The organism is Thioclava arctica (assembly GCF_040892615.1).
GTDB lineage: Bacteria > Pseudomonadota > Alphaproteobacteria > Rhodobacterales > Rhodobacteraceae > Thioclava > Thioclava arctica.
The window spans coordinates 1-57,671 of sequence record NZ_JBFRYC010000004.1 but is presented as its reverse complement, the minus strand read 5'-3'; the positions used below and the strand labels follow the sequence as shown (position 1 = coordinate 57,671).

The 57,671-nt window shown below is 60.4% G+C and carries 40 protein-coding genes and 10 pseudogenes (1 of these 50 running past the window's edge); 25 read left to right on the top strand and 25 right to left on the bottom strand.

Going from position 1 to position 57,671, the window contains the following annotated elements; translation table 11 throughout:
- The 3 genes and pseudogenes from AB4874_RS20055 to AB4874_RS08570 all read right to left on the bottom strand — a co-directional run.
- Nucleotides 1–158, bottom strand: a pseudogene (locus tag AB4874_RS20055) (IS5/IS1182 family transposase); its annotated part reaches 130 nt to the left of the window's first position; the annotation flags it as partial.
- Between the two features lie 468 nt (nucleotides 159–626).
- Entirely contained in the window at nucleotides 627–1,946 is a 1,320-nt protein-coding gene (locus AB4874_RS08575; protein ID WP_368391840.1) for a sensor histidine kinase, read from the bottom strand.
- 29 nt (nucleotides 1,947–1,975) lie between these two features.
- Nucleotides 1,976–2,671, bottom strand: coding sequence for a response regulator (locus AB4874_RS08570; RefSeq protein ID WP_295536595.1), 696 nt, complete (start codon nucleotides 2,669–2,671; stop codon nucleotides 1,976–1,978).
- Nucleotides 2,672–2,828: 157 nt separating this feature from the next.
- On the opposite strand from AB4874_RS08570, the gene dsbD reads away from it, so the two are divergent.
- Genes dsbD through AB4874_RS08555 form a run of 3 tightly spaced genes read left to right on the top strand, consistent with a single transcriptional unit; the run spans nucleotide 2,829 to nucleotide 5,982 of the window.
- Nucleotides 2,829–4,634, top strand: coding sequence for a protein-disulfide reductase DsbD (gene dsbD / locus AB4874_RS08565; protein WP_368391681.1), 1,806 nt, complete (start codon nucleotides 2,829–2,831; stop codon nucleotides 4,632–4,634).
- Nucleotides 4,631–5,386 carry a L,D-transpeptidase gene (locus tag AB4874_RS08560; protein ID WP_368391680.1) on the top strand — a complete coding sequence of 252 codons (756 nt, stop codon included), beginning with the start codon at nucleotides 4,631–4,633 and terminating at the stop codon, nucleotides 5,384–5,386. Before dsbD ends, AB4874_RS08560 begins: the two co-directional genes overlap by 4 nt.
- Nucleotides 5,383–5,982, top strand: a complete 600-nt coding sequence (locus tag AB4874_RS08555) for a DsbA family protein (protein ID WP_368391679.1) — start codon at nucleotides 5,383–5,385, stop codon at nucleotides 5,980–5,982. The genes AB4874_RS08560 and AB4874_RS08555 overlap by 4 nt, the downstream gene beginning before the upstream one ends.
- A 152-nt stretch (nucleotides 5,983–6,134) precedes the next feature.
- Here the strand turns inward: AB4874_RS08555 and AB4874_RS08550 are convergent, their stop codons facing one another.
- The 4 genes and pseudogenes from AB4874_RS08550 to AB4874_RS08535 form a co-directional block, all read right to left on the bottom strand.
- Nucleotides 6,135–6,734 carry a site-specific integrase gene (locus AB4874_RS08550; protein ID WP_368391678.1) on the bottom strand — a complete coding sequence of 200 codons (600 nt, stop codon included), beginning with the start codon at nucleotides 6,732–6,734 and terminating at the stop codon, nucleotides 6,135–6,137.
- A gap of 108 nt (nucleotides 6,735–6,842) precedes the next feature.
- A pseudogene (locus AB4874_RS08545) lies at nucleotides 6,843–6,968 on the bottom strand (IS5/IS1182 family transposase); the annotation flags it as partial.
- A gap of 90 nt (nucleotides 6,969–7,058) precedes the next feature.
- Complete coding sequence (locus AB4874_RS08540; RefSeq protein ID WP_368391677.1) at nucleotides 7,059–15,557, bottom strand: glycoside hydrolase family 94 protein; 8,499 nt, start codon at nucleotides 15,555–15,557, stop codon at nucleotides 7,059–7,061.
- Complete coding sequence (locus AB4874_RS08535) at nucleotides 15,554–16,585, bottom strand: universal stress protein (protein WP_368391676.1); 1,032 nt, start codon at nucleotides 16,583–16,585, stop codon at nucleotides 15,554–15,556. Before AB4874_RS08535 ends, AB4874_RS08540 begins: the two co-directional genes overlap by 4 nt.
- Nucleotides 16,586–16,986: 401 nt before the next feature.
- Here AB4874_RS08535 and AB4874_RS08530 point away from each other — a divergent pair, with 401 nt between their 5' ends.
- Complete coding sequence (locus tag AB4874_RS08530) at nucleotides 16,987–18,060, top strand: site-2 protease family protein (RefSeq protein WP_368391675.1); 1,074 nt, start codon at nucleotides 16,987–16,989, stop codon at nucleotides 18,058–18,060.
- Between the two features lie 114 nt (nucleotides 18,061–18,174).
- Here AB4874_RS08530 and AB4874_RS08525 read toward each other — a convergent pair.
- A pseudogene (locus AB4874_RS08525) lies at nucleotides 18,175–18,414 on the bottom strand (glutamate dehydrogenase); the annotation flags it as partial.
- A gap of 776 nt (nucleotides 18,415–19,190) precedes the next feature.
- Here AB4874_RS08525 and AB4874_RS08520 point away from each other — a divergent pair.
- The 13 genes and pseudogenes from AB4874_RS08520 to istA all read left to right on the top strand — a co-directional run bounded on the left by AB4874_RS08520 (nucleotide 19,191) and on the right by istA (nucleotide 32,449).
- Nucleotides 19,191–19,544: an NADH-quinone oxidoreductase subunit A gene (locus AB4874_RS08520; RefSeq protein ID WP_368391674.1), complete on the top strand. Its 354-nt coding sequence runs from the start codon at nucleotides 19,191–19,193 to the stop codon at nucleotides 19,542–19,544.
- A complete protein-coding gene (locus tag AB4874_RS08515; RefSeq protein ID WP_368391673.1) occupies nucleotides 19,541–20,563 on the top strand; it encodes a hypothetical protein in 1,023 nt (340 codons plus the stop codon). The genes AB4874_RS08520 and AB4874_RS08515 overlap by 4 nt, the downstream gene beginning before the upstream one ends.
- Nucleotides 20,560–21,474 carry an NADH-quinone oxidoreductase subunit H gene (locus AB4874_RS08510; protein ID WP_368391672.1) on the top strand — a complete coding sequence of 305 codons (915 nt, stop codon included), beginning with the start codon at nucleotides 20,560–20,562 and terminating at the stop codon, nucleotides 21,472–21,474. The genes AB4874_RS08515 and AB4874_RS08510 overlap by 4 nt, the downstream gene beginning before the upstream one ends.
- Nucleotides 21,471–22,076 carry an NADH-quinone oxidoreductase subunit J family protein gene (locus tag AB4874_RS08505; protein WP_368391671.1) on the top strand — a complete coding sequence of 202 codons (606 nt, stop codon included), beginning with the start codon at nucleotides 21,471–21,473 and terminating at the stop codon, nucleotides 22,074–22,076. The genes AB4874_RS08510 and AB4874_RS08505 overlap by 4 nt, the downstream gene beginning before the upstream one ends.
- A 1-nt stretch (nucleotide 22,077) precedes the next feature.
- Entirely contained in the window at nucleotides 22,078–22,383 is a 306-nt protein-coding gene (gene nuoK / locus AB4874_RS08500) for an NADH-quinone oxidoreductase subunit NuoK (protein ID WP_295536545.1), read from the top strand.
- Nucleotides 22,383–24,212, top strand: coding sequence for an NADH-quinone oxidoreductase subunit 5 family protein (locus AB4874_RS08495; protein ID WP_368391670.1), 1,830 nt, complete (start codon nucleotides 22,383–22,385; stop codon nucleotides 24,210–24,212). The genes nuoK and AB4874_RS08495 overlap by 1 nt, the downstream gene beginning before the upstream one ends.
- Nucleotide 24,213: 1 nt before the next feature.
- Nucleotides 24,214–25,701 (top strand): complex I subunit 4 family protein, encoded by a 1,488-nt coding sequence (locus tag AB4874_RS08490; RefSeq protein ID WP_368391669.1) that lies wholly within the window; start codon nucleotides 24,214–24,216, stop codon nucleotides 25,699–25,701.
- Between the two features lie 3 nt (nucleotides 25,702–25,704).
- A complete protein-coding gene (locus AB4874_RS08485; protein WP_368391668.1) occupies nucleotides 25,705–27,117 on the top strand; it encodes an NADH-quinone oxidoreductase subunit N in 1,413 nt (470 codons plus the stop codon).
- 196 nt (nucleotides 27,118–27,313) lie between these two features.
- Nucleotides 27,314–27,490: pseudogene (locus tag AB4874_RS08480) on the top strand (IS110 family transposase); the annotation flags it as partial.
- A 393-nt stretch (nucleotides 27,491–27,883) separates the two neighbouring features.
- The gene (locus AB4874_RS08475; RefSeq protein ID WP_368391667.1) at nucleotides 27,884–28,255 is read left to right on the top strand and encodes a hypothetical protein; all 372 of its coding nucleotides are present in this window, start codon (nucleotides 27,884–27,886) and stop codon (nucleotides 28,253–28,255) included.
- Entirely contained in the window at nucleotides 28,252–30,360 is a 2,109-nt protein-coding gene (locus AB4874_RS08470; protein WP_368391666.1) for a pyrroloquinoline quinone-dependent dehydrogenase, read from the top strand. The genes AB4874_RS08475 and AB4874_RS08470 overlap by 4 nt, the downstream gene beginning before the upstream one ends.
- A 220-nt stretch (nucleotides 30,361–30,580) precedes the next feature.
- Entirely contained in the window at nucleotides 30,581–30,730 is a 150-nt protein-coding gene (locus tag AB4874_RS08465; RefSeq protein WP_368391665.1) for a hypothetical protein, read from the top strand.
- A 106-nt stretch (nucleotides 30,731–30,836) separates the two neighbouring features.
- A pseudogene (gene istA / locus AB4874_RS08460) lies at nucleotides 30,837–32,449 on the top strand (IS21 family transposase).
- Here istA and AB4874_RS08455 read toward each other — a convergent pair.
- Complete coding sequence (locus AB4874_RS08455) at nucleotides 32,444–32,599, bottom strand: hypothetical protein (protein WP_368391664.1); 156 nt, start codon at nucleotides 32,597–32,599, stop codon at nucleotides 32,444–32,446. The pseudogene istA and the gene AB4874_RS08455 sit on opposite strands and share 6 nt — an antisense overlap.
- A 309-nt stretch (nucleotides 32,600–32,908) precedes the next feature.
- Between AB4874_RS08455 and AB4874_RS08450 the strand changes: the two genes are divergently transcribed.
- Nucleotides 32,909–33,631, top strand: a complete 723-nt coding sequence (locus AB4874_RS08450) for a DUF4386 domain-containing protein (protein ID WP_368391663.1) — start codon at nucleotides 32,909–32,911, stop codon at nucleotides 33,629–33,631.
- Nucleotides 33,632–33,775: 144 nt separating this feature from the next.
- Here AB4874_RS08450 and AB4874_RS08445 read toward each other — a convergent pair whose 3' ends face one another.
- The 6 genes from AB4874_RS08445 to AB4874_RS08420 form a co-directional block, all read right to left on the bottom strand.
- Nucleotides 33,776–34,594 carry a sugar phosphate isomerase/epimerase family protein gene (locus AB4874_RS08445; protein ID WP_368391662.1) on the bottom strand — a complete coding sequence of 273 codons (819 nt, stop codon included), beginning with the start codon at nucleotides 34,592–34,594 and terminating at the stop codon, nucleotides 33,776–33,778.
- A 13-nt stretch (nucleotides 34,595–34,607) separates the two neighbouring features.
- Nucleotides 34,608–35,417: a carbohydrate ABC transporter permease gene (locus tag AB4874_RS08440; RefSeq protein WP_368391661.1), complete on the bottom strand. Its 810-nt coding sequence runs from the start codon at nucleotides 35,415–35,417 to the stop codon at nucleotides 34,608–34,610.
- A complete protein-coding gene (locus tag AB4874_RS08435) occupies nucleotides 35,414–36,286 on the bottom strand; it encodes a carbohydrate ABC transporter permease (protein ID WP_295536566.1) in 873 nt (290 codons plus the stop codon). The genes AB4874_RS08440 and AB4874_RS08435 overlap by 4 nt, the downstream gene beginning before the upstream one ends.
- 74 nt (nucleotides 36,287–36,360) lie before the next feature.
- Entirely contained in the window at nucleotides 36,361–37,644 is a 1,284-nt protein-coding gene (locus AB4874_RS08430) for an ABC transporter substrate-binding protein (protein ID WP_368391660.1), read from the bottom strand.
- A 2-nt stretch (nucleotides 37,645–37,646) separates the two neighbouring features.
- The gene (locus tag AB4874_RS08425; RefSeq protein ID WP_295536570.1) at nucleotides 37,647–38,783 is read right to left on the bottom strand and encodes an ABC transporter ATP-binding protein; all 1,137 of its coding nucleotides are present in this window, start codon (nucleotides 38,781–38,783) and stop codon (nucleotides 37,647–37,649) included.
- A complete protein-coding gene (locus AB4874_RS08420) occupies nucleotides 38,780–39,550 on the bottom strand; it encodes a DeoR/GlpR family DNA-binding transcription regulator (protein WP_368391659.1) in 771 nt (256 codons plus the stop codon). Before AB4874_RS08420 ends, AB4874_RS08425 begins: the two co-directional genes overlap by 4 nt.
- Before the next feature lie 352 nt (nucleotides 39,551–39,902).
- On the opposite strand from AB4874_RS08420, the pseudogene AB4874_RS08415 reads away from it, so the two are divergent.
- Nucleotides 39,903–41,062: pseudogene (locus AB4874_RS08415) on the top strand (IS3 family transposase).
- 102 nt (nucleotides 41,063–41,164) lie between these two features.
- Here the strand turns inward: AB4874_RS08415 and AB4874_RS08410 are convergent.
- The 3 genes and pseudogenes from AB4874_RS08410 to AB4874_RS20050 all read right to left on the bottom strand — a co-directional run.
- Nucleotides 41,165–41,947 carry a universal stress protein gene (locus tag AB4874_RS08410; RefSeq protein ID WP_368391658.1) on the bottom strand — a complete coding sequence of 261 codons (783 nt, stop codon included), beginning with the start codon at nucleotides 41,945–41,947 and terminating at the stop codon, nucleotides 41,165–41,167.
- A gap of 329 nt (nucleotides 41,948–42,276) precedes the next feature.
- Nucleotides 42,277–44,949, bottom strand: coding sequence for a cation-translocating P-type ATPase (locus AB4874_RS08405; RefSeq protein ID WP_368391657.1), 2,673 nt, complete (start codon nucleotides 44,947–44,949; stop codon nucleotides 42,277–42,279).
- Nucleotides 44,950–45,124: 175 nt separating this feature from the next.
- Nucleotides 45,125–45,223: pseudogene (locus AB4874_RS20050) on the bottom strand (IS481 family transposase); the annotation flags it as partial.
- Nucleotides 45,224–45,351: 128 nt separating this feature from the next.
- Between AB4874_RS20050 and AB4874_RS08400 the strand changes: the two are divergent.
- A pseudogene (locus AB4874_RS08400) lies at nucleotides 45,352–45,510 on the top strand (helix-turn-helix domain-containing protein); the annotation flags it as partial.
- A 114-nt stretch (nucleotides 45,511–45,624) separates the two neighbouring features.
- Here the strand turns inward: AB4874_RS08400 and AB4874_RS08395 are convergent.
- A pseudogene (locus tag AB4874_RS08395) lies at nucleotides 45,625–45,747 on the bottom strand (IS5/IS1182 family transposase); the annotation flags it as partial.
- Nucleotides 45,748–46,274: 527 nt separating this feature from the next.
- On the opposite strand from AB4874_RS08395, the gene AB4874_RS08390 reads away from it, so the two are divergent.
- Nucleotides 46,275–47,378, top strand: coding sequence for a glycosyltransferase (locus AB4874_RS08390; RefSeq protein ID WP_368391656.1), 1,104 nt, complete (start codon nucleotides 46,275–46,277; stop codon nucleotides 47,376–47,378).
- 2 nt (nucleotides 47,379–47,380) lie between these two features.
- Nucleotides 47,381–48,850, top strand: coding sequence for an ArnT family glycosyltransferase (locus AB4874_RS08385; protein ID WP_368391655.1), 1,470 nt, complete (start codon nucleotides 47,381–47,383; stop codon nucleotides 48,848–48,850).
- A gap of 404 nt (nucleotides 48,851–49,254) precedes the next feature.
- Here AB4874_RS08385 and AB4874_RS08380 read toward each other — a convergent pair whose 3' ends face one another.
- Complete coding sequence (locus AB4874_RS08380; protein ID WP_368391654.1) at nucleotides 49,255–50,325, bottom strand: DUF6538 domain-containing protein; 1,071 nt, start codon at nucleotides 50,323–50,325, stop codon at nucleotides 49,255–49,257.
- Between the two features lie 417 nt (nucleotides 50,326–50,742).
- On the opposite strand from AB4874_RS08380, the gene AB4874_RS08375 reads away from it, so the two are divergent.
- Both AB4874_RS08375 and AB4874_RS08370 read left to right on the top strand, forming a co-directional pair.
- Nucleotides 50,743–50,994 carry a helix-turn-helix domain-containing protein gene (locus AB4874_RS08375; RefSeq protein ID WP_368391653.1) on the top strand — a complete coding sequence of 84 codons (252 nt, stop codon included), beginning with the start codon at nucleotides 50,743–50,745 and terminating at the stop codon, nucleotides 50,992–50,994.
- Nucleotides 50,994–52,316 (top strand): type II toxin-antitoxin system HipA family toxin, encoded by a 1,323-nt coding sequence (locus AB4874_RS08370; protein WP_368391652.1) that lies wholly within the window; start codon nucleotides 50,994–50,996, stop codon nucleotides 52,314–52,316. The genes AB4874_RS08375 and AB4874_RS08370 overlap by 1 nt, the downstream gene beginning before the upstream one ends.
- A gap of 82 nt (nucleotides 52,317–52,398) precedes the next feature.
- Here the strand turns inward: AB4874_RS08370 and AB4874_RS08365 are convergent.
- Nucleotides 52,399–53,372: pseudogene (locus tag AB4874_RS08365) on the bottom strand (IS5 family transposase).
- Nucleotides 53,373–53,603: 231 nt separating this feature from the next.
- Here AB4874_RS08365 and AB4874_RS08360 point away from each other — a divergent pair.
- Nucleotides 53,604–54,533, top strand: coding sequence for an aldo/keto reductase (locus AB4874_RS08360; protein ID WP_438273459.1), 930 nt, complete (start codon nucleotides 53,604–53,606; stop codon nucleotides 54,531–54,533).
- 81 nt (nucleotides 54,534–54,614) lie between these two features.
- Here AB4874_RS08360 and AB4874_RS08355 read toward each other — a convergent pair whose 3' ends face one another.
- Genes AB4874_RS08355 through AB4874_RS08340 form a run of 4 tightly spaced genes read right to left on the bottom strand, consistent with a single transcriptional unit; the run spans nucleotide 54,615 to nucleotide 57,588 of the window.
- Nucleotides 54,615–54,932 carry a putative quinol monooxygenase gene (locus tag AB4874_RS08355; RefSeq protein ID WP_368391651.1) on the bottom strand — a complete coding sequence of 106 codons (318 nt, stop codon included), beginning with the start codon at nucleotides 54,930–54,932 and terminating at the stop codon, nucleotides 54,615–54,617.
- Nucleotides 54,933–54,935: 3 nt separating this feature from the next.
- A complete protein-coding gene (otnC, locus tag AB4874_RS08350) occupies nucleotides 54,936–55,568 on the bottom strand; it encodes a 3-oxo-tetronate 4-phosphate decarboxylase (protein ID WP_368391650.1) in 633 nt (210 codons plus the stop codon).
- On the bottom strand, nucleotides 55,565–56,845 hold the full coding sequence (gene otnK / locus AB4874_RS08345; RefSeq protein WP_368391649.1) for a 3-oxo-tetronate kinase: 1,281 nt from the start codon (nucleotides 56,843–56,845) through the stop codon (nucleotides 55,565–55,567). Before otnK ends, otnC begins: the two co-directional genes overlap by 4 nt.
- Nucleotides 56,842–57,588 carry an isocitrate/isopropylmalate family dehydrogenase gene (locus AB4874_RS08340; protein ID WP_368391648.1) on the bottom strand — a complete coding sequence of 249 codons (747 nt, stop codon included), beginning with the start codon at nucleotides 57,586–57,588 and terminating at the stop codon, nucleotides 56,842–56,844. The genes otnK and AB4874_RS08340 overlap by 4 nt, the downstream gene beginning before the upstream one ends.
- Between the last annotated feature and the right edge of the window lie 83 nt (nucleotides 57,589–57,671).

Sequence of the window (57,671 nt, the reverse complement as noted above, 5' to 3'; positions counted from 1 at the left end):
TCGGTAAAATAGGCTGGCCCGCCTCTTGCCCCGGTCCACTGCGACGCCGGTTCGGAATGCGAGGCGAACTTCGGCTCGACCGGGCGGGCCGCGCCGAACGCCGCCTCATCGAGCGTGGCCCGGTGGAGCTGTAGAACGGGGCCAGATGCTGCCGGATTCCGGCCAGATCCACAAATCGGTCCGCCGCCCGGAGTATATGATCGGGCGGGGCATGTGCTTCGATTGAGATTTCATAGACCAGAGCACTCTGCGCTTGCTGTCAGGATCCCATCATCTCCGCCCACCTCCAGCTGCTACAGGGGAATTGAATCAGCGCTCAGGGGTTCGAGCAAACAGAGCTTTTCAACGAAATAAGCACATAGCTGCTGTTGGTGGCGGGCGCAGCGTCCAGCAGTATGGGCTCAAAGCAGACATGCAACGGCTCGGCGTAGCCTTCCCGGCACAATCGCGGTCACTATCGACGGTCCCACGTTTGGGCCGCTGTAGCGTGTAGTCGGGGGGCAAACTGGGCAGACCACCACGCTGAATGGCATTGCTGACGCAAAATCAGTGAACGACTTTGGCTGCATACGACAGGGGGCTTTATCGCTCTCGACTCGTTAATTCAGGCGCGAATTTTAGCAGGGTCAACCGTCTCGCGCGGCGTTCCGATCAACCGCATGACATCTGGTTCGGGACAACGCCACGATAGTGTGGTGGCCGTCGGCGCGCCTCTCAAAGCGAATATCGCCGCTCGCCGCCGTAATCGCGTCGGTGGCGATTGCCAGACCCAGACCGGAGCCGGACGGATCGACATTGTTACCCTTAACGAACTTCTCCTGCGCCTGCCCTGCGATGGCGGGCGGCAAGCCCGGGCCGCCATCGCGAATGTCGATGAGAACACGCGCCTCGGTATCGCTGACTTTCACGAGCACATCAGAGCCCGTCGGGCTGGCCTGAATGGCATTCTCGATCAGGTTGCGCAGGGCAATCGTGAGCAGAAATGGATCACTTGAAAGGGTCAGCGACCGCGTGGAGGGCTCCAGCGCGAGGCTGATGGTTCTACGATCTGCGACCTCGGTCAGATCGGCAAGCACCTGCTGTAGCAGGCCTTGCAGTTCGAGCGGTGCCGATCGAGTCTCGCGGCTTTCGACCTGCGCGAGATCCAACAGTTGATGCACCATGCGATCAGTGCGGTCCACCGATGTGGAAATCGCCTCGAGCGCGCGGGCGCGCGTCGCCTGATCGGGCGCCCGACGTGCAATATGGGCCTGCGTCTTGAGCCCGGCGAGCGGCGTTTTCATCTCATGGGCCGCATAGGCGATGAAGTCGCGCTCGCGTTCGCGCGCCCGTGCAAGCCGCGCGAGTAGATCGTCAAGCGCGCCCGCGAGTGGCCGGATTTCGCGCGGGCGCTGCTTTGACTCGGGCAGCGCACCGAGATCGTCCGTGCGCCGCGCCTCAAGATCGCGCGCGAAACGGGCCAGCGGAGCGAGCCCGGTGGTGATGGACAGCCAGATCAGCCCCCACATCACCGGCAAGATCACCACGGCGGGCCAGAGAAACCCTGCGATGACATCACGCACCAACCGATCGCGAATGGCCAGACTATCCCCCACCGTGACCTGCCCGCCAAGATCGGGGTCAACGATGGTATAGACACGCAGCGCCTTGCCGTCGCGCGTGATCGTGCGAAAGCCGGTGGCGTCTGCTGGCACCATCTGCTCGCGCGGCGCCCCGGTCGAGCGCCCAACGAGCCCGCTCGAGAAGGACCATATCTGGCAGAACTGCTGATGTTCATAATCCGCGCTTGCCGGCAATGAGATCTGAGCCGGGTCATCGCGATTGAGTGCAATCTGGTTCTTAGACACCAGTGAAGTGACCATCTGCGCGGCTTCCACCAGCCGCGCGTCGAGCACCCGCGTCAACTCGGCGCGGGTCGACTGTTCGATCCACAGAACCGCTGACAGCCAGACCGCCAGTGTAGCACCCGTAAGGATCAGGAAGAGGCGGAGACGGAGCGAGATGGCGTTTTCTCCTCTGGGCGCAGCCGGTAGCCGATGCCGCGCAGGGTTTCGATGAAGTCACGCCCAAGCTTGGCGCGCAGGTGGTGGATATGAACCTCGACGGCGTTGCTCTCGACCTCTTCGTCCCAGCCGTAAAGCCGATCCTCGAGATCGGATTTCGCAAGCACCCGTCCGGGCCGTTCGGCTAAGGCCTGCAAAACCGAGAATTCGCGGCGCGAAAGCTTCAGCGGGCGGCCATTGATCGCGGCCGTATGCGCGCCGGGATCCAGTTCGAGACCGTCATGGGTGATGTGTCCGCTAGCCCGCCCTTCTGCGCGTCGGGCCAGGGCGCGCAGCCGCGCTGCGAGTTCGTCGAAATCGAAAGGCTTGCCAAGATAGTCATCCGCCCCGGCATCAAGCCCAGCGACCCGGTCTTGCACCTGATCGCGCGCGGTCAGCAGCAGGACCGGCAGGCCCGCACGGCGTGAACGCAGCTCGCGCAACAACTCCAGCCCAGAGCCATCGGGAAGCATCAGATCAAGCACCAAGGCTGTGTAGTCGTTTCCAGCCAAAGCCGCGCGCGCATCTTCAAGGCATCCCACCACGTCCGCCGTGAACCCAGCCATGCCAAGCCCGACCCGAAGGCCATCGGCCAGAATGCTGTCATCTTCAACGACGAGTATGCGCATGTTTTCTCCTTCACCGCCCTTGGAGCGCGCCAACCTTAAGGCTGACTTAAGATTCGCCGGCAATTCGGCCAGCATGATTGCACGACCTTCACCCCTCCCGCCATGCCGTGCCCTCTGGGTACTCTTTCTGGCTTTCGCTCTGTTGCCCGGCCTCGCCGTGGCACAAGGGTTCGAATTGCTTAAACCCTCGGGCGCAGGCCCGTTACCGCCCGATGAGGCCTTTCAGGTCTCGACCGAGTGGCAAGACGACGGAACGCTCGCAGTTTCGATCGCAATCGCGAAGGGCTATTACCTCTATCGAGATCACCTGACTGTCAGCACCGATAGCGGGGCCAAGCCGCAGATCGATTCAGAACCGGGTGAGACAAAAAATGACCCAAATTTCGGCACGGTAGAGGTCTGGCACAGTCACACACAAGCCACCGTGAGCAAGATCACGGGGCCGTTCACGCTGCACTGGCAGGGCTGCGAGGAAAAAGGTCTTTGCTATCCGCCGCAAAGCCGTGAGATCAAGCCACCGGCACAGTTGGCCACTGCGGGGTCCGCATGGGGCACGACAAGCCAAGCTTTTGAGACGCCTGACTACGCCACGACAAACAAGGTCGCCGCAACAGCTTTGACCAAGACGGCTTCGTCTGCGGACACCCCGCTCAGAATATTTTCAGGGAACGGGCTGGTCGCGGGTATTGCGGCGCAGGGCGGCTGGCTGCTGGTGGTGGCAAGCTTTTTCGGCTTCGGCCTGTTATTGGCTTTCACCCCCTGCGTCCTGCCTATGGTGCCTATCGTGGCCGGGATGTTGGGGGCGCAGGGCAAGGGCCTGACACCGCTTCGCGGGCTGGCGCTGACGGGCACTTACGTCTTGGCGATGGCTCTGGCCTTCGGGTTGCTGGGGGTGGTTGCGGCTTGGTCGGGGCAGAACCTGCAATTTGTGATGCAGGCGCCTGCGACGGTCATTGCCTTGGCGGTGCTGTTTGGGCTGCTAGCGCTCTCCTCTTTCGGTCTGTTCGCGCTGCACCTGCCGCAGGGGCTGACCACGCGGATCAGCGCGTTGAAAGGATCGAGCGGCTCGCTTGTGGGGGCGGCCCTTCTGGGCTTTACCTCGACGCTGATCGTGGGGCCCTGTGTGACGGCGCCGCTCGCAGGAGCTTTTCTCTACATTGCCCAAACAGGCGATACCGGGTTGGGCGCCGCGGCACTGTTTGCGCTGGGATTGGGTCAGGGCGTGCCGCTCTTGGGCGTCGGAGTGTTCGGTGCGGCCATCCTGCCGCGCATGGGCGCGTGGATGACCGGGATCAACCGCGCCTTCGGGTTCATCTTTCTGGGCGTAGCTGTCTGGCTGCTTGATCGCGTGATATCGGGGCCGGCGGTGCTGGCGCTTTGGGCGCTGTTGTTGATTGGCTTCGGTGTCTGGCTTGGCGGTCGTGATCGCTTCGACGCGCAAACCTCAGCGCTGCGCCGCTTTGGCGGAGCGCTAGGCGTCGCGGCGCTTCTCACAGGCGCTATCGAGGCCATTGGCGCAGCATCTGGCGCCACCGACCCGCTGCGTCCACTGGGGCGGCTCGCTACTGGCTCTGCGCGCGATACTCAGACGGGCAACCTGACCGAGGCGGATTTCCTGCATGTCGAGACACCCGAAGACCTGAAGAGCGCACTTGCAAGCGCGCAGGGTAAGCCAGTGCTGTTGAATGTCACAGCCAAGTGGTGCACCGAATGCGCCACCATCGCGCGTGAGGTCATCCCCGACCCTCAGGTTCAAGCGGCTTTGCGGCAGGTCACCCGGATCGCGGTCGATGTCACCAAGACCGGCGCGCCGCAGCAAGCCCTTCTGAAATCTCTGGGCGTGATCGGCCCGCCGACGCTGATTTTCCTGACCCCCGAGCATCGCGAAGCCCAAGGCACCCGCCTGATTGGCGATGTGACCGCGCCCGCCCTCACCGCATCGCTCAAGGAGATCGCACAATGACGCATGCAAAAATCGCCATGCTCGCCCTCGTGGTGCTTGCCGCTTGTGCGCCCGAGCCGCCCAAGACGGCCCCCGCCCCGGCCCCACCGCAGCTTAGCGCGCATCTGCGTGCGATCTATGGCCCAACCGAGGATGACGGCCGCACGATCCCGGCGGTCAATCCGAAATATCTCAGCGAGGAGAAAGCCCGTCAGGAGGTCGATTACTGGACGGATGAGCCGCCCGGCACGATTGTCGTCGATCCTTGGGCGCGCAAGCTTTACCTCGTGCAAAAGGACAACCGCGCGCTGCGCTACACCGTTGCGGTGGGCGAAGACGGGCGCGGATTTGCTGGCAAGGGTCACGTTCCCTATCAGCGCGACTGGCCAAGCTGGACGCCGACGCAGAACATGATCAAGGACGATCCCGCGCTTTACGGCCCCGTCAAAAATGGGCTCAAGGGCGGGCTCGACAATCCGCTGGGCTCGCGTGCACTTTACCTGCATCGCGGCAATCGCGACACGTTCTACCGCATCCATGGCACGATGGACGATTCCAGCATCGGCAAGGCAACCTCGGCAGGCTGTATCCGACTGTTCAACCAAGACATCATCGACTTGGCTGACCGGGTGCGCTCGGGCACGGATGTTGTCGTGCTGACGCGCGCGCAAAGCGGTCAGGGCACGGTGCCGCCGGGCCAGCCGCTGCCGCCGGTGCCCTATAGCGCCGATGATTTCCCCAATCCCGAAACTTCCGTAGGAGACCAGACATGATCGACCGTAGAACCTTTCTTGCCCTTACCGGCACCGCGCTGATCCTGCCCCGCGCAAGCCTTGCCGCCGATATCACCCCTGAAGCCGTCTTTAACGACCCTGATGCCCCCGCGATGGGCAATCCCAAGGGCGACGTGACCCTTGTCGAGTTCTTTGATTACCAATGCCCCTATTGCAAATCGAACCACCCGGTCGTCGAGCAGGTGATGAAAGAAGACGGCAATCTGCGTGTCGTCATGAAGGATTGGCCGATCTTTGGCGCACCGTCGGTTTATGCCTCGCAACTGGTGCTGGGCGCGCAGAGCATGGGCAAGTACCAAACCGCGCTCGAGGCGCTGATGGCGACGAAAGGCAAGCTCTCAAACGCGCAGATCGAGTCTGTGCTCAGCGCGGTGGGCGTGGATCCGAAACAAGCCGAGGCCGGTTACAAAGCCAATCGCAAACAGATCGACGCACTGCTGATACGCAATGACGCGCAAGCGGTGGCCATCGGGTTGCGCGGCACACCTGCCTATATCATCGGGCGCGATGTCTATCCGGGCGCGGTTGACGCCGCCACTTTGCGCAATGCGATCAAGACTGCCCGCGCGGCTTGAGACCTGCAGTTTCTGGTCTCCGGCTGCCCAAGATGCTGCCGGAGACTTTGCAGCAAGCGTATCTGCTACGCGGCCGCGCGTAGCTATCGCCGCTATCGCGTGGTGTCGAACGTCCTCCGCGCCACATGCGGCGAACGCCGGCTCTCCGCCCTTCAGGCCTGGAGACATCGACGAGCCTGTCGCGTTCTACTCAATACTGCAGCCACCAAAGCGATCTTGTCTTCATCGGACCAAGTAAGCGCCCCCATCGGATCATGCTTGTCTGGAGCAGTGTCCAGAACCTCTCTCCGTCTGTCGTCGGTCATCTTGCCATAATGACGATTGGTGGTCAGGTCGTTCTCATGGCCCATATTTTTAGACCACGCCTTTCGTTGCACAGACGTAAGGGGCCGGTTGTCGCATTCCGCGGCGATGGTGTGTTTTGCAGCTTGCGGCGTGTAAGTGACTGCTTGATTGCAGCAGGCTAGAGCAAATGCTTGGGAAACCGCGTGTTTGGACGCCATAGGGGCAATGGGATCTCGGTTGCTGCGCAGGCTGATCAAAGTATCCGCCCGCAACGCGCCCAGAAACGCAATTGCGAATATCGCACGCTGCCGCTTCTGCAGGTGATTTCTTAAAGGCATGGCCTCCACGATTTGGGCTGCTTCCTCCGACGTCGGGTAAGGTTTCGCGTCTCGAGGCAGGCTTTTAATACGCCGATTTTGGCAGCCGGAAGCAATCTGGACGGTCTTTGGCCAGATGCTGGACGTCATCCTGCTTGATGAGCCAGACAATGAAATCACATAGATTAGAGGTGGTGCAGTTTACGGTCGATTTCAAAGCTCCAATCCCAATACCACCGGGAACTGACCCAATACCTTCGTGTGCGCAGCATCCCAGCTCATCGCGGGATCGAACCAGATCGTCAGCGAGCCTCGGCGTTTGAGCGCGCGGTTACAGGCTGGCCAGTTCCTGGTCTTGTAGGTTGGGGGTGACGGCCTGCTCATGCATCCTAGCTACTAGGCTGGTTTCACACGATGAATCCCTCGCAGGATTTGTGCATCAGGGCCATCTCGACACCATGACGGCCAAGACCGTCAGGCCTCTGTGTGCGGCACAGGCGGATCGGGCGGCGTCGCACTCTGGGGGCGAGGGAAGATCCGCACGCGGACCGTGCGGGTCTGTCCCGCGCCGGGGAAACGCACAGTATCGCCCTTTGTGGACACGCCATCGACGGTGATCTCGGCCCGCCCCGTGCCAAGATGGTCGGGATCCTCAATCGAGAGCGCCAGCGTGCCCTGCGGCCCGCGAAGCAAGATTTTCGCCTGACCCCAATCCCGGGGCAGACATGGGGCCACACGGATCGCACCGGACAAGACCGTGACACCGAAGATGCCGTGGATGGCGAGTTGCCATGTCCAGCCGGCTGCGCCGGTATACCACGACCAACCGCCCTGCCCCGCATGAGCTTTGCCCGACACGTCGCCCGGCAGCACATAGGGTTCGCGCAAGTAAACTGCAGCCGTCTCGGGCGAAGATGTGCGCCGGATCGGATTGATGATGTCAAACACCTGCCACGCATCGTCACCCGCGCCCATCTGGGCGAAAGCAAGCCCCAGCCAGGCCGCGGCATGGGTATATTGCCCACCATTTTCGCGGATTCCCGCGGGATAGGCCTGAATATAGCCAGGATCGCGCCCGGTCAGGTGAAACGGCGGTGTCAAAAGACGGATCAGCCGCGCCTTCGGGTCGACAAGCTGGGCGCGCGCAGACTCCATCGCCTGCTGCGCCCGCGCATCGGGCGGATCGCCCGACAAGATGCTCCAGGCCTGCGCAATAAGGTCGATCCGGCATTCGTCATTGGAATCTGAGCCCCAAGGCGCCCCCTCATCGTCGAACGCGCGCAAGAACCACGCGCCATCCCACGCTTCGTCGTGAATGGCCCCCCGCAGGGCCTGAGCATGGTGCCGCCAACGCTCTGCGCGCGCGTGCTCTGCGTAGGGCTCGGCCAGCGGCGCAAAAAGCCCCGTCGTTGCGATCTCGAACCAGGCCAGCCAGACGCTTTCGCCCCGGCCCGCATCGCCCACCCGGTCCATCCCGTCGTTCCAATCGCCGGTGCCGATCAACGGTAGCCCGTGCGCGCCAACGGCAATCATCCGGTCCAGCGCACGCGCGCAATGCTCAAACACCGACGCCGAGGCGCCGGTCTCGAACCGGGCGTAGCGATCCCCCTCGTCCGGTTCCAGCTCGGCGCCCGTCAGGAAGGGGATTTCGACATCAAGGATCGCCGTATCGCCGGTCGCGGCCACATACCGCGCCGTCACATAGGCCAGCCACAGATAATCGTCCGAGCAACGCGTGCGCACGCCGCGCCCTGACGGCGGGTGCCACCAATGCAGCGCGTCGCCGGTTTCGAACTGACAGGCCGCCGCGCGCAGGATCTGGCTGCGCGCACGGGCCGGGTCTGAAAACAGCACAGCCAGGACATCCTGAAGCTGATCGCGAAACCCGTAAGCCCCGCCCGCCTGATAGAAGCCAGCGCGTGCCATCAGGCGGCAGGCCGTGTTCTGATAAGGCAGCCAGCGGTTCACCATCAGATCGAACGCCGGATCTGGCGTGGTGACCTGTACCGCGCCAAGCCGCGCTTCCCAAGAGGACGACACCTGATCAAAGGCCTGCGCGAAGGCCTCGGGGCTGCGCCATGTCGCAAGCAATGCGCCTGCTGCAGCCAGATCACTGCCCTGCCCGAGGACAAAGACGACCTCGGTCGTCTCATTGGGCTCAAGATTGAGATGGACCTGATAGCCGCCACAGGCATCGGCACCGGGCACGAAACGCCCCCCCAGATCCCAGCGTTTCAGACCCGCCGGATCGGACACACTGCCCTCCTTGCCAAGGAAATCATGCCGATCTCCGGTCAGGCTGTGGGGCTCTTGCGAGGCGCTGAGAAACGCGATCCGCGCGCCAAATTCCGGGGTCCAGCCGTTGCGCGCCAAGATGGCCTTGAGCTCGGCATCATAGATGGTGACGACATGGGGCTTCGCCGCACTCTCCATCGCGCCCAGCACCCATTCCGCATAATAGGTTGCCGTCACCCTGCGGGTCAGCGCCGAGCGGTTCTTCAGACGCAGCCGGATCAGCTTGACCGGCGCATCGGTTGGCACCAGCGCGATCAGATCTTGCTCAATCTCGTGGCTGAACTGGGTCCAGCGCGTGTAGCCCTTGCCATGGCGGATCTGACACTCGGCCGCATGCCCAAGCGGTGCCGGTGTCGGCGTCCAGACTTCTGCTGTCGCCTCATCGCGCAGATACAGCACCTCGCCCGGTTCATCGGCAACCGGGTCATTGGACCACGGCGTCAGCCGATTTTCGCCACTGTTGAGCGCCCAGGTCATGCCAAGGCCGCTCTCGCTGACGATCGTGCCAAACTCTTCATTGGTCAGCACATTGCACCAGGGCGCGGGGGTATGTGTGCCCGGTGCCAGATGGATCACGTAATCCTGGGTCTGCGGATCGAACCCGCCCAATCCGTTGTCGAACTGGAGCGATGCCGGGCGCGCAAGCGGCTGGCGGGTCTCAAACCCAATGCTGCCAAGCGGTTGGAAGGGCGGCGCGGGAAACCGGGTTTCGAGCATCCGGTCGAGCAATTCGGACAGATCCTCCGCATCCCGCTCAAGGACGACATGGGCCGCAGCCGTCAGGCAAGCCAAGGTTTCGGAGTCCGTCTGATCCGCTGACAGCAGTCGCAAACCGCCGTTCCGCCCCAGCGAACTCTCCGAATGGGTGTCGCGCAGCACCGATAGGATATACTCGCGCAGCGGCCCCTCATAGCCGCTCGCGCCCATGTGCAAGATCACCAGATCGAACTGTAAGCCCCTGTGCCGCCAAAGCTTCTGGGCCCGCACGAGCGTTTCCAGAAGGGTCAGATCCTGCGTCTGGTTCACCGAAACAAGCAAGATTGGCAGATCGCCCGATATCCCCAACCGCCACAGGCCCGGCTGCCCGAGCCGGACGCCGCTAACCGATGCGGGCACCGCGCGCAGCGTTGCTGAGGGTTGTAGCAATAACGATGACATCGCCTGCAACTGAGGCAGTTTCGCAGGGTCGAGTTGAAGGCGCTGCACTTCGCGGGCGGCCTCGAGGGCGGCATCGCGGAAGGCGCGGTCAAGGGCCTGAAATGGGTAACGCGCGGCCGTGTCGAGAACATCCCCGCGCGAGGGTCCGACGACTGTCAAGAAAGCGAAGCTCCGCGTTTCCATCGGTTTCAGGCGCAAACGGACCTGCAGCGCCATCACGGGATCCAGCGTCCAGCCGGTCGTGCCGCTCAGACCCTCACGCAGACCTTGCGGATCTTTGGCCGACCCGTTGCGCCCGATAAAGCGCGCGCGATCAGTTTCGAACCCGTGGACCGTCAGATCAGGGCCTGTCGTCACCAGCCTGTGCAACAAGACCGGCGGACGGGTTTCAGGGCGGCGCGGGCGGCGCTCGAACAGCAGCGCCCCTTGATCGGGCAGATAGGTGCTGCCCACGAACAATTTGCTGAAAGCCGGGTGTCGTTCGTCTTGTTGCGGGGCTGCCAGCACGACCTCGGCATAGCTGACGATATCGACCTCACGCGCGAAATTGCTTTCATTGATGACGGTGATCTTGCGGATTTCCACATCGTCATAGGGTGCAATCGCCACCTCCATGCGCGTCGAGATATCGTCATGGCGGCGGAAGGTTTCGACCATATGTTGATGAAAAACGGTCTTGCCCTCGGGGCCACGCGCCTGGGTCGGCTGGCGACCGATGGACCAGACCGACCGCTGCGCACCCTCACGAACATAGACCCAGGTGCCGTGACAATCGCGGGTCGCATCTGGCCGCCAGCGGGTCAGGGCATCGCCCTGCCAGAATAACCCACCGCCCCCGGCTTCCGAGACGCGCGCGGACAAATGGGCATTGCCCAGCATGTGAAGCTGCGGCACGGCTGCTGCGGTCGAGGGCACCCAGGCGGGCAAAGCGGCAGGCGCAAGCACGTCGGCATCGGCGTAAGCGTCCTGAGCTTCCCTGATCTGTCCCGTCTCGATCGGGGCATCCCACGGCACGCGCTCGTGCAAAAGCAGATCCATCGCCTGAAAGGTTTCTTCGCGCATCACGCGCCTCACATGAATATCGCCCATCAGAACATTGGCGATCGCAACCAGCGTCATACCCTGATGATGCGCCATATAGGTGCGCACGGCGACGAAGCGATGCGGCCCGAACCGGCGGCTTGGAGTGAAATCCAGCGCATCGTAAAAGCCGAACGTGCCAAGCGCCTCGAGCTTTTCAAGCGCCTTGAGGTTCAGCACCGCCGCCCGCGGCAAGGCGCATAGCGCGAGCGCCGAGGCATAGGGCGCCACCACCAGATCGTCCGACAGACCACGCTTGATGCCCAAACCCGGAACGCCAAAAGCGCGATACTGATAGTCCCCACCCGCATCGGTCAGCCCATAGGCCGATTCCGAGATGCCCCACGGAATTCCCCGCTCGGTCGCGTAGCGGCGTTGATAGTAGACCGCGGTCGCCTCACTCTCGCCCAGCAGGGTGTCGCGGCGGCTTGGCAAGAACAGCGCGGGCATCAGATATTCGAACATCGACCCGCTCCACGACAGGATCGACGGCTTGCCCCGGATGCGAGTGATCGGCCGACCAAGCGCGAACCAGTGCTCGACCGGGGCATCATGCTTGGCAATCGCGAAATAGCTGGCAAGGCGCGCTTCGGTCGCCAACAAGTCATAGTGGTTGTGGTCCATGCGCCCAACGCTGTGATTGTAGCCAATCACAAAAAGCCGAGCCTCCTCATCGTAGAGAAAGGCAAAATCCATGCTATAGGCAAGCGCGCCACAGCGTTGCGCCAAGATATCCAAATCCCGCGCGAGGTCTTTTTGCCGGGAAACTCCCTCTTCGATGGCCCGCGTCAGATCATCCAGCCAAGCCCGGCTGGCTGGATCCTGCGCCGCAGCGCGCAAGGCCGCGCCAAGTTCGTCTAGAACGCGCGGCGCATCTTCGATCAAATCCGGAATCGGTCGTAGCGGGGCCAGACGCCGGGCAACATCCTGGGCAAGTTTCTCCAGCGGACCCGGCGGATCGGCCAGAAGTGCCGCCCATGGGAAAAACGATCCGACATCGCGCGCCAGCGCATGGACTTGGCGATGGAACGCGTCCAGCCAAACCTGAATTTCGCTCAGCAACTCGGTCGCGATGGCGGGAGCAGCCGCAATAGCTTCGTGTACGGCGGTCTCAATCTGATGCCAGAGCGGCCCGGCCAGCGCGTCTGCCACCTCTTTCCAGCATGTCGGATCATTGTCGGCATCTGCGATCTTCGCCTCGATCTGACGAACACAGCCCTCAAGCGCCGATTGCTGCGTCCCGCGGATGCGGCGCAGCGCCTGCGTCAAAAGCTGCGTTGTCGTGCCCAAGGCATCCCAACAGGCGCTGTCAAAGGCTGGCGCCTTGGCCGCCTCAAGGCAGCCCTGCTTCAGCGCAATCAGCGAAACGGCAAGGTTGCCGCTATCCACCATCGAGACATATTTGGGCTCGAGCGGTGCAAGCGAGCGGGTATCGTACCAGTTGAAGACATGGCCCCGATAGGTTTCCAGTCGCTCCAGCGTCTCGACCGTGTTCCGACAGCGCACCATAAGATCGCTGGTCGTCACAAAGCCCAAATCGCGGGCCGACAGCGCCGATGCAAGAAACATGCCGATATTCGTAGGCGAGGTGCGATGCGCGACCTGCCCGGTTTCATGCTGCTGGAAATTGTCCGGCGGCAGCCAGTTGTCCTCGGGCCCGGTGAAGGTCTCGAAATAGTGCCATGTGCGCAGGGCGACCCCGCGCAGGAACTGAACTTGATCCGCGCCCAGATGCTCGCGGCGCAAAAGCCGCGGCCGGGCTGTCCAGACCGCGATCTCGGGGGCGATGAGCCAGAGCAGCAAAACCGGAGCGGCTGGCCAGAACGACTGGAGATCATAGAGCATCAACTGCGCAGCGATCGTGAGCGCGAGCGCCGAGGACGGCCACATCATTTTCCAAAGGGTCGATCGGATCGGCTGATCGCGCAGCTTCGCCGCGGAATGCGCCGCCGAGGTCCATTCCAGCAAGTACTGCGGCTTGACATACAGACGCCACAGCGTGCGAAAGACGGCATCAATGCCGATCATCGTGTCTGTCACCAGGAAGGTGATCGCGAGGAACCAGCGCCCGCCCTTCTCGGTAAAGCGATGGAGCGCATAGCCCAGCGCGCCGCGCCGAAAGCCGCCCGACAAGACCCCGTAAACCTCAGCGAAAATATAGCTTCCCGGTGCCGCAAGCGCGAGAATGGTCCACAAAACGGCGCTGCCGGGCAGCACCATCCACCCCGCGATGAAGAACAAAAGCAGCGCTGGCGGCACCAGACTGCGGCGCAGATTGTCGACGATCTTCCACCGGTCCAGATTGGAAAAGACTGTGGCAACCTGCGTGCCATGCGCTGCGGGCACCCGCCGCCAAAGCCACGGCAGCAGTTGCCAATCCCCGCGCATCCAGCGATGCGCGCGCGCGGCATAGTCCAGATAGGTCGTGGGGAAATCTTCATACAGAACGATGTTGCTTGCCAGCGCGACGCGCCCGTGCAGCCCCTCGAAAAGATCATGGCTGAGAATACTGTTTTCGGGGACGCGATCGGCAACGGTGCTGAGGAAGGCGGCGACATCATAGATGCCCTTGCCAGCAAAGATGCCGACGCCGAACACGTCTTGATACACGTCAGACACCGCCCGCGAATAGATGTCGATCGCCGTATCGCCGGTATAGAGATAGGAAAAATGCGTCACGGGCTTGTCGTCCGGCATGACCTCAAGCCGGGGTTGCAAAATGGTGTATCCCCGCGCGACACGCCCCGAAACCGGGTCAAACTGCACGCGGTTCAGCGGGTGTGCGAGCGTCCCGACCAGACGGGCCGCCGACCCTGGGGGCAGCTCTGTGTCGGCATCCAGAACGATGGCGAATACGATCTCTTGAAGGCGCGCGACATCGCCCTCGACATGTGAAAAGACCTCGGGCGCCGCCAGCCCACCCGTCACGAGCTTGTTGAAGCTCTCAAGCTTGCCACGCTTGCGCTCCCACCCCATCCAGCACCCTTCGGACGGATTGAAACTCCGGCCGCGATGCAGCAGCACAAACGGCCCCCCCGCGCCCGTGTCATAGCGCGCATTCATCGCCCTTACGGTGGCTTGCAGACAGCGTTCGATCCTTGCATCGCCGGGCTGGTTTTGTTCCGGCGCATCAGGCAGATCCGTCAGCAGGATAAAGCGCAGGGCAGCATCGCGGTTGGACAACCAGCGGATTTCCATCTTCTCGGCAATATGCGCGATTTCCTCCTCGCGGCTGACGATCACCGGAACGACAACAGCCGTGGTGAACCGGGCGGGGATCTTTTTGCTGAAATCAAGCTCGGGAAGACCGCTGGGGCGCGTGAACCGCGTGATGAGCCAATGTATCACGGTCACGCTGAGAACCGTCGCAGGCAGCGCCGACAAAAGCAGGACCCCGATCCAGTGCCAGATATTGGCATCGGTCATCAACAGGTGCCACGAAGGCACCAAAAGCCCGACAAGCCACCCCAGCGCCAAGGCGCCCCAATAGAACGCGTGGCGCCGCGCCGAAAGAAAGCGACGCACCGCCATTGCCAAGGGCAGTCGACATCCAAGTGCGGCCTCTAATTCAGGTCGGCCGTCATCGATCAGCCAGTAGCCCACATGACTGCGCAGCGGATCGGTCGGGATGCGTCGCGCCAGCGCCAGCGCCTGATCTGCAACGTCCAGTTCGGAACAGCGGGCCTGCTCTGCCAAGGTCTCGACCACGGATCTGTAGCGGCTGCGCGTCTCGAGCGTCATCAATCGGTAAACATCGGCCGGATCATCGCACAGCGCCGCCTCGATGCGGCTGGTCCGCTCGACCACATCGGTCCACTTGATGGCTTGAATGCCGATCAGCGTCGTCAAGGCATCCGATACAGCCGTGGGCGGATCGCGCATAGCGGCCTGCTTGGACCAGCGCGTCGGTTCGAACCTTGGCGCCAAGGACGGCTCGAGCAGGCTGAAAGCTGCCACGAGCCGGTCCAGCGCAACCAGTCGCAGCACCGATGGCAGCGCCCACAGCTCTGCATTGCTTAGCGCAGACACGTCTTGATAGGCGACGAGATATTCCACCAGCGCATGCATCGAGACCTGATGCTGCAGGCGATCCATAAGATCCTGCGCCAAATCGACAACCCGTGGAGTACGCTCCGCCACAGGATCTGAGAGCGCAGACAGCCGGCGATAGAAGGCTGGAGGAAAGTCTTCGTCAAGCGTTCGGATGGCGCGGGTTACCTGATACGCGTTATCGAGCAACCAGTCGGCCGAGCGCATATGCGCGGGCGCGGGGTCTTTGCAAAGGGCACGGGCAGCCTCAAGCCAGCCCTCCAGTGTCGACAACCCTCGGTAGATCCCGATTTCGGCTGGCGGCCCGTCGATGGTCTTTTGCGATGCCGCAAAGGCGCGAATACCAATCGTCCAGTCCGCCGCCTGTTCTGTCGGCTCGACAAGGGTCATGTCTCTGTATCCGCAGGCTGGCGCGTGCCTTTATGGACGGGTTCGGCAGAGACATGCGCATCCCCCGAATTGCGCTGCGGTCGCATCATGAGCACCGGAATATCGGCGTGATCCAGAATGAAGCTCGCAACATGGCCCGACGGAAGAGTCGGGTCCATACCCTGACCATGCGACGCCATGATTAGCAGATCGCCGCCCCGTTCCCGGATCGTCTTGAGCAGGGACTTACGCGCATCCCCTTCGACGATCATCGTCGTCGTCGCTGGCGTTCCGTAGCCCTTCAGCATGTCGTTGATCCGGTCAAGATAGGTCCGCGCGGCTGTCTTCGCGCGCTTCACAAGGCGCATCTGCAGGTCTTGCAGCTCGCGGTCTTGCAAACCGATATTGATGCTGCCCGGATCGGGAACGACATGGCAGACGACAAGCTTTGCGTTCTGCTGCTTGGCGATAGCGGCGGCGCTGGGGATCACACTCTCGGAGACGCTCGACCCGTCCAGCGCGACAAAGACACAGGCGTAGCGCGTGGGCGCCGTGGTGAAGGCGGCGCTTGGCACCATAAGGATCGATCCGATATCGGCATCCACCAAACAACGCGCAGCGCGCCACGCATGAAGCCCCTCGGCGCCCTCGATGCGACCAAAGGCTGTGATGCCACCGGGATGACGCGCCGCATAGCCACAAAGCTGATCAATGCGGCGCCCTTCAAGAACCGCGACCTGAATCGCGTGGTCCGCCGTCTGATACTTCTGAGCCAAGTTGGTCAGCACATCATTGGCCACGCGTCGGCGGATCTCCCAATCAACAGGATCAAGCGGAGCGCCGCCCTTTTCCGCCGCCTCAAGGAAATGCAGCAAGACCACGTCGCCGCCCAGCGCCTGCGCAATGGTTTGCGCATGTGAGATAGCTCCGGCGGACCTCTGATCATCCTCGATACACACCAGAAGCTGCATCCGTTCAGCCTGACTATAGGTGGCAGAGGTTGAACTGGTCGACGGCACGTTTTTTGCTTGCATTGGCGTTTTGCCCATCATGTGTCACCTTTCCAAAATCCAAGACATGCGGACCGGCCATCTTTTGGCCTGCGATTGGCTGCGAATGGGCCTAGACGGCCTCCCTTTTGCACTCGCGTCGCTTCCGGATTCGCGGCCAAGATATGGCACCGCTGCCAGCTTCGCGCTGATTCAAATCAAGTCGCCACATCGGGAAATATGCTTCCGTCAGCGCAAAGACATGCGATGCCGTCCGACATGCCGCAAACCGCAGACATCACACGGAGCTTCAACCTCTGCGTCTTGAAGAGCAAATCGACAGGCGGAGTGCGGAACACCTTGCCCTATGGTGCCCCCGCGCCCAGACTGTTGGCACATGAAATGACAGGACGCAGGCGCGCGAGAGTTGCGATCGCCGGGCCTCTGGATCGGGAGATGATATGCGTTGGTCCTATTCGATCGGGAAAATCCGGGGCACGGAACTCAGGGTGCATATCACCTTCTTTCTGCTGCTGATCTGGATCGCGGCGGGTGCCTGGGCCACGCAGGGCCCGCAAGCCGCAACGACAAGCGTGCTGTTCATTCTGGCTGTCTTTGCCTGTGTGGTCTTGCATGAGTTTGGCCATGCCACGATGGCGGCGCGCTTCGGGGTGAAGACGCCCGATATCACGCTTTTGCCAATTGGTGGGCTGGCGCGGCTTGAGCGGATCCCCGAAAATCCGCGGCAGGAAATCCTGATCGCGCTTGCGGGACCGGCCGTGAATGTTGTGATCTGGCTGTTGCTGACGGGGCTTCTGGGCGCCGCCACCCGGCTGGGCGATCTGCAATCGATGGAGAATGCGTCGCAGGATTTCTGGGGGCGGCTGGCGCTGGTCAATTTCCTTCTTGTCGCCTTTAACATGATTCCGGCCTTCCCGATGGATGGCGGCCGGGTGTTCCGGGCCGTCCTCTCGATCTTCATGGACCGGATCAAGGCCACAGAACTTGCCGCGCGCACCGGGCAAATCATCGCCTTTCTGTTCGCGTTCTGGGGGCTAACCGGGGGCAACCCCATTCTGGTGCTGATCGCGGTGTTCATTTTCTTCGCGGCCGGGGCGGAAAGTTCGGATGCGGTGATGCGCGGTCTGGCCCATCGCGCAAAGGCGCGCGATGCGGCCATCACTACATTCCAGACCCTTGCACCAGACGCGACGCTTGAAATGGCCGCGCAAGCGATCTTGCACAGCTCTCAATCCGAATTTCCCGTGCTGGCCGCCGACGGGCGGTTGGTCGGGGTGCTGACGCGGGCCAGCGTGTTGACCCACCCAGAGGCCGAGCATCGCGCCGAACTTGTTTCAACGGTTATGATCGAAGACGTTCCAACAGTGACGCTTGAGACCGGGATGGACGCGGTACTGAACGCTTTGGCGGCAGGGTCCGCCCCCATCGTCGCGGTGCTGGACCGGGCGGGACGTCTCGTGGGCTTCATCAATCGCGAAAATATTGGTGAGTGGATCATCCTCACAAGACGCTGAAAGCGTGGAACGGCGCATCATCCCCATTCGCCAAGAAATTTGGAGTGTGTGAATATCTCGCGCCCTGAATTGATGATACGGGCGCTCTCGTCCGCGCCATCCCATATCGGGCACGATGATTTTCTCTCCCTCGTTCAGCGTTCTATCGACCTCCGACGACACGGGTGCGTTTGCCATTTCAAGGATGATGCAGGCATTGATCTTGGCGCAATTGTCGAGCGCGATCTGTCGCTCCAATGCTGCGGGCACCAACACGTCACGCTCAAGCTCTAACAGCTCGGCATTTGAAATCTCGTTCGTTTCACCTTGACCCTTCGCCCTTTTCCCGCCCCCTGCCTCTCGCTTGTGCTGCATGACTGCCAGCGCACCGCTTACGGACAGGTGGGATTTGCGAAGTTTAATAGAACGTTTGGGCCGAACGCGAACACCTCCATAGACTGCTCGTGGCCCCTTTGACCTCACACTCGATCGGCCCACAACATACGTAATTGATCGAGCGTTCCGTTGCCGCGTCGCAGCTTTCCAAGGGTGGAGATTTATAACTTTTTGCAGCAATTCCAAGAAACAAGCGTCATCGGATTTACTCTCCGTGTGAATATCTTGTTCGCATTGTCGTTCTTCATGATGTTGACGAGCACCTTTTTGGCGGTTTTCTAGCGTTCTGCGAATTCATCGAACGCCACCACTTCCCAGCAAGCCACCAACTCAACGCGCCCCTTCGAGTTGTTCAGGAAGTGCTTCGGGAGGGGTCAACTCATCTCCAGAGATCAACTGCTCATGCGGCGAGAACTCGGAGGAGCTAGGCGATCTGCGGAGTCTTTCGCTCCCGGCTCGATGTCGCTGTCGTTTTGCAGGTGTGCGCTGACAGGCCGTGGGATGACTATACATGTCGACGCTAGCAAACGGCCTCTTCGCTATCCGGCGATGCGCAGCGCTCGCGGCATATCTATGTCCGCGCGATGCTGAATTCATACGTCAAAAAGCCTTGTAACAAAGCTGCTGGCCTTTTCAGCTTAGCCGCGTGACGAAAATTTGTGAGAGAGCAAAAAATTAGGAACCTTCCAGCGCTGGAGGGTCGTTGTCCTATCGAGCGCAGCAAGGCGTCGAATAAGAAGGAATAAGCAAAACGGATGACGACAATCATTTCCATCGCTGGGATTCTTACTTTGGCTGTCCTGTTCGTCGGCGTTCTTCGGGCAGCGGGTTGGTCGGATTTCGCCGGCTCCGCGACAGCGCCCCAGCAACGCCCTGTGTTGGGCGGCGGCGACCCGCAGACCCACGCCTGGCAGCGGTTTCACGTGCGCTACTATACGATGACCCTGCTATTTGTCGCCTTCGAGATGGAGATGATGTTCATGTATCCTTGGGCCGTCGTCTATGTCGCCGAGGGCGGCAAGGCGCTGGCCGAGATGGGCATGTTCCTGGCAATCCTGTCGGTGGGAATTCTCTACGGCTGGCGCGAGGGGATCTTCCGGTGGGAATGAGTTGGATCAGCCGCCTCGCCGCCCGTGCGCCGGTGCCTGTGTTCATCGCGCAGGGCGAAGGTGCGCCCGATGCGCTGGCGCGGCTGGCGCTAAATCCTGCGATCCACGTTGTGGACAGCCCGCGCGCGGCATGTATCTTGCTGGTCGCCGGGCGCATACCAAGCGCGCTGGCCGATTGCCTCAACCGCCTCCACGACCAGTTACCACATCCACGGGCCACCGTGCTGTGGCAGTCGCACGCGATGGAGCCTTTCTCAGACGCTGTGGAGGTGGACGCGAGCGGCGACATCACCAACGCTCTGAGCGCCACCTTCGCCGACCTCCTCGCAGGTGATCGCCCGAGCGAGGCCGATATCTTGCCCGACGCACCACCGAACGAATGGCGCGGCATCGGGCCGCATGGGCAGGGCGGCAAGGGCATGATGGGCGGCACGCCATATGGGCGCGCGATGGCGAAGACCGACGACGACATTCGCGACGGATTATCTCTGGACGCCTATACCGCCGATTTTGGTCCGTTCCTGCCGATGTTCCCCGCTGGACTGGCGTTAACGCTGACTTTGCAGGGGGACATGATCCAAGCGGTCACCGTGGCGCATCCTCCCTTCGAGGGCGATACGGCCGCGCGGGAGCGTTTGCTTCGGCTTCTGGGGTTGTCGGCGCTCGCCTTGCGCTCACTCCACGGACAAAAGGGTGACGGCACATTTCGCAGGCTCGTTCGACTGTCGAGGGCGCGCGCAGCGATCCCTGCGGATCTGGGCCGGTTGCCCGACGGATCCGACGTGCGGTCACGGTTCGATGCGATGGTGGCGGGTCTCCAAACTGCCCCTGCCTCCGACACCGACATGACACTCGGCGATCTTCTGGTCGGGTTGGAATGGCACGAGGCGCTGCTGGTCATCAACAGTCTGGACAACGCGACGCTGCGAGGCGTCTGCGCCAGAATGGACGCATCGCCGCACAGCACAAATGACGACACCCATGCCGACCACGACATGCATGCGGAGCACATGGGATGATTGTTGCGCTCGCCATCCTTGGCCTGTTTGCCTTCCTGATCGCCAGTATCTGGGCCGCTGAGACTCTCGACGCGGCTTGCCATGGATGGATCGCTGGCGGCGGCACGGTGTCGCCCGTCTTCACCCCGCTGCGCACGGCCGCATTGTGGCTGAGCCAACAGCGCCTGACGACCGAGGCCCCGGATCGGCTGAATGCGCTGCTGTCCATCACCGGATATTTTGCGCTTGGGCTGGTCGGGCTGGCGCTGGTGCCGATCGGACCGGACATGACGCTGATCGTTCTGCCCACCAGCGTCGTGGCATGGGGAGCCTGCGAGGCGCTTGTCGTCGTCGTTGTGTTCCTGCACGGCTGGTCGCCGAATGCACCGCTGGCGTTGATCGGGGCTTATCGCTATGTCGCGATCGGGCTGCCAATCATGTTGCTCAGCATGTTCGTTCTGATTGCCGCCGCACTACCGGCGCAATCGCTGGACCTGCGTGACATCGTGACATCGCAGTCAAGCGTGTGGAACGTGATCCGCCAACCGCTGGGTCTCCCGCTGTTCCTCCTCTTGGGTCTGTCGCTCACGCTGCGCGGCCCGTTTGATTACGCCGATAGCGCCGATCTGGCGGGCGGCACCTCGGTCGAGGCATCGGGGCCGGATCGCTTGGGCTGGCAGATCGCACGGCTGGTAATGCTGACAGGATTTTCAGCCGTTGCCGCAAGCGTATTTCTGGGCGGCTATCTGGGGCCAGTGCTCCCCGGCCCGCTGTGGCTGGCGCTCAAGACACTGGCCATCATGACAGTCGTGATCGGCCTGTCGCATCTGCTGGCTCGGATGCCTGTCGCACGCATGATGGGGCTGATCTGGATCGGCCTGTTGCCGCTGTCATTCCTTGATCTGATCCTAGCGGGGGTTTTGGCACTATGATGACGAATATTCTGTTCTACGCCCTGTCGGCGCTTGCGATCTGGAGCGGATGGCGTGTGTTCCGCGTCGACTCCATGATCCGCGCGACATTTGCGCTGATGGTTTCCTTCATCGCCGTGGGTGCCATCGCATTGCTTTTGTCGGCGGATTACATCGGTGTGGCCACCGTTTTCATGATGGCGGTCGAGATGATGGTCATGGGCCTGTTCATGATCATGTTCATGATGAATCCTGCGGGGCTGAACCCGATGCAGATGGTGCACCAGTATCGCTTTTCGATCGGCGCGGGAGTCGCGAGTTTTGTCGGGCTAAGCGTGGCCGTGCTGACGACCGCACTGCCTGTCAGCCCGCTGCCGCCCGGCGGTGAGACGCTGCGCGATCTGGGGACCGAACTGCTGGGAAATTCCATGCTGATCTTCGAGACAGCGGGCGTGACCCTTTTGGCGACGATGGTTGGCGCAGTCGTGCTGTCAAGCGCCAGCGGGCGTTTCGGATCAGGCAGTCAGGGCGCGCAGCCACCGGGTCTGACCGAAGGTGGGGCCCCCGCTGGTCGCAAGGTCGGCGCAGGTTCCGGGCATAGCCATCACGGCGGAGGGCACTGATATGACCCTGACGGCCATCCTCATCGTGTCTGCGGCCCTGTTCGGCATCGGTCTGTTCGGCGCGCTCTCACAGAAATCCTTCGTCATGCTGATGATGGGGCTCGAACTGATGTTGAACGGCACGCTGCTTGCCACGGTTGGTTTCTGGGCCTTCACCCTAGCGGGTCTGCCAAAGGGGCAGTTGCTGGCGATCCTGATCATGGCGGTGATGGCGGTCGAATTGGCCATCGGCTTTGCCTTGGTCGTGGCCGTTTACCGCAAACGACAGGCGGACGTGACGGAATCCCTCACGACGATGAAAAACTGATGCTGTGGCTGGTCCCCCTTGTGCCCATCGTGGCTGGTGCGCTGATCGCGACGCTGGGCGCGCGATCGCGCACCAGCCTCGGCGTTCTCGCAGGTGGCGTCGTGAGTGCGACATTGATTCTGACGGTTTTGGCTGTGGTGCAGGGCTGGAGCGCGACGCTGATCTGGTCCGACGCGATCCGCTTGACCGCCGCCCTGACGCCCCTGTCGGCGGCGCTCGCCGTGACGGTGCCGGTCATTGCGCTGGCCGTTATTTCCCACGCAACCCAGCATGAGGCGCGACAAGGACTTGCCCGTCTCACCGGCCTCATGATCGTGTTTGCCGGTGGGATGCAGCTTGTTGTTATTGCCAACGATCTGTTGACCCTGCTGATCGGATGGGAGTTGATTGGCGCCTGCTCATGGGCCCTGATCTCTCACAAGTGGACCGACAAAGAAAATCCGCAGGCGGGTCTCTACGCCTTTGTCATGACACGGTTCGGCGATCTGGGCCTGTTTGTCGCCGCGATGGCGCTGTTCGCGGGCACGGGGTCGTTCGATTACGCCAGCATCGCCACGCTGTCGGGGCCGTGGCAAGGCCTTGTCGCATACGGCATCCTGCTGTCTGCGGCGTCCAAAGCGGGTCAGGTGCCGTTTGCGCCGTGGCTGTTTCGCGCCATGGCGGGCCCGACGTCGGTATCTGCGTTGCTGCACGCAGCGACGCTCGTCGCAGCGGGGGCCTACATCATCGCGCGCCTTGAACCGTTCCTGTCGGTCGTTCCGGGTTGGCAGGCTGTGACTATCGCCATCGGTTTGACGACTGCCTTGGCGGGCGGATTGACGGCGGTGTTGCAGAACCACTCAAAGCGGTTGCTGGCCGCCTCCACCTCGGCGCAGCTCGGTTTCATGTTCATCGCCGTCGGCGCGGGCTATCCCGGCGTCGCGATTTTGCACCTGATGCTCCACGCGACCTTCAAGGCACCGCTGTTTCTGACCGCCGGTGCAGCACACGACGCCACGGGCAGCTACCGCCTTGATCGAATGCGCCTTGGCCGCGTGATGCCGTTGATTGCTGGTTTGGCCGTTATCGCTGCAGCCAGTCTGGCGGGCCTGCCCCTGACGGGCGGAGGATGGAGCAAGGAAGAGATCGTCAGTGCCGCAGAGCACACCAGTTTCTGGCTGGCCTTCAGCGTGATGATCGGCGGCGGGCTCAGCGCCGTCTATGCGACCCGTTTCGCCCTGCTGGCTTTTGGGCGCAGCCAGAAGGAGGGGCGTGACATCCCGGCACCCGGTTGGAAAGAAACCGTCGGCATCGCGAGCCTTGTGACGCTGACACTGGTCGCCAGCCTGCTTTGGGTGTCGCCCGCCGCCACGGTGTTGGCGAATGCCTTGGGCGCAACCCTGCCCGAGGGCACGATGACCGAGCTTGTGATGTCGATGATCTGGCTGGCGGCCGGTCTGGTTACCGGGTTTTATCTGGTGCATCAGTCCCCTGCACTGGGACGCACCGGCGCGAGCGCAGCGGCCTCGGATTGGCTGGGCCTTCCGACGTTGATTGATCGTGGCGTTGTGCAGCCGGTCGATGCGCTGGCCCGGGCCGCAGCCCGGGCCGACGACCGTTTGCTGGACGCGGGCCTGAACGCCACGGCGGCTTTCGCCGATGCACTGTCACGGCTGGCCGACCGTTTCGGCGAAGCCGCATCCGATGGTTTGCCGGAAGGGACCGCAAACATTTTCGGCCTGCTGGGCCGCGACTCGCGGCGACTGCAAACCGGCCTCTCCCACCACTACTACGCCTATATCATCGGCGGCGTCTTCGTCGTCGCAGCCATCCTCGCTGCAGGAGCATAACATGCTGACACTTGCCATCCTCATCCCGATGCTGGGCGCATTGGCGCTGGTCGTCTCACCGCGTCTGGGCCACCAAGCAGCGAGAGCCGTGGCGGTCGGCGCATCTGTTGTGTCATTCGCACTGTTGCTGATCGTCTGGATCGGTATTGACACCGCCCCGTCAGCACCCGATTTTCAATTTCTTGCCGAGGTGCCTTGGATTCCGTCGCTTGGCATCGCGTGGCGCGTCGGGGTCGACGGCATGTCGCTTGCCCTGTCCTTGATGAGCGGCGTTTTGTTTATCTCAAGCATTTCCTGGCCGATGGAAAATCCCGAACGCCCCGTGTCCTATTATGCTTGGTTCCTGTTTCTGGAATCCGTGTCGCTGGGCTTGTTTCTGGTTCTGGACCTGCTGTTATTCTACGTCTTTTTCGACCTGAGCCTCGTCGGCATGTTTTTCTTGATCGGACGCTGGGGGCATGACGGCGCGCAACGCGCTGCGCTGAAGTTCTTCATCTACACGCTGGCCGGATCGCTCGCGATTTTGCTGGCGATCATCGGACTTGTGCTGTCGGTGGACCCCATCACGTTCGACATGCGCAGTCTGATTGCGGCGCAGCCACTGGCAGGGCACGATTTACGGGGTGGATTGATCCTGCTGGGATTCATGCTGGGTTTTGCCATCAAGACGCCGCTGTTTCCGGTCCACACCTGGCTGCCCCCCGCGCATGTCAAAGCCCCCGGTCCGGTCTCCGCTATCCTTGCAGGTGTGCTGCTCAAGATGGGGACCTACGGCATGATCCGCATTCCCTTGCAGATGATGCGTGAAAGTTTCGCGGCCTATGCCCTGCCGATCGCGCTGTTTGCGCTTGCCTCGATACTATGGGGCGCCATCGTCGCGCTGGGGCAGACCAATCTAAAACGCCGCATCGCCTATACCTCTGTCAACCACATGGGATACACCGTGCTTGGCATCGCGGCTGCCGGGGCGTTGTTGTCGGGAGCGGAAAAAGCGCAGTCGCTGGCCTTGACCGGCGCTGTGGTCGAGATGGTCGCCCATGGCCTGATCACCGGGGCGCTGTTCCTCATCGCGGGCGGGATCTGGGCGCGCAGCCAGACCTACGAGCTTGACGCTTTCGGCGGGCTGGCGAAGGTCGCGCCAAAGCTGACGGTCGCCGCCGTGATTGCGGCATTCGCCAGTCTCGGCCTGCCAGGTCTTGCCGGATTCGTGGCTGAGGTGCAGATTTTTGTCGGAACCTTCGCTGTGTTCCCGGTCATCGCCGCCATCGGCCTGCTGGGCATCCTGATAACTGCCGCCTTGTTCCTGCGCCTGTTGCAACAGGTCTTCTTTGGCGATCTGGCGTCGGCGCGCGCGGGGTTCCCGGACCTCAGCCGTCGCGAAAGTGTCGTGTTGTCGGTTCTGCTGGCCCTGGTCGTGGTGATCGGCATCTATCCACGCTGGCTGCTCGATCTGATTGGCAGCACCACACGCGCCATCGTTGGAGGCTGACGTATGCCGATCGGTGACCTGACCCCGGAGATCGCGATCATCGTCGCAGCGGTGCTGGCGCTGTTGTTTGCCACCTTCGCGCCGCGCCGCTGGCAGGCCGGAGCGGCACTGATCGCCCTGTCGGGCATCGCGGTGGCCGCCGTCCTGCTTGTCAACCAGATTGGCACAACCCGCTTCACCTTCTCGGGCACTTGGGCGCTGGACGGGGCGAGCATCTGGGCACGGCTGATGATCCTGATCGCCACGGCATTCTGCATCCTGCTGGCCCCGGGATGGTTTCGCACCGACCCCCGCCACGGCGAATATTATACGATCCTCTTGCTGTCGGCCTTGGGCGCTATGACGATGGCAGGCGCGGGCGATCTGCTGGAACTGGTGATCGCGGTGCTGTTATCCTCGGTGACAGGCTACACGCTGGCAGCATGGCACCGTGACTGGGCATTGTCGGTCGAGGCGGGCATGAAATATTTTCTGATGGGCGCGCTGGCAAACGCGCTGTTGGTAACGGGCGTAACGCTGGTCTTGGGACTTTTGGGCACAAGCAGTTATGGCGACCTCTCACGCCTCTTCGCGGGTGGTGTTGACGCGTCGCCGCTGCTGTTCGCGGGATTCGCGCTCATTCTTATCGGTGTGACTTTCAAGCTGGGCGCAGTGCCTGTGCACGCTTGGCTGCCTGACGTCGCAGAAGGGGCACCGGCACCTGCGGCCGCCTTTCTGACCGTGGTTCCCAAGATCGGCGCCGCGATCGCCATGGCGCGGCTGGTGCATCTGATCCCGCCAGAGGTCTTGGATCTGCGCCCTCTGATCGCGGTGCTGGCTGCAGCGACGATGACACTCGGGAACCTCGCCGCCCTTTGGCAGGACGATGTCCGTCGGCTGATCGGCTGGTCGTCGGTCGCACAGGCGGGCTATCTGCTAATGGCAATCACGGTGCTTGGGGTCAGTCCCGATGCGTTGACGGCACTGCTGACTTTCGGGGCTAGCTACGCTATCGGCAATCTGGCGGCCTTTGCTGTGGTCACACATTTGCGCGGGCGCACGGCGCTTGCAGATTATGCCGGAATGGCGCGACGGCAACCGATTGCGGCGGCGGCGCTGGTGCTGGCGTTCTTATCGCTGGTTGGAATCCCCCCAACGGTCGGGTTTCTGGGCAAGCTGATGCTATTCCTGACGACGATCCAAGGTGGTTATCTCTGGTTGGCCGCGCTGGCAGCGGCGAACACGGCGGCCTCGCTGTTCTATTACGCCAAGGTGATGGGGATCATGTATTTTGCCGCCCCGCCAGAGGAGGTGCAGCTGTTGGACAGACCCAGCGGCGTCGCAGTGTGGATCGGGATGATCGCCGTCATCGGCGGCGCGATCATGGCGGGGACCGCACTGGACGTTTTCCAACTTAGCACCCTGTTGCCGCTGTGATGGCGCAACAAGAGTTGCAGCATAACGCTTTTCCTAGGCCCTCAAACCGGCGGGAGCATTCCCGATGCCGTGCCACCTGAACTGTAAAGCTGGATTACACATGGAGAGGATGGCTCCTGCTCTTACCGGCATTGCAATGCGCCATACTGCAGTTGTCTAAATCCGCAATTGAGAGGAGCCAGCCCATGCAAGTTACCACGATTGGTCTCGACTTAGCCAGCTTGGCCATGAGCTGCGTCTGATACCGCCGATGTATGCAAAACCCTATGTGAAATGCGCAAAGTCTGATGCAATTGACGCCGAAGCGATCTGTGCGGGCGTCACACGGCCTACGATGCGCTTTGTCGAGATCAAGTCTGTTGATCAACAGGCCTAGTTATCGCTGCACCGTGCGCGTGGCCTCACGCCGACCAACAAATCCAGCGGTGGGAAGGAGCGAATAGGTCGGACGCAAGGCTGCTTCTGACCAGTGTGCAGATCATCTCAAAACTGTCTTGCTATGCAGGAGCATCCACACAAGACATTCGCCGCGATCTGCACCAAGGGCAGCAATGCGTAGGAAGCTCGCTCTGTAAAGCAAAGCGCAAAATTGCAGGATCGATAAATCTCGCTATCGGTTGTTTTCAGCGGTGCTGGAAAAGCACTGCTGTCGGGTCGCCATGCGCCGAACTTTCTTCACACGAGTTCGCGAGCAATCACTTTTCATGGAACCGGAGTGAGGGCCGATGGTTGGCTTTTTATGTCTAACCGCAAGAAGGGTAAGGCGATGGTAGATCCCAATCGAGTAGCGCGGCCGCGCACTATCCTGATGGTCTTGGGCGGCTTGGCCGGTGCGGCCGTGGCGGTATGGAATTTCGTCACCCCCCTAACCGGGGTCACAGGCACGTTCGGCGCGGGGCTAGTGATTGCCGCGAGCGTCTTGATCGTGCTGGCGGCCATTTTCATTCAGCTGAGCGAGCCGGGCGGCTGGCGCACCACCTTGCGCGTTTTAGTAGCGCTCGGCGTGATCGGGACCGCCGCCGCTGGCTATTTCCTGCATGAATGGTGGCTGATCGCGGCAATGGCCGTCACGGCAATCGGCCTGATTTACGACATCGCCTCCAGCCGCGCCTCCAACCAGACCGGAGCCTACGCATGATCCGCAAGACGATTTCCCTCTCGCTCGCGCTGGCGCTGATGGGCGCAGGTGTCGCCGCGCAAGACAGCGCGCAAACCGCACCTGCCCAGCCCAGCCAGTCCACCATCTCGGATGGCAGCACCCCCGCCACCGCCGACACGCCCGTCCCCGCGAACGGTGCGACCACCCCACAAACCACGCAGAGTGTCGCCGACGCGATCGCACCGCCGCAATATGCAAGCAGCCCCCGCCCGCGCAACGGCACGCCGCTTGTACCCGATCAACCGGTCTGGGACAGCTTTCACGGCCAGCTTTCGGCGCAGAAATATTCGCCCCTCACGCAGATCACACCGCAAAATGTCGGAAAGCTTCAGAAAGTCTGGCAGATTCATACCGGCGATGTCTCGGACGGTTCGGGCGACAAGCCCGCGACAGTCTGGTCCGCCACGCCGATCTTTGCCAATGACACGCTGTATATCGGCACGCCCTTTTACCGGGTGCTCGCGCTGGACCCCGCCAGCGGTAAGCAGAAATGGGCTTTTGACACCAAATCGACCCTCAAAGCACTGACCCAGCCGGCGCTGAAAAACCGGGGCGTCGCCTATTGGCAGGCGAAAAACCCCATTGCGGGCAAGGTCTGCCAGAAGATCGTCTACATTGGCACAATGGATGCGCAGCTGTTCGCGCTTGATGCCGATACCGGCAAGCCTTGCCCCGATTTTGGCAAGGATGGCGTGCTGGACGTGAACCAGTGGAATAAGGTGAACGACCGCTTTCCGCTGTCGGTGCTGCAACCGCCGACCGTGGCAGGCAATCACCTGATCCTCGGCTGGGCCGGGCAGGACTGGGAATGGGCCGAAGCCCCTCCCGGTGCGGTGTTCTCGCTCGACCCGCAGACCGGCAAGCTGCAATGGTCCTTCGAGACGCTCCCCGAAAGCATCCGCCGCAAGACCGGCACCGCCAATGTCTGGACCGCGATGTCGGTCGATCTGGGGCTGAACATGGTCTACCTGCCGGTTGCCTCGCCCTCGCCGAATTACTGGGGCGGCAACCGGACCGAAGCGATCCCCTATGCCACCTCGACCACTGCGCTTGATCTAGATACCGGCAAGGTGGTCTGGTCGCGCCAATGGGTGCATCACGACATCTGGGATTACGACATCAACTCGGCCCCGACGCTGATGGACATCACCGTTGATGGCAAGCAGATCCCGGCGCTGATGCAGGGCACCAAGATGGGCTTCCTGTTCGTGGTGAACCGCGAGACTGGTCAGGACGTCTGGCCGATCGAAGAGCGCCCGGTGCCCCAGGGCGACGGCACGGTGAAGGGGGAGGTCTATGCCAAGACCCAGCCCTTCCCGACGAAGCCCGCGCCGCTTCTCGATCAGTCGAAGAAGCCCCAGGTCTGGAAGCTTGCAGATATCGTCTCGGGCGGGCAATGTTCCAAGCTGTTCAAGAACCTGACCTATCACGGCATGTATACCCCTCCGACGACCAAGGGCGAAGGGACGCTCGCCTATCCAGACAGCGCCGGGGGCGTGCAATGGGGCGGCGTGGCGTTCGATCCGCAGACTCAGATCGCGGTCGTGAACACCAGCCATATCGTGCAATATATCAAGCTTTGGGATCGCAAGGATTACGAGAAGAACGCGGGCGGGTCGGGCAATGAAAACGGTTTCTACCCGCAGACCGGCGCACCTTACGGGATGAGTCTTGGAAACGCGCTGAACTGGCTCGGCATGCCCTGCTGGAAGCCGCCCTTCGGGGAACTGGTCGCCATCGACATGCATACCGGTGATGTCAAATGGCGCAAGCCGCTGGGAAGCTCGCAGAAATATGGGTTCTTCATGCCCGAAAGCATGGGCTCGCCTACGATCGGAGGCCCGGCGGTGACGAAATCGGGGCTGATCTTCATTGGTGCGAGCATGGATGCCAAGGCCCGCGCGTATGACATCCAGACGGGCAATGAGCTTTGGTCTTCGCAACTTCAGGCGCCGGTCGTCGCAAACCCCGCGATCTACGATTACAAAGGACGCGAATACGTGGCCTTCGTCTCGGGCGGCAACTCAATCCTGAAACCCGCGGTGGGCGATATGGTTGCAGTCTATGCGCTGCCGCAGAACTGACCGCATCCGGTGGCTCCTCGTTGCGGGTTTGCCCGTCCCGGAACGTTTTGGGTCGGGTCCGCACGGCTGGGTAAGTGCGGCATAGTCAGTTTAACTTGCCCGTGTCCCGTCAGAAGCGGGTGGTAGGGTTGCGTTGCTTTTGGCCGTCGGCCTCGCTCGATACTGTGGTGGATGGCTCCTGCTCCGACCAAGGTCGCAACGCGCCACAATGCAGGTGTCGATGCCCGCCTTCATCGTGTTGTATGACGAGCTGCACAGTCAGCAGCGCGAGCAACTTTTCCATGACGCAAGCGTTTTCGGCAACTCGATCAACAGCGGCCATAAGCGCCTGATCGCGCTCAATCAGCAAATTCAGGCTGAAAACTGTTGAACGTCACTCAGAACTGCCCCGGTAGAGGTCAGAATTGTCACTGAAAATGACCCATGTGCAAATTTGCCCCAGACGAGATGTGTCTAGGGTTAATGGAGAGGTAGACATGGGGTTTTTGAACGTTATTCGACGATGGGCCTTGAGAAACAAGATGCCTATTCGTGAGATTTCACGGCGGACAGGGCTGTCTCGCAACTCCGTCAGGAATTATCTGCGGGCTGACATAGTTGAACCCAGTTTTCGGACGCCGACACGGCCAAGTAAGTTGGATTCATTTGCGGTGAAGCTGTATGGTTGGTTGGTGACGGAGCGGCGTAAGTCTCGCAAAGACCGTCGCACGGCCAAGCAGATGCACGCAGATCTGGTGAAGCATGGCTTTGACGGATCGTATGAGCGGGTTGCGGTCTTTGAGCGCGGTTGGAAGGCGGACCGACAGCGCGCCCAGCAAACAACAGGCCGGGAAACCTTTGTGCCACTGGTGTTCCAACCGGGTGAAGCGTTCCAATTTGATTGGAGCGAGGACTGGGCCATTATTGGTGGCGAGCGCGTGAAGCTTCAGGTCGCCCACATCAAGCTGTCACTCAGCCGCGCGTTTCTGGTGCGGGCCTATTTGTTTGCAGACCCACGTCCCTCTCGTGACATTTCTTGAGGAAACGCACTGCCGATCAATGGATGCTGTTTGACGCCCATTGGCATGCTTTTCGCGTGTTTGAGGGTATCCCCGACCGCGGCATCTACGATAACATGAAGACAGCCGTGGACAGGGTTGACCGAGGCAAGCCGCGCGATATAAATGCGCGCTTTTTGGCGATGACCAGCCACTACGTCTTTGAGCCTGAGTTTTGCAATCCAGCTGCTGCGTGGGAGAAAGGCCAGGTTGAGAAGTACGTCCGCTATGCGCGCCATCGCCCGTGGCAGGTGGCGACTGCCTTTTTCAGACGTTCAAGCACTGAATGGATGGCTGGAAGTTCACTGTCAGGCGCTTTGAGCCGCGTCTGTGCATGCTAGTTTGCCGGGCAGGATTGCTAATGCCTGGGGGGTCGAGAGGGCCGCATTGATGCCGCTACCAACGGCCTTTGACGGCTTAGTTGAGTTGAGCAAGCGCGCATCACCGACTTGCCTGACTACCTTTGATCGCAACCGCTACTCTGTGCCTGCCAGCTTTGCGCCCCCCCCTGTCAGCCTGCACATCTATCCTGAACGACTGGTAATTGTGGCTGAGGGGGCCGTGAAATGCGTGCATGAACGCATCATCGAGAGATCACACCGCCAGCCTGGCCGCGTTAGCTATGACTGGCGCCATTACCTGACCGTTGTGCAGTGTAAGCCGAGGCCGTTGCGCAACGGAGCACCGTTTGTCGCGATGCCCAATCCTTGCCGTCAATTGCAGGATATTATTCTGCGAAAGCCTGGCGGAGACCGCGCCCCTCTCGGGACATTGCTGCGCAATGCCCTGCCGGGCAGGGGATGGTCGATATCCTGTCGCTTGTTCTGCACCTAGATGAACAGGCTGTGCTCTGTGCTGTGGGGATGGCACTGGAGGCGGGCGTGCCGATAAAGACCCATGTGCTCAACGTTCTTCACAGGCTGGTGGATGGAAAGCCAACCGACCAACCCGATGTGACACCACCTTCAGCGCTACCGTTGAGCAAGGAGCCAGAGACCAATGTCGCGCGCTACGATGGGGTGCGGCAAGGAGGCGTGGGTCATACGTCATGATCCTGCCGGTGCCGCTATCATCATCTGCGTAGCCTGAAGATGCCAGAGATGGCGCAGGCGCACCATCTCCCATATCACCGTGAAGTTGCGGCAGCGAAGCGGGAAATTGGTCTCTGTGAGCGCGAACCCGGGAGTGTTGAGCAATGCCATCAAGCTCCCCTGACCGTCGTGACCGTCGATCTCGATGAATTCGGACGCCGAGATTGCGACCTCGCCCTCTAGTGCCTCTGTCTGCCCCCAAGCATCGGCTGCACCAGCTTCAGGGCGCGCGCAGCGGCAGTGAGCGATCCTTCTTGGTCCGTCACGCGGAAACACGGGCCCGGTCCCAGTCGAAGGTCACGCTGCGCCAATCCATGCATTTATGCATATCAGATCGACTTAGCCGGTCAATTTCCAGCTCAAACGAATGGATCTATGAAGAGAGCGATCCCGTCACATTGACCGCAAGGAGTTCCGCCGATGACCGCTTTTGAAGATCCCTCCTCACGAGCCTATGCCCGACTGACAGGGGCGCTCTACCTGATCATCGCTTTCGCCGGTGGCTTCTCGATCCTTTACGTCCCCGGTGAGTTGAACGTGGCCGGCGACCCGGCCGCGACCTTCGCAAATATCGCGCTCCACCGTGGGCTCTTTTACGCCGGACTTGTTGGCGATGTCGTGATGATGGTGACCGAGGTTCTGGTGTCGGTGATGCTTTATTTCATGTTCCGGCCGGTAAACGCGACGCTGTCACTGGCAGCCTCGTATGCGCGCCTGTTGATGGTCGCTGTGATGGCGGCAATGCTGTTTTTCCACGCCGGTTCTCTGGCTCTCGCCGACGGAACGGTGCCATTGGGCAGCTTCTCAAAGGTTCAACGGATCGAGCTGGCGGGTCTGTTGCGCCATTTCCATGATGCGGGCGTCTGGATCTGGCAGATTTTCTTTTGCCTCCACCTGCTGTTGCTCGGCACGCTGGTTGCTCGCTCCGGTCTCTATCCCCGCGTAATCGGTGCCGGCCTGATCGTGGGTGGCACTGGATATCTTGTCGATAGCGTGCAGATGTTCGTCTTTCCCGACGCGGGCCTGCTGGAGGCGATGAAGGTCGCCCTGCTGCTTATCGTCACCCTAGCTGAGATCGGCTTTGCCTTGTGGCTGCTGACCCGTGGCCCGCGCCGTGTCGCCAAGCACAGTTTGGCGGCTTGACCTCTGACCTCAAGGAGAGACGTCATGACACACATGTGCATCGTCGGCATCTCGGGCAAGCCTGTGCATGCGTGGAGCCTCGCGTTGAGGCCCCATACTGCACCCGAATGACAGGCTTGCAACATGCGCAAGCGAAGCGGCGTTTCACCGCGCAAGGCCGCGCTCTTGCAAGTTGCGCACTGTTGCGGGCAAACGCGCGATCCGGTTGCGCACCTCAAGAATGAGGCGTGGCATTTCAGGAAGCGTCGCAAGCTGGGCAAACACTGCGGGCCAGAGAATACGCCCCTCGCCCGGATGCCAGTGGCGGTCGGCATAGCCATCTGCATCTTGCAGATGAACATGGCCAAGCCGCGCCCCGGCCTGCGCGATGAAATCGACCACGGGCGGCGCGCCATAGCGCCCATGCGCAAGCTCAGCGTGGCCCGTATCAAGGGACACGCGCAAAGCCGGATGATCGATCGCAGCCACCGCCGCAACGCGCGCCGCAGGATCGGTGTCGTCGATATTTTCCAACATCAGCGTGCAGCCGATCTCGCCTGCGCGTGCCAGAACGGGGGCGAGACACGCGCGCATCGCTTCGATCATCTGATCATGGATTTGCGAATAGTTGTCGCGGTTGAGCACATGCCAATAGGTAAAGGGCGAATGCACGACCATATGCGTGCCCCCCAGCGCCTCGGCGATCTCGAGCCCGGTAAGCAGGCGCTGTTGGATCACGGCGCGAATCTCCACATCGGGATTAGCAAGGTCGAGCCCGAAGAACGGGCCGTGAATGCCACGTGGTCCGTGATGGCCCGCAAGCGCGACCTTGTAGGACTCAATCAGATCGCGCGGATCACCTGCTATCACATCGGGCAAAACAAAGTCCTGGATCTCGATCGCCCGGTTTTCCTCGAACAGCCAATCGCGCAGGATGTCGAGATCGGGACGGCGGATGGCGGCGCCAAGCAGTGGCAAGGTCATGTTGGTCTCTTTCTTATTTGATGCCCGCGCGCATAAAGCTTTGGACGAATTGACGCTGAAACAGCAAAAACGCGATGAGCAACGGCGCCGATGTCATCAAGGTGGCGGCATTGATCACGGACCATTCAACGCCCGAATCCGTGGTTGCAAAGACCGACAGCCCCACGGTGACGGGGCGCGTCTCGGTCGAGTTCGTCACGATCAGGGGCCAGAGAAAATTGTTCCAGTGATAGCTGACCGAAACGAGCCCGTAGGCGAGATAGGTGGGCTTGGCGAGCGGCACATAAACCCGCCAGAGGATCGACAACGGCCCTGCCCCTTCGATCCGCGCGGCGTCATCAAGTTCGCGCGGCACCGTCATGAAAGTCTGGCGGATCAGGAACACGCCGAAGCCTGAGGCGATATAGGGCAGCGCGATGCCTTGCAGCGTATCAACCGCATCAAAAGCGCGGATGATCTTGTAGTTCTCGACGATCAGAATGTCGGGCATGACCAGCAATTGCAAAAGCACCAGCGAGAACAAGATATCGCGCCCCGGAAACCGGAACCGCGCAAACCCGTAGGCCGCAAGCGAGCACAGGACGAATTGCGCCCCCGTGATCCCCGTCACCAACAGGAACGTGTTGAGGAAATAGCGCGCAAACGGCGCCGCATTCCACGCCTTCACGAAGTTTTCCAGCGTGATGGGCGCGCTCAGGGTGAAATTCGCCTCATAGGCCGAGGGGTGGAATGCGGTCCAAACCGCAAATAGCAGCGGCAAGACCCACAGCAAGGCCAGCAGCCCCGCGCCGCCATTCCAGAGGTAGCGATCAAAGCGGCTCATTTATAATGCACCTTCCGGTCGAACAGGAAGAATTGACCAACCGCCAGCAGACAGAGCAGGCTCAGCAGCACCACCGTCAGCGTCGCGCCATAGGCCGTGTCCCAAAAGCGAAAGGAGGTCTCGTAGATGTAGTAAAGCAGCAAAGACGAGGCATTCCCCGGCCCCCCACCCGTCAGGATGAAGATGTGATCAACAAGGCGAAAGGCGTTGATCACCGCATTGATCGACACGAACAGCGTTGTCGGCATCAAGAGTGGGAAGGTAATGCGGCGAAAGATCGTCCAGCGCCCTGCCCCTTCGATCCTAGCGGCTTCGGCAAGTTGCAACGGGATCGACTGAAGCGCGGCGAGGTAGAAAATCATGAAGAACCCCGCCTCTTTCCAGATCGCGACGACCATGATCGCGGGCAACGCGCTTGAGGGCGTGCCCAAAAGGTTCGTCTGCCCGAACCCAAAAAACCCAAGGATCTGATCGATCAACCCGAAACCGGGTGTGTAGAAAAACAGCCAGATATTCGCGACCGCGATCAGCGGCAGGATGGTCGGCGTGAAAAAGGCCATTCGGGCCAGCGCACGCCCCTTGAAGGGGCGGTTGACCAGCAGCGCCATCAGCAACGCCAAAGCAATCGACACGGGAATTGTGCCCAGTGCATACCAGAGATTGTTGACGAGCACTTTCCAGAACACCGGGTCATGGATCAACCGCTCGTAATTGGCCAAGCCTACGAAATGCGCGTCCTTGCCTCCGCGTGGCGTGGAGAAGACCGAGTTGATCAAGGTCATCGCTGCGGGAAAATGAGTAAACAGGAAAATCAGCGAAAGCGCAGGCAGTATCAGCAACCAGCCATATATCCATTCGCGCTTTAACATTGCGTTCGTCCTTGTCGGGAGAGAATGGGGCAGATCCTGCATGACCTGCCCCCAAAGTGCCTCAGCACGGATGTTTAGCGATAGGTGGCCAGCACCTGATCGGCCTTGGCCTGCGCTTGTGTCAGCGCCTCTTGCGGCGTTTTCTGCCCGGTAATCGCAGCCTCCAGTGCATCGTTGAGGATTTGGGTCACACGCTGGTTTTCGTGCGTTGACAGCTCTGCCTTGGCATATTGCAGCTGGTCACGCGCAACGAGCACCTGCGGGAACCCCTTGGCGTAATCCTGCATCGCGGACGTCTCCCACGTGGCAGGACGCGGCGCCACATAGCCGGTCGCCTTAGTCCAGACGGCAGATTGCGCCGGCGCTGTGATCCATTTGATGAAATCGACCGCCGCTGCAAGCTGGGCATCCGATGAGCCCTTGAGCAGGTAGAAGTTGCCCCCACCCGTGGGCGCGCCGCGCTGCTTGTTCTGGGGCAACATCGCCACACCAAAATCAAACGGTGCGTTGTCATGCATGTTGGTCAGGTTGCCCGTTGTGGTCCAGACCATCGCCGAGCGGCGCTCGAAGAAATCCTTGGGCGTCGTACCCCAATCAAGAATACCCGGCTCCATCACCTTGTCCTTGGTGGACAGATCGACGAGATATTGCAGCGCCGAGACCACCTCGGGACTGTCAAAATAGGTCTCGGTCCCCTCAGCATTGGCGAGCTTGCCCCCGTTCTCGATCACGAGCCCCTGAAACAGCCAGTAGGGAAAGCCCGAGGACGGGATGCGCACGCCCCATTGCGTGACATTGCCATTGGCATCCGTCTTGGTGAGCTTCTTGCCCATCGCGACCATCTCATCCCAGCTTGCAGGCGGGGTGTTGGGATCAAGACCGGCCTCCTTGAAGGCCTCCTTGTTCCAATACAGCACAGGCGTCGAACGCTGGAACGGGATGCCCCAGGTTTTGCCATCTACCTGGCTGTTTTCCATGAAGGCCGGGTAGAAACCCTCAAGCCATGCCTTGTCGGCATCCGTCTTGACGTAGTTGTCAAACGGCAGGATCAGATCGTCATCAAGAAGGGTGAACATGTCCGTCGACAAGGCGACCGCGATCTGGGGCGCGTTGCCTCCTCGTGACGCGGTGATCACCTTGGTGATCGTATCCTGATAAGACCCCGCATAGATCGGATCGATTTTCACATCGGGATGATCTTTCATGTAATCTTGGGTCAGCGTCTCGATCGTGTTGGCTGCCCCGCCACCAACGGCTACGGGGAAGTAGAATTGCAGATCGACCGCATGCGCCGGAATCGCGGTCAGAAGGCCAAGCGTCACCGCGGCTGCGGTGCCCTTGAAGAGCTTGTCGAACATGGTCAAAGGTCCTTCCAGTTGGAGAGTGGCGTTGTTACGCCGGGTCGACCCGCCGGGGTGTCCAGCCGGGTTGTCAGCGAGGCGAGTTGGGGCAGTTCGAACCGCTTGCCCGTATCCGCGTCGAAGAGGTGAAGATCATGCGCCCCAAGGCCGAGGCGCAGCACGGAGCCTGTCGGCGCGAGCGCTTGGCCGGGCACACGCATCAGCGCCTCCGCCCCACCAAGCGTGCCCTGCACCAGCGCATCCGCACCAAGGTATTCGCCACCGGTCAGGCGCATCTCAAGCGCCCCTTGCGGATCGGGGTAAAGCGCCTCGGGGCGGATGCCAAAGCGCAAGCGACGCCCGGCCGCAGCCTCGATCCGTGCACCGATTTCGCCAAGCGCGCTGGCCGGCAGAATGTTCATGGGCGGTGTGCCGATGAAGCGCGCAGCGAAAACCGTTGCCGGGCGCTCATACAGATCATGCGGGCTGGCCACCTGTTCAATCCTGCCGGCATTCATCAGCACGACCTGATCGGCCATGGTGATCGCTTCGACCTGATCATGGGTGACGTAAAGCATGGTGAACCCAAGCTTACGTTGAAGCGCGCGCAGCTCGGTGCGCATCGCGTGGCGCAGCTTTGCGTCGAGATTGGACAGCGGCTCGTCCATCAGACAGACCGGGCGCTGCGAAATCACCGCGCGACCCAATGCGACCCGTTGCTGCTGCCCTCCTGACAGCTGACTCGGCTTGCGATCAAGATAAGGCGTCAGGCCCAGCAACTCTGCCACCTGCGCAAGACGCGCGTGGCGTTCATCGCGCCCGACCCGCCTTGTTTTCAGGCCGAACACGATATTTTCGGCCACGCTGAGATGGGGAAACAGCGCATAGGATTGAAACACCATCGAGAGATCGCGCTTGTCCGCCGAACGCGCGGTGACATCTTCATCACCGATCAACACCCGTCCCTCGCTCGCCTCTTCAAGACCAGCGACGATCCGCAACAGGGTCGACTTACCACACCCCGAGGGCCCCAGAAGTGCGGTGAATTTGCCCGCGATCGCCTCGACCGAGATTTGCTCCAGCGCGGTGGTTTCCCCCCAGCGCCGAGTCACCCCCTCAAGCCGGATCGCACGCCCCGTTTGCTGCGCCCCGCTCATGGCTGTGCCTCTGCGATGACGACATCGACGCTGATATCTTCCAGCGCGGCGCGATGCTGTTCCGGCAATGCAGCGTCGCAAATGACAAGATCCAGCTCGCTCAGATGTCCGCCACGCACATGCGCGGAGCGACCGAATTTCGTGCTGTCCAGCAGCAAGACGGACCGGCGGCAATTGCGCGAGATCGCAATCCGCGCCGCCACCTCATCCTCGCTGAAATCAAGTAGCGTGCCATCCTCGGCCACGCCCCCCACCCCGAAGACACCGAAATCCACTTGGTAGCGACCAAAGAAATCCTCGACCTGAGGCCCTAGAATGTCGCGATCGCCCGCCCGAACCGCGCCACCGGGCACCCGCACCGACCAGCCTTCTTGATCGCAGGCGAAGAGCGCGATGTTGAGATTATTGGTCAGCACCATGAGGTCGCTTTGATGCCGGAGCTTCTGAATCGCATATTCGGGTGTCGTGCCGATCGAGACCGCAAGCGAAGATCCCGAGGGCACATGGGCTGCGAAGGCATGGCCGATGGCACGCTTTGCCGCGCCGTTCAGCATGCGGCGCGATGTGTATTGAAGGTTCTCATTTTGGGGCAACTCGACGCCGCCATGCACCCTGCGCAACGCGCCCGCCGCGCACAGCTCGTTGACATCGCGTCGGATGGTCTGAGGCGAGACTCCGTAAATCTGTGCGCAGCTTTCGATCGTCAGATGACCGATGCCTGACACCCGCTCAAGAATTTCACGCTGTCGTTCGGAAAATGAATCCATTCCGATAATGTCCCGGCCAGTTTCGTCGGGGGCTGGGGTCCCACATTCATATGAAAGGCAAATTGCATTCATGTGAAAGATTGGTGACGCCGGACCCGAACAAATGACCCAAGCGAGACGCTAGGCCAAGGTCAGTCCCCGGCCCGCAAGCGGCGCTTTGATGTTTCACAAACCGCCCGAAACGCACCGCAAGCCTGTGGCTTCGGCCAACGGATCAAGGCCGCGGCCCAACTGTCACCCGCCTGTTTCATCGCCTATGGGCCGCCAGCCTAGTGTCGTCGCTGATTGGAGTGCCCCCACCGAAGTGGTCCACTAACTGGGATAGTATTATCCCATTTCAGGAGGACCAGAGATGGCTGGAAAGAGAGACAAACCCGAAGAGATTGTGCTGAAGCTGCGGCAGGTAGAAGTTTTGCAGGGGCAAGGCAACTTGATATCCGATGCCGTGCGGCAGATCGGCGTGACGGTTCAGACCTACTTTCGGTGGCGCAAGGAGTATGGTGGCATGAGCCGCGATCAACTTAAGTGTTTGAAGGAGTTGGAGGCCGAGAATACCCGGCTCAGACGTGCCGTGTCGGATCTGACGCTGGACAAGATGATCCTGGCCGAGGCTGCGCGGAGAAACTTCTAAGCCCTTCCCGCCGCAGGCAGTGCATCGACCATGTGCGGCAAACCCTCAGCGTGTCCGAGCGCAGGGTGCCCATGGGACTGCCGCACGAAGCACGGCTGACCGTGGATATCATCGCGTTGGCCGAAGAGTTCGGACGCTATGCATTGCCCGGCAGGCGATGCCTGCATCGCCGAGAGGGGGTATCGCATGATCACCGGGCTGCTGAATAACAGCGGTTGGCATGTAAATCACAAGCGCCCCTCTCGTGGTTTGCGAACAAACCACTGTCGGGCAGTGGTCAAACGGATCTGGCGACGGGAGGGGCTGAAGGTCCCGCAAAAAAACAACCCAAGAAGGGTAGCTCTGGCTCAATGAAGGGTCGTGTGTGAGGCTTCGGCCGGAGCGTCCGAACCATGTCTGGTCCTATGATTTCGTGCAGGACCGGACGCATGACGGGCGTATCTTCCGCACGCTGAATATCATTGACGAATTCACGAAGGAGGCGCTGGTGATCCGCGTCAAACGCGGGCTCAACTCAACGGATGTGGTCAACGCCTTGACTGATCTGTTCATTCTACGCGGCCCGCCGGAATACATAAGGTCCGACAATGGCGCCAAATTTATCGCCAAGAAAGTGCGGGCATCGATCGGGGACGTTGGCGTTGACGGCATTCATCGCCCTAGGTTCACCGCGGGTAAATGGATGTTGCGAGAGCTTTAACGCCCGCTTCCGGGATGAATTTTTGAATGGCGAGCTCTTCTACAGCCTGCGCGAGGCTCAGATCCTGATCGAGAGATGGCGTCGGCATTACAACACCGTCAGGCCGCACAGCGCCTTGGGCTACCGGCCGCCAGCGCCTAAAAGCATGGTCCCGATAGACCAGAGGCCAACGATGCACTAACACTCAAACCGGACCACCCGATGGGGGCAGACCAACCACGCGGTCTGATGCCTATGTCGAAAAGCGCTTGACTGAGACGTCCTCGTTACCGAAGTCCTGAGCCTAGGCGCTAAACATGACCGGGCACTTTGCGCCATCAAATAAATCATATGTGGTCGCACCGACGACGAAATCATATGCCTTGGAGTGACCAAAGGCGCCAACGACGATAAGATCGGCTCCTTTTTGAAAGGCGGTTTGGTTTATAACGTCTGCAACGCCTTTGGTTGTTCCATCTCTTTGCTCCAGCGAGACCTTCAGTCCGTGCCGTGCATACATATTGGCAAGTTCAATTGTATCGGATGTTTCAAGCGTGACCGGTTGCGCCGCGCCCACTTGCAGGATGCAGAGCGCTGCACCGTCATCAACAACCGTCAAAAGATCGTGTGACGCCCTCGCCGCTTCGCGCGTATTGCTCCAACCCAACAGGATGTTTTCACCGACTGTCGGCCCCTCATACCCCAGTGGCACTATGATGACAGGGCGACCGCTGTCTCGAATGACAGTGATACGCGCATTGTGCTGGTCGTAGCGTTCGGCTTCACTGTCCTTTTGGGACATGATTACCAAGTCAACGGTCCGCGCGCTTTCCACCATTCTATCTGTAGCCAAAGTCGATTGTGCCTTCAAAAGTCGCCATTCACTGGGGAAGTCTTCGTTTTTCGTGTAGGTATCAAAGATATCCCTGATCGCCTCAGCTTCTTCAGCCTGACTTTTGTTGAAAGAGGAAAAGGCGGGGGCCGGGATATGCATCGCGATGCCCGGATATATCGTTAACGCCTCCAATGTGTGAAGTCCGACGAGATGTGCATTGTGCTTGCGCGCAAGCGGCACTGCCAGCTTCATCAGAGTCTCAGCATGTTCCCGGGTTGTCAGGCAAATGAGGATTGTCCCTAGACTCATTATATCGCGACCTTTCTTGGTCAATTTGTCAGAAACGGTGCCAGAACTCTATCAAGTGATCTGTATGGCTCACTGATCTAGATCAACGCTAACTCTGAAACACCGTGAACGTCAGGTTCAACAGTTGATGTCCTTAAAGCCAAGCGTTCCCGCAAAGCCTTCTGACCAAGCCACGTCAGGGTGGTGTCATGTGTGGACAGCTGACAACGCCCCACAGCGACCTACGCCCCCGTCCACCAAGTTTCGTGTTGCGACTAGTCATGCGCTGGTGACTAGCCCCTGTCGCCTCTATCTGATGGTTTAGCGAACCAGATCCATGCCTGACCAAGCAAGAGTGGAACTAGGCTTGCAGCGGTCGCGAGAACGAGACCATCACGCCCTGGGTTAGGCAGTCCCAAGAGGTCGGCCAACGAAGGAATCCATAGTGCAAAGCCTAACAATCCCAAACAAAGCGCTATGGCCCCCCAGATATATCCATTGCGCGTGACCTCGTTGCGCAACAGCCCAGCATCGTGATCTCTTACGTTAAACACGTTCCAAAGCTGCGCCAGCGCAAGGGTCAGAAAGGCCACTGTAGCTGCCGGACCAGATTCAAGGCCCAGCCAGAAAAGCGCACAGGCGAAAGCGCCCAAAGTGGATATCGTGACAAGCGCGCCAAGAATGCCAATCAGAATCCAGCACCGACGGTTGATGATGGCTTCCGCTGGGTCGCGAGGCGGTTTGGTCATCACGTTCTCATCGCCCTTTCCCAGCCCCAACGCAAAGGCTGGGAAGACATCGGTAACAAGGTTCAGAAACAAGATTTGCAGCGGCAGAAGCGGCATTGGCAAGCCCGCGCCTACGGCCAAACCCACGATCAGGACTTCGCTGACATTGCAGGACATGAGGTAGATTACGAACTTGCGAATGTTGTCAAAGATAGTCCGCCCCTGTCGCATGGCTGCAATAATGGTCGCGAAGGCGTCATCTTGTAAAATCATATCAGCGGCCTCCTGGGCCACCTGCGTGCCGCGTTGGCCCATGGCAATACCTATGTCGGCCTTCTTCAACGCCGGCGCATCATTTACACCGTCGCCTGTCATAGCAACGATATGCCCCGCGTCCTGAAATAAGGACACAAGCATGAGTTTCGTCTCGGGCGAGACTCGCGCAAAAACGTCCACATTCAGGATACGTTTACGGTCATCTTCACTAATGGTTTTCGGATCAAATCCATCAATTTCGCTGCTTTCAACGACCGACAGTTCGCCGTCCCCAAGGCTTGCCTCCCGCGCAATGGCCTCGGCGGTGTCTGCGTGATCGCCCGTCAGCATGACCACACGCACCCCTGCATTGCGGCTCGCCTCTATAGCGTGTGGCACGTCTGCACGGACAGGATCGAGCAAACAGACCAGCCCAACAAGTGTGAGGCTTTCATAAGGATCAGCATCCTTTGATGCCTTCTCTTTCATCGCGAGGGCCAACAGGCGCAACCCGTCCTGCGCTGCCTGAGAATTGCGATCTATCCACTTTTGGCGCGCGTCATCGGTCATATCCTGGGCGCCGTCTTGCCCGATCACTTTTGTACAAACGTCGAACACCGCCTCGGGTGCACCCTTTATGGCGAAGAGATGGCCGTCGTTAGCCCTATGCACGGTAGCCATCATCTTCCTGTTAGGATCGAAGGCATGTTGTTTAACCTCCGGGTTATGCTCGAGAAGGCTCTTCCGCGATGCTCCAAAATCACCTGCAACCGACAGCAGCGCGATTTCCATCGGGTCGCCGCTCCGGCTGTCTTTCGAGCCGTCCCCAAGCTCTGCATTGTTGCAAAGCGCTCCAATCCGGAGCGCCCACGCCATCGGGCTATAGGGCTCCGGCCCTTCGGCTGCCGCACAGGCTTCGACATCCACATCCCCAGTGGCAAGTAAATACCGGACGACCGTCATGCGATTCTCGGTCAGCGTGCCGGTCTTATCAGTCAGGATCACCGTTGTGGCCCCCAGCGTCTCGACCGAGGACAACCGGGTGATCAACGCATTGCGCTGGCTCATCCGCAACATGCCGCGCGCAAGGCTGAGGGTGGCGACGACCGGGAGACCTTCGGGCACGGAGGCTATCGCAAGAGCAACCCCGGTTTGCACCATGATTGCCACGTCGTGCCCTCGCAGAATACCTGCAACAATGGTCAACGCCGCAAGCGCTAACGTCAGCCAGACAAGGCGATGGCCCAGCTTGTCAAGGCGACGCTCCAAGGGCGCGACCTCACCTTCTGCGTTTTGCGCTAGGTCACTGATGCGGCCAAGCTCCGTCTCCATGCCCGTCGCGGTCACGATCCCTTCACCTGCACCTTGAGTAATCGCTGTGCCCTTGAACGCCATGCTTAGACGGTCACCGAGAGCGGACTCCTTATCCACTGGCTCAGTGCTTTTCGTCACCGGCGCGGATTCGCCCGTCAGCACGGATTCGTCTGCATGCAGGTTCGACGCTTCACTCAGCCGAAGATCAGCCGTAACGACATCACCAGCCTCAAGGATCACAACATCGCCAGGAACCAGTTCGTGCGCATCAATCATGCGGACCTCACCGCCACGGCGCACCTGTGTGCGGACCTCGGCAATATGCATCAACGCTTCTATGGAGCGGGTTGCTTTAAACTCGGAAATGAATCCGATGGCCGCATTGAGGATCAACACGAAGGCGATGGCGACGCCTTCGGCGATGTCACCCATAACGAAGGACATCACGGCCGCAGCGGTTAAAAGCAATACGATAATGCTTTTGAACTGATGTAGAAGAATTGCCAGCGCACTTTTCTTTTTCTGTCGGCGCAGGCGGTTCGGCCCATGCGCCTCCAGCCGCTTTTTCACCTCATCCGCACCTAGCCCAGTCTTCAGATCAGTCTCCAGCTTCTCCGCCAGTTTCTGAAAAGTCATGCAAAAAGCGGCATCGGTTGAGTCCTTGGACACACTGTATCTCCATTGAGCAGGGTGCCGAAAGCGGCTCCGCCTAGAAGTATAATATCCGAGCAGGGACGGCAGAGCTTTAATGCAGATCAACGAATAAGAGCCGAAAAACGCTTCAGCGCCTGACGGTTTTTGCGATCGTGAGTGGACGCGACTTTCAGCGAACCTTATCCACGAATTGGGTAACGGCGAACTTGCTGGTCCGGTCAATGCCGACAAAGAGATAGATCTTACCTTCAGCGGCCTGCACTTCGGCAATGTCGATGAGAAAGAACCCGCCTCTCGGTGATGCACACATCGCCTGCCGGCCAAAGGATTGTAGATAAGCCGTTACTCGCGGGACATTTCCTTTAGCCTCTCAGGATATGGAAGAAGGAGATGTTGATGACCAAGGATCAACGCTAGATTCAGCGCAAGCTGCGGATACTGAGATACGCAGAAGAGATTGGTCACGTTGCGAAAGCCTGCCGTTATTTTGGGATTGGCCGATCCAGTTTCTATCGGTGGCGGCAAGCCTACGCTGAACGCGGCGAAGCGGGCCTGATCAACGCGCCGCCGATCCCCGCTTCTTCGTGGCCGCGCAGAAACTTCGCCCTGTGCCGCGGAGAGGAGCTTCAGTTCGTCAGCGGACGTGGCGCATGACGCATTCTTGTTGCTAGGCTCCAGACTCGTTAATTTTCATAGCCAGAACATCACGGTGGCGGCGAGGGCTACAGCTGCGAGATAGACCTTCGGGCACCTGTCGTAGCATGTGGGAACCCTTCGCCGGTCCTTCAATCGCCCGAACATGATCTCGATCTGTTACCTGACAGCGCATGTTTACATGCGTGAGAAGGCTGCTCCGCCGTTGACAACCTCGCCTGAACCGATGGGCACCCTTTGTGGCTGCGCATTGCGCACACGCCCCCAAATCATACGTCACCGGGGGCGCGGGGACTGGCGCTTCAAAGAACACGCGATGACCGAAGGATAACACGCCGATGACTGTCTTTTGATCATTTGAGTGCGCTTTCCAGATGCAAGGCGCGTCGCGAAAGACGAAAGTGACGCCGCATCGCGATATCTGCGCCGCCTGAGGGCGGGCGGCATATGCGCGGGCAACCCAGATTCACGCTTGCACGCAAGGCAGGGGTGCCGCGCCAGTTTCAAGGACGTTTTCGCAAGATGAGGCCCAATCAACCGAGCGCGGCGACAGGCTTGGCGCGACAAAGGCGTGAGGCGAACACTCTCGCCCGCCTCAGGTCGCCCCAGAACCGTCTGGTTCGAGCGCCCCGAAGCCGTCGCATCTTTCAAATCGCAGGTCCTTTGCTTTTCACGTGGGTAGGAACATGACTCAGATTGCTGCGCCTGATCTTACGGTCGTCGTGCCGACTTATAATGAGCGCGAAAATGTCCGAGAGCTGGTTCGGCTTTTGGACCGTGCGCTTGGCAAGATCGTCTGGAGCGTCGTCTTTGTCGATGACGAAAGCCAAGACGGAACGGCGGACGAAGTGCGCCAGCTGTCACAGACAGACCCCCGCGTCAAACTGATCCACAGGGTCGGACGCCGGGGCCTTGCCGGGGCCTGTATCGAGGGCATTCTTGGGTCAGAGGCCCCGGTCGTCGCCGTCATGGACGGGGATCTGCAGCATGATGAACGTCGCTTGGCCGACATGTATCAGATCATGCAGGACTCGCAGGACACAGATCTGGTCATCGGCTCTCGCAACGTGACGGGCGGCACCTCGGGCGACGGGTTGTCGCGCGTGCGCAAATGGGGATCAGACCGCGCCACCGCCTTGGTCAAGCGGCTCTTGGGGCTGGCAGTGAGCGACCCGATGAGCGGCTTTTTCATGCTGCGCCGCCGTGCCTTCAACGAGGTCGTCTGCGGGCTGCAAACACATGGGTTCAAGATCCTCGCTGACATGCTGTCGGCGGCGCAAGGGCGCTGGAAGGTCGTGGAAATTCCCTATCAGTTCCGTGCGCGAACCGCAGGAGAGTCGAAGATGTCGATCAATGTGTCGCTGGAGTTTCTGGCGCTGCTTATCTCGCGCATGACCGGTGGCGTGCTGCCCGTGCGGTTCGTGTTGTTCCTGTTTGTCGGGGCGACAGGCCTGTTTGTGCAACTTGCGGTGATGCGGCTGGCCATGCTGGTGCTGGGCGAAGAGTTCGTCTGGGCTCAGGGGATTGGTGTTCTGGTCGCGATGACCTCTAATTTCATGCTCAACAATATGATCACCTATCGCGAACGCAGGCTGAAAGGGTCCGCATTTCTGCGCGGTCTGGTGTCGTTCTATCTGGTCTGCACGGTCGGGGCTGTTGCCAATATTGCCGCGGCGACCGTGCTGTTTCACTTTCTGCCATTGTGGTTTGTCGCCAGCAGCATCGGCGCAATTATCGGCGCTTTGTGGAATTTCTGGGCTAGCCTGATCTTCACGTGGCGGGCGACCTAAACATGGCCCCGGCTGACTTTACGGGCGCCACACGGCCATCCAATCTCTGGGTGCGGAACGGCCTTCCCACGCTCCTGCTTATCTCGGTCGTCGCACTGGCGTTTCACGCGGCCCTCGCGCTTTGGGTGCCAGTGTTTCAGGATGAAAGCTACTACGCGCTTTGGGCCACCAGACCAGCGATTGATTATTACGACCACCCGCCGATGATCGCCCTATGGATCTGGGCGGGGCGTGCGATTTTCGGGACCACTTTTTTGGGTGTGCGGGTTGTATCGGTTCTTACGCTCGCGCTGGTGCCCGCAATGGTCTACCGGATCGCGTGGCTGGTGTCGCACGATCGGCGCACCGCACAGGTTGCAGCCCTTTTCTACGCAACGATGACGACCCCGATCGTGCTGGGCTTTTCCTCCACGCCGGATTCGCCCTCGGTGGTCTTTTGGGCCTTCTCAACAATGGCCCTGTTCGAGGCGATCAAAGACCCTGTGCGCAAATCAACTGGCTGGTTCGCGATATTCGGCGTGACCTTGGGGCTGGGTGTGTTGTCGAAGTTCACAAACCTTTTCCTGATCTTGGGAATCGGAATGTGGCTAATTTTCACGCGACCAGGGCGACGCATCTTTGTCCGGTCCGGCGCGTGGGTCGCGATCGGGGCCACTAGCATCACGGTGCTGCCGTTCTTGCTCTGGAACATGCAGCATGACTGGTATGGGTTTCAGCGCCAGTTTTCCCGCCTTGATGTGGGGGCGCTGCCGCATTCGGCCTACGCAACCTATCTGGTGATCATCCTCGTCACAGTTCTGCCGCCGCTGCTGTGGTTTCTTGGGCGCGGCGTAATGCGCACAAGCACGCGCAGCGCGATCCTGCTGTGGCTCAACCTGCCGCTGCTGATCTACTTCGCCTTCCATTCATCGCATGCGCGGGTTCAGGCTAACTGGCTCGCCCCGGTCTTTCCCGCGTTGAGCGTGATTTGTGCGCTCGGCGCGCCCCAGTATCGCAAGGTGGCTATCTATTTTGCAGCCGGGGTTTCGGCGCTTTTCTCGGTAATTGCCTTGGGGCTGGCCCTCTGGCCGGGGCCGCCGGTCTTTCCGGGCGACAACCCGTTCAATCAAACCAAGGGCTGGGCACAGCTTTCCAATCGGCTTGAGGCGTTTGCACACGCCAACAACGCACGCTGGATCGCGGTTACGGATTATGGAACGACAGGAGAACTGGCCTTCCATATCTCCACGCTCCCGGTCTGGTCGATCACACAGACAATGCGCTACAATTTTCGCGGCGACTTCCCCAAGGCGCTCTGCGAGCAGCCCGCCTTGTTGATCGAGCACGGAATGGGACCGACTGCGTCCAGCGCGCAATTCGATGTTACCAACTCAGCGATCGTCTTTCACAGGGTGTCCGCGGGCATCCCGATTGCGGATTACACCGCAACGGTTGTGCAGCAACTCAAAGACTGCCCGCCACCCAGCGAATAGGCTCAGGGCTCATTAATCGGCTTGCTATGACCATTGCGGTGAGAACGGTGGAGCAATAGTCGGCCACGGTAGCGGCGGGATTGGAACGCCCCCACCGAAGTGGTCCACCTTTTGGGATAGAATTATCCCGTTTTCAAGAGGACGACGAGATGACTGGAAAGCGAGAAAAGCCCGAGGACATTGTGCTAAAGCTACGGCAAGTTGAAGTGCCACAAGGGCACGGACGGTCACCCTCGTTCGTCCACCCTCCAATCTGATTAATCAAATCAGATGGTGTCACTACGGCTCGTAGGCGATCTCTCAGCGTATGACGGAAGCTGTGAAGCCCTTGCCCTGGTTTCGCAAGGTTGTTGTCCTTCAGCCATTTGTTGAGTGCTGAGGAAGCTGTGCCAGAATTGAAGGGTTTACTGGTGTCCTTGGGCTGGAAGCAGGGAAAAAAGGAAATTCCCCTTGATTTCCATAGCTCGCTTTGCTGCCCAGAGGGCTTCTCCGACAAGAGGAACTTTCCGCTCAGAGCCTTTGGTTTTCAGGCCACGGAGTTCATTGGGGCGGATGTAGATATATGGCACTGCCGCATCTAGGAAGACATCGCCCTTCTTCAGACCTATAACCTCAGCAAGCCTTGCGCCTGTGTCCGAAAGCATCGCGATAGCCCAGCGCCTTTGGTCATCCGTTTGCCGACACTTTTCTTGGATCACGTCCAATTCAGCCATGCTGTAGGTGTCTCGAGGCTTTCTTGGCCCCTCATCCCTGTTGGGAATTGTTAACCCATCGAAGGGGTTTGTCATCGAGAGTTCAAATTCTTGAATGCCCGTCCTGATGACTGGCCGAACTTGAGACAGGTACCGCTTCACCGTCTCAGGCCCAACGCCATTGTCGACCAGACGACGAACGAATTCCCTGGCATGCTCTCGGTTGAGATTGTCGAGTGTGATGTCGCCCGTGATCTCCAAGAGCAAATTCCAAGCACGATCAAATTGCTGCTCACCCACGCGATTCTTCGGCCCTTTCCCTAACTCAAAGTGCAGTTCCTTGGCGTCGGAAAGCGTACGCGGGATCTTCTCACCATACAGGATGTCTACGGTTAGCTGTTCTTGGGGCGTCAGCGCTGGACGGGGCTCGTAGGGCTCATGGGAAGGGAGGTAGTAGCTAAGAAAGTTGTCGATGGTGGGATCATCTGGCTGGAGCTTTGCATGACCAGGTTTGAGACTAGCTGCTTCTAGGGTTGCCAGTGCAAGCTGAGCATTGCCTTCGGTCTCATGGCGCTCCCTGTATGCCTTCCAAAGAGCATCAAGCCGACGAGTATGTGAATCTGCCCGCCGACAAGCTTCGGCCTTGTCTGAAGTTTTCAAGCTGAAGAACAATTGCTCGGGAGTTTTGCGGGTGTTCGGAGCTTTGTGCAGCTTACGGACATCGCTCGGCACTCTACGCCGATAATAGTAGGTGTTTCCCTTTAACTGTAGGTGCTTGCACATGAACCTAAAGGACCCGATTCAAACAGGACAATCATCGCTGTGTAACCTCTTGTGTTACCTGCGACAACGCCGAAAAGAGACCTAACCCATTGAAATCATATACAGTAAGGGGGTTTAGGTGGCGGAGACGAAGTCCGACAAATCCCATGTGAAAAAAATGTTTTTCATTTTAAAACAATAGTTTAATTTTTTGATGCGATCAAAGTGTGTATCATTTTGTGTAGCAAAATTTCACTCGTCATACGAGAGCACATCACTTGTTCTTGGGCCCCTCGAGTGCTGCCGCATCCCAGAGGCCACAGCTTTCACTTATACGCCACAGCGCATACATTGGCCATACACGCTCCAGCGTATAGTTGCTACATATACGTTACAGCGCATATTGACACCTTATACGCCATGGCGTATATTGGCAATATGAATGACCTTGCACGCACAACAAAACAAATCGGAACCATCATCCAGCGCGCACGTAAAAAGCGCGGCTTGACGCAGATGGATTTGGCCGAACGCGCCGGACTGCGCCAAGGCACTATTTCCTTGATCGAAACCGGAAATACGCCCGCGAAGATGGATTCCATCCTTGCCGTGCTGGCCGCCCTCGACCTCGAATTCACAATCAGGTCGCGTTCTAAGGGGACGGCATCTGACATAGAAGAGTTGTTCTGATGGGACGGCGTCCGAGCTATGTGCCGCTGCGTGTCTATCTCAACAACCGGCGTGTCGGAACGCTAAGCCGTGAAACCAGCGGCGCGATCAGCTTCGCCTATAATCAAAACTGGCTAGACTGGAGTAATGCGCTACCGGTCTCTCTTTCCCTTCCCTTGCGCGAGACACCCTATCGCGGTGAACCCGTGGTCGCGGTTTTTGAGAACCTGCTGCCAGACTCCGACGCACTCAGACGCCGCGTCGCCGAGAAAGTCGGCGCGCGCGGCATTGATGCCTACAGCCTGCTATCCATCATCGGGAGAGATTGTGTTGGCGCACTGCAATTCATGGCTGGTGACGATGAAGAGATCGACAGCACAGGCACGATCGAAGGAGAGATTGTCGATGAAGCCGCCATCGAGAAAATTCTGAAAGGATTGAGCCAAGCTCCGCTTGGCCTGACCCGCGACGACGATTTCAGGATCTCAGTGGCTGGCGCACAGGAAAAGACGGCGCTGCTTTGGCATGACGGAAACTGGCTTAAACCACATGGCACGACGCCAACAACGCATCTGTTCAAAAAACAACTCGGCAAATTGCCGGACGGCATCGACCTCTCGGACAGTGTCGAGAATGAATTCTATTGCCTAAAACTGGCTGAAGCTTTTGGCCTACCGGTCAATGATGCTCGTATCCAAACCTTCGGCGAAACCAAAGCGCTAGTCATTGAACGCTTCGACCGCCGTTGGACGAAGGACGGTCGGTTGATCAGATTGCCGCAAGAGGATTGCTGCCAAGCCCTCTCGGTCCCGCCGACACTCAAATATCAGAGCGATGGTGGTCCTGGCATTGTCGATATCCTTGGCTTTTTGACCGGCAGCGACTCGCCGACAGAAGATCAGGACGTGTTCTTCAAGGCTCAGATCATTTTCTGGCTGATGGGCGCGACAGACGGTCACGCCAAGAATTTCAGCGTGTTTATCAGTCCCGGCGGTTCATACCGCCTGACGCCGCTCTATGACATACTCTCAGCTCAGCCGAGCCTTATCGCGCGTCAGATCGAGCGAAAACAGATGAAGCTCGCCATGTCAGTCGGTGACCGGCGGCACTACCGAATTGATCAAGTTCACGGTCGGCATTTTGTTCAGTCGGGAATGCGAGCCGGGCTTTCGAAAATCCGTGCGACCAGTCTGATCAAGGATGTCGCCGCGCGGGCGGAAGATGCCATCGAAGCCGTCGCTGCTGCATTGCCGCCGAACTTCCCTGCTGCAATCCACGACACTGTGCGCAAAGCTATCCTCACCCGCACCAGAGGCTTGACATTCGACAAGGCCCAAAATTGATTTGTTAACTTATCGGAGGCTTTCGCCCGGCGTTGTTGCGCAAATCAGCGTTGGGGCTGACGGCCCCCTTTCCCGTGGCCCTTCAGGTGATAGCCTCGATCTCGGCCCTACCGGGGACCGAGAAGCGGTTCATGATAGCGATGCGGATCTGGATTTCGGCGGTCTGGCGGTCGGGGTCTCGTGACATGATCCGCTCGCCGAAGAGCTTCAGGCGATTCATCTGAGCTTCGACCCGACTTCGGACGTGATAGTCCGCCCATCGTTTCCAGAGCGCTCTTCCAAGGCGTCGCGTCGCGCACAGGATCTCGTTTCGCACCAAGGCTGCAGGGCAGTCCTCTTTCCAGGCGCGCCCGTTGCGGCGGATCGGTATGACGGCATCGGCGCCGTGTTCGATGATCGCGGCATGGCATCGTCGCGTGTGATAGGCGCCGTCCGCGGTGACGGTGGCGATCTCTTCTTCCTCGGGAATTTGCGCCAGCAACTCCGGCAGCAGAGGGCTGTCCCCCTGGCGGCTCGAGGTGAACTCGACCGCGCGTATGTCGCCGGTCTCCGTGTCCATGGCGATGTGGACCTTGCGCCATTGCCTCCGCCGGGTAGGGCCATGCTTCCGGGCCAGCCATTTGTTACCCGGCAGGGGATTGCGAAGCAATCGCCCGAGAGGGCGCCATCGCCGCGGAACTTGATGCCGGTGCTGTCGATCAGCAGGTTCAACGGCTTCCCCGAACGGCGATAGGGGATCTGCACCCCGAGCCGCGCTTGCCGTCGGCACAGCGTCGAATAATCCGGAACCGGCCAATCGAGCCCAGCCATCCGGATCAGGCTCTCGACCAGCCCGACCGTTTGCCGAAGCGGAAGGCCGAAGAGCACTTTCAGCGTGAGGCAGACCTGGACCGCCGCATCCGAGAACGTCTCGGGCCGCCCCCGCTTGCCGGTTTTTCCGGCATGCCAGACCGTGTCGGGATCAAACCAGACCGAGAGCGAGCCCCGCTGGCGCAGCGCCGCGTTATATTCGAACCAGTTCGTCGTGCGATAGCGGGTGGGAGAAGGCTTCGGCAAGGCACCGATCTAACGCACTGGATTCGCGTAGTGAATCCTCATCACTGATATGTGCAACAAGGTCTACTCAACCGCCCCTTTCATTGGCGCGCATTGCTTTGTAACTTGCTGTTTGAGGGTCTGTTTTGATGCCGTCGACATCCCATTCCTGCAGATCGGCAACGATATAAAAGCACGCGCTCATCTCAGGACGTAGGCCCACCCTTTGGATCATATTCGGGAAGTTCCCTGATGCCCCAGATCACAACACTTGACGCAACCCCGGTCAGCCGTTTCGCCTTTGGCGCGATGCAGTTTGGCAGCGGCGCGGATGAAGCGGCCAGTAAGGATATGTTCACCACCTGCCGCCGTGCAGGCATCAACCATTTCGACACCGCTTACGGCTATGGTGACGGCGCTTCGGAAACCATGCTGTCAGCGATGATCGAAACGGAACGCGACTCTCTGCTGATCGCGACGAAATTCGGTGGCGACGGGGATGCAAGCAAGGCTAATCTGACGGCCCAATTCGACGTTTCCCGCAGCCGGTTGAAGCTTGATGTGATCGATGTGCTCTACATGCACCGCTTTGATCCCCACACCGATTTGCACGAAACGATGGAGGCTTTGGCGCGCCTGAAACAGGCCGGACAGATCCGCTATGTCGGGCTGTCCAATTTCGCCGCGTGGCAGGTAATGAAAGCCGTCGCGGTCGCAGCCAGGTTCGATCTGACGATCGACATCATCCAGCCGATGTATAGCTTGCTCAAACGTCAGGCCGAGGTTGAACTCCTGCCGATGGCGGCGGATCAGACCATTGCAGTCGCGTCCTACTCGCCCTTGGGGGCCGGGCTTTTGACCGGAAAATACCAACGCGGCGAAACGGGGCGACTGGCGCAGAACACGGTTTACAAATCGCGTTACCGGGAGGATTGGATGCTGGAAGCCGCCGCCGGGTTGACCGATCTGGGGGCCGAGATTGGCACCGATCCCGCAACTTTGGCGGTGGCTTGGGTCGCCGCCCATCCTGCGGCCCCGATGCCGATCATATCGGGGCGGACGTCACAACAATTGCTGCCGTCTCTGGCAGCTATACACTTTGATATGACACCTGAAATCTATAACCGCATCAGCGCGTTGAGCCCCGAGCCTCCCCCGGCAACGGATCGCAGTGAAACGTGAAACTATTCGGCGCGGTAGCCCTGTGGCACCGCGCCGTTCCATACAAAAACGGGACTGTCTTGACAGGGTAAGGTGCCGCGCCTAGAGCACGCTCACAGACGCCTGACCGCATGGCGACAATTCCCAGGACTGCACCTCTTTTGCCTGCACAAGCTCGGCGACCGCGCTGTCGAACTGCTGAAAATGGGTGCTGGCGAGATGCTGCTCGAAGGCGGCGGCGTTGGAATAGACCTCATACAGGAACACGCGCGTGGGATCGGATTTGGCCTCGGTGCAGACATCAAAGCGCAGGCACCCTTCTTCGAGGTCAAGAGATTGCTGCGCCTGAGCGCGCATCAGCGGGATGAACCGGCCCATTTGGCCGGGATGGATCGTGAAGGTGACGGTGATGACAAACATGGATCAGCTCGGAAAACGGTGTTGCAGGTCGAGGATGGCGTCGGGCGTCAACGCACGATAGCGTCGATCCCGAAGAATAAACAAAAGCTTGGCGGTTTCTTCCAACTCTTCGCTGGCATATTGTGCGGCGCGCAGATCCGTGCCTGCGACGACAGGGCCGTGATTGGCCAGCAACACCGCGTGATGCTTGCCCGCCACCGCCGCCACCGCATCGCCCAGGGCAGGATCGCCGGGCGGGAAATAGGGAACCAGCTTGACCTTGCCCAGCTTCATTACCGCATAGGCGGTAAGCGGCGGGATCGCGGCATCGGGGTCGGTTTCCTCGAGCATACTCACCGCGACGGCATGGGTGGAATGCAGATGCACGACCGCCCCTGCATCGGCGCGATGGCGATACATTGCCAGATGCAGAAAGCTCTCTTTCGTCGGCTTTGGCCCCGACACGAAGCGCCCCTGCGCATCGATCAGCGCCAGTTCGGCGGGGTCGAGATCACCCATCGCGATATTGGTCGGGGTCATCAGCCAGCCGCCATCGGGCAGGCGCACCGAGATATTGCCCGAGCTACCGGCGGTATATCCGCGCGCATAGAGCGATTGACCGATCTTGCAGATCTCTTCGCGCAATTTGCTTGTCATGCAGGCTCTCCTTGTTCCAGCATCGACACCGCGGTTTCGAAGAAATCCGCCTGTCCGAAATTGCCTGACTTCAACGCAAGCCACAGCCCCCCGCCCTGCGCCCAAGGCACGCCCGGCGCGATTTCGGGGCCAATCGCCAGTTCCTGCACCCCGAGCCCGCGCACGACAGCGCCCGAGGTCTCGCCACCCGCGACGACGAAAGCGTTATAGCCCCGCGCGGCGGCCTGCTGCGCCAGAATGGCGAAGAAAGTCTCAAGCCGCGCCCCGGCCTCTTCACGGCCCAGAACCGCTTGCACAGCCTTGACCTGTTCGGGGCGGTCGGTGGCATAAACGAGTTGGCGCGGATTGGAACACGCCGCCAGCTGATCCAGAACCTGCGTTGCCAGAGCCTCGGGCTGGCCCGCCTCTGCCGCGCCCACCTTGACCGCCTCATAGCCTGCCGCAATCGCTTGGGACACCTGCGCCCGCGTCATCTCCGAGCCCGACCCCGACAGGACAAGCGCCCGCATCTGCGCAGGATCGGGACGGGTGAAGGCATCGCGCTGCGCGCGGCACCCGGCCATGATCTGGCGCGCAAGGGCGGCCCCGATCGCCGAGCCCCCCGTGACCAACGGCTCAGCGAGAACCGCTTGCGCAAGCGTATCAAGATCACCATCGCTGACGGCATCGCAGATCACTATCGTGCCCGCCTCCGCACCCTGATAGGACGCGCGCACCGTGTCTACGTCCAGATCGATGCAGGTCTTGTCAATCAACCCGACCGGGGCGCTGCGCTGGCGCGACAGCACCCGCACGAGATCAGGGTCATGCATCGGCGTTAGCGGATGCTGCGCCATCGAACTTTCCGACAGCAGGCGATCGCCCACGAACAGGTGCCCCATGAATACGCGCCGACCGTTTTCGGGAAAGGCGGGCGCAGCGATGGCCCGTTTTGCGCCCGCCTCCTGCATCAGCGCGTCGCTGACCGGCCCGATATTGCCCGCGTCCGTGGAATCGAACGTAGAACAATATTTGAAAAACAATCGTTTTGCCCCAAGGTGATCGCGCAACCAGCGCGCCGCCTCGCAGCTTTCGGCGACGGCCAGATCGGGCGCGATATTGCGCGTTTTCAGCGCCACAACGACGGCATCGGCGCGCTCGCGCAATGCGCCCTCGGGCACGCCGACCCTCAGGGCGACCCGCATCCCCGAGCGGCGCAACATCACCGCCAGATCACAGGCCCCCGTGAAATCATCGGCAATCGCACCGATCTCGATCTGATCGCCCTGCCCCGTCATTGCGCGCCTGTCTCCGCACCGGAGGCGATCTCGTCGATCAGCAACGCCAGCTCGGCCGTCATCGCCGCCGTGCCCATATCGCCGCCAAACTCCATCGGGCGCAGCCGGTTTTGCTCAAAGCCGCGCTCAACGGCCGTATCGACCAGCAGCGCAGCCGATTGCGCCGCCGGGCTGTTATACGTCTCGGCGAGGTAGTCGAGCATCAACGCACCACTCAGGATCGCGGCGAGCGGGTTGGCCTTGTCCTGCCCCATGATGTCGGGCGCGCTGCCATGAGCGGGCTGGAACAGGGCATGATCGTCGCCGATCTCGGCACAGGCCGCCATGCCCATCCCGCCAACCAGACCACCGGCCAGATCCGACAGGACATCGCCGAACATGTTTTCCATGACCAGCACGTCGAAATCCCAAGGTCGGCGGATCAGATCAGGCGCCTGCGCATCGACATAGTTGTAGCTCTTTCCCACATCGGTGAACCCTTCGGCGCGCTCGTCAAAGATCTTGCGGAAGAACGCCTGGGATTCAAAGACATTGGCCTTATCCACGCAGGTCACATGCCCCGGCTTGCCACGCGCACGGCGCTTGCGCGCCAGTCGGAAGGCAAAGTCATGCAGCTTTTCCGTCTGGCGCGTGATGCGCATGATGTCGCGCACTTCGCTATCACCGATCACCTCGGCGCGCCCATGCACGGCAGCGGAGTAAAACGGCTCTGGCGCACATTGTGTGATGTTTGACGGCTCCACTCCTACATTTGGCGCAGATGCTGAAGGGGATGATCATCATGACAGGGCGTTTCGACACCAAGCTGTTGCCTGAAGGGCTTCGC

Coding starts and splice junctions, on each gene's coding strand:
- AB4874_RS08570 (WP_295536595.1), bottom strand. CDS start 2,671: ATGCGCATACTCGTCGTTGAAGATGACAGCATTCTGGCCGATGGCCTT.
- AB4874_RS08560 (WP_368391680.1), top strand. CDS start 4,631: ATGACGCATGCAAAAATCGCCATGCTCGCCCTCGTGGTGCTTGCCGCT.
- AB4874_RS08555 (WP_368391679.1), top strand. CDS start 5,383: ATGATCGACCGTAGAACCTTTCTTGCCCTTACCGGCACCGCGCTGATC.
- AB4874_RS08550 (WP_368391678.1), bottom strand. CDS start 6,734: ATGACGTCCAGCATCTGGCCAAAGACCGTCCAGATTGCTTCCGGCTGC.
- AB4874_RS08540 (WP_368391677.1), bottom strand. CDS start 15,557: ATGACCCTTGTCGAGCCGACAGAACAGGCGGCGGACTGGACGATTGGT.
- AB4874_RS08535 (WP_368391676.1), bottom strand. CDS start 16,585: ATGGGCAAAACGCCAATGCAAGCAAAAAACGTGCCGTCGACCAGTTCA.
- AB4874_RS08530 (WP_368391675.1), top strand. CDS start 16,987: ATGCGTTGGTCCTATTCGATCGGGAAAATCCGGGGCACGGAACTCAGG.
- AB4874_RS08520 (WP_368391674.1), top strand. CDS start 19,191: ATGACGACAATCATTTCCATCGCTGGGATTCTTACTTTGGCTGTCCTG.
- AB4874_RS08515 (WP_368391673.1), top strand. CDS start 19,541: ATGAGTTGGATCAGCCGCCTCGCCGCCCGTGCGCCGGTGCCTGTGTTC.
- AB4874_RS08510 (WP_368391672.1), top strand. CDS start 20,560: ATGATTGTTGCGCTCGCCATCCTTGGCCTGTTTGCCTTCCTGATCGCC.
- AB4874_RS08505 (WP_368391671.1), top strand. CDS start 21,471: ATGATGACGAATATTCTGTTCTACGCCCTGTCGGCGCTTGCGATCTGG.
- nuoK (WP_295536545.1), top strand. CDS start 22,078: ATGACCCTGACGGCCATCCTCATCGTGTCTGCGGCCCTGTTCGGCATC.
- AB4874_RS08495 (WP_368391670.1), top strand. CDS start 22,383: ATGCTGTGGCTGGTCCCCCTTGTGCCCATCGTGGCTGGTGCGCTGATC.
- AB4874_RS08490 (WP_368391669.1), top strand. CDS start 24,214: ATGCTGACACTTGCCATCCTCATCCCGATGCTGGGCGCATTGGCGCTG.
- AB4874_RS08485 (WP_368391668.1), top strand. CDS start 25,705: ATGCCGATCGGTGACCTGACCCCGGAGATCGCGATCATCGTCGCAGCG.
- AB4874_RS08475 (WP_368391667.1), top strand. CDS start 27,884: ATGGTAGATCCCAATCGAGTAGCGCGGCCGCGCACTATCCTGATGGTC.
- AB4874_RS08470 (WP_368391666.1), top strand. CDS start 28,252: ATGATCCGCAAGACGATTTCCCTCTCGCTCGCGCTGGCGCTGATGGGC.
- AB4874_RS08465 (WP_368391665.1), top strand. CDS start 30,581: ATGCCCGCCTTCATCGTGTTGTATGACGAGCTGCACAGTCAGCAGCGC.
- AB4874_RS08455 (WP_368391664.1), bottom strand. CDS start 32,599: ATGGCATTGCTCAACACTCCCGGGTTCGCGCTCACAGAGACCAATTTC.
- AB4874_RS08450 (WP_368391663.1), top strand. CDS start 32,909: ATGACCGCTTTTGAAGATCCCTCCTCACGAGCCTATGCCCGACTGACA.
- AB4874_RS08445 (WP_368391662.1), bottom strand. CDS start 34,594: ATGACCTTGCCACTGCTTGGCGCCGCCATCCGCCGTCCCGATCTCGAC.
- AB4874_RS08440 (WP_368391661.1), bottom strand. CDS start 35,417: ATGAGCCGCTTTGATCGCTACCTCTGGAATGGCGGCGCGGGGCTGCTG.
- AB4874_RS08435 (WP_295536566.1), bottom strand. CDS start 36,286: ATGTTAAAGCGCGAATGGATATATGGCTGGTTGCTGATACTGCCTGCG.
- AB4874_RS08430 (WP_368391660.1), bottom strand. CDS start 37,644: ATGTTCGACAAGCTCTTCAAGGGCACCGCAGCCGCGGTGACGCTTGGC.
- AB4874_RS08425 (WP_295536570.1), bottom strand. CDS start 38,783: ATGAGCGGGGCGCAGCAAACGGGGCGTGCGATCCGGCTTGAGGGGGTG.
- AB4874_RS08420 (WP_368391659.1), bottom strand. CDS start 39,550: ATGGATTCATTTTCCGAACGACAGCGTGAAATTCTTGAGCGGGTGTCA.
- AB4874_RS08410 (WP_368391658.1), bottom strand. CDS start 41,947: ATGAAGCTGGCAGTGCCGCTTGCGCGCAAGCACAATGCACATCTCGTC.
- AB4874_RS08390 (WP_368391656.1), top strand. CDS start 46,275: ATGACTCAGATTGCTGCGCCTGATCTTACGGTCGTCGTGCCGACTTAT.
- AB4874_RS08385 (WP_368391655.1), top strand. CDS start 47,381: ATGGCCCCGGCTGACTTTACGGGCGCCACACGGCCATCCAATCTCTGG.
- AB4874_RS08380 (WP_368391654.1), bottom strand. CDS start 50,325: ATGTGCAAGCACCTACAGTTAAAGGGAAACACCTACTATTATCGGCGT.
- AB4874_RS08375 (WP_368391653.1), top strand. CDS start 50,743: ATGAATGACCTTGCACGCACAACAAAACAAATCGGAACCATCATCCAG.
- AB4874_RS08370 (WP_368391652.1), top strand. CDS start 50,994: ATGGGACGGCGTCCGAGCTATGTGCCGCTGCGTGTCTATCTCAACAAC.
- AB4874_RS08360 (WP_438273459.1), top strand. CDS start 53,604: ATGCCCCAGATCACAACACTTGACGCAACCCCGGTCAGCCGTTTCGCC.
- AB4874_RS08355 (WP_368391651.1), bottom strand. CDS start 54,932: ATGTTTGTCATCACCGTCACCTTCACGATCCATCCCGGCCAAATGGGC.
- otnC (WP_368391650.1), bottom strand. CDS start 55,568: ATGACAAGCAAATTGCGCGAAGAGATCTGCAAGATCGGTCAATCGCTC.
- otnK (WP_368391649.1), bottom strand. CDS start 56,845: ATGACGGGGCAGGGCGATCAGATCGAGATCGGTGCGATTGCCGATGAT.